Below are 41,957 nucleotides of genomic sequence, written 5' to 3'. Positions count from 1 at the left end.
CGGCGATCCAGTACAGCTTTGCCGGCATGATTGGCAAGGCGCTCGAAGTCGTCTTCGCGCCGATTGGTTTCAACTGGCAGATCTCGATTGCGCTGGTCCCCGGCATGGCCGCGCGCGAAGTGGCAGTAGGTGCGCTCGGCACGGTCTACTCCCTGTCAGCCGCTGGTGACAATGCCGCCGCGGCCCTGAGCCCGCTGATCGCGCAGAGCTGGTCCATCGCAACGGCGTATTCACTGCTGGCCTGGTATGTGTTTGCGCCGCAGTGCATCTCGACGCTGGCCGTCGTCAAGCGCGAAACCAATTCCTGGCGCTACCCGCTGCTGATGGCCGCCTACCTGTTCGGGCTGGCCTACGCCGCCTCGTTTGTCACCTACCGCGTCGCGCTGGCGCTGACGACATGACCGTCCAGCTTCTGCAATCCCTGCTGGTATATGCCGTGGTCGCGCTGTGCACGGCGTATTCCCTCTGGCGCCTGATGCCGGCCGGCATCAAGCGACACGCGGCCGCCGCGCTGATGTCCCGCTTCCCGCGCCTGCAGGCGTCCGCACGCCTGCAGGCGCTGGTGCAGCAGCCGTCCGGTTGCGGCTCGGGCTGCGGCAGTTGCAGCAGCAATGCCTTTAAGCCGGCGCCGGTCGCGCAGGAACACAAGATCCAGCTGTTCCGGCGTCACTGAAAAACCCGCAACGCCGGAGCTTTCGGCGCCCTCCCCGGGCCCCGGCAAGGTCAGGAGACCCACCCTTTCCTGTTCCCTTTTCGCCACGCCCGCGTGGCGGGGTAAAGAAAACAGGCATTTTCGCTTGCAAGTTATTACGAATCATTATCATTTGATATACACTCGCTGCGACACCTGACCAGCCAGCTCGCATCCGCCAGGAACTGCCGAGCCAAGCCAACGACTCAAACCATTCCACGCCGATCCGGCGGGACCCTGCCTGGAGGCCACTTGGCACGTTTTCCCCAACCCAAGACGCGCGCTGCGCGCAGCAAACCATCCCGTAGCCGCACCCTTGCGGCTTCCGCGCCTTCCGCAACTGGCTCCAGCGCATTGCCATCGTCCGAAAAGGCTGTACTGCCCCTGGGTGCGTTGATGCTCGCGGTTTCCATGGCCGGCTGGGCCCAGACCCCGCCAGGCGGCGCCACGGATGCGCCGGCGGCCGCATCGGCCAGCGACAACACCCTGGCCCCGGTGACCGTGATCGCCCCGCGCGACCGTGCCGCACAAACCTACCAGAGCGGCGTCACCAGCGTCGGCAAGGTGCCGGTGCCCGCCAAGGACATTCCGCAATCATTGACCGTGGTCAATGAAAAACTGATCCACGACCAAGGCAAGGACAGCTTCAAGGGCGCACTGGAAAATGTCGTCGGCATCACCTTCGAGGCCGGGGAAGGCGGGCGCGTCGGCGACAACATCCGCCTGCGCGGCTTCAGCGCGGCCGGCGACATCTACCAGGACGGCATGCGCGACATTGCGCAGTACAACCGCGATCTCTTCAACGTGGACCGCGTGGAAGTGCTGCGCGGCGCGGCGTCCATGCTGTTCGGCCGCGGCTCCACCGGCGGCGTGATCAACCAGGTCAGCAAGCAGGCGCGCATGATCACCGAGCACGAGGTCAATGCCACGGTCGGCACCGATGGTTACCAGCGCTACCAGGGCGACTTTAACTTCAAGCTTGAGGGAGACGCCGCCCTGCGCATCAACGCCATGGCCACCGACGGCGAGGGCCGCGGCGACAACGCCGGCGCATCCACCCATCGCCGCGGCCTGGCGCTGGACTACCGTCTCGGCATAGGCACGGCCAACGAGTTCGAGATCAGCTACTACCACCTGAACTACAACGACAAGCCCGACTGGGGCTTTGCCTGGCTCGAGAACCGTCCGGCTCCGGCGCCCACCAACCGCTACTGGTACGGCCTGGACAGTGACTTCCAGAAAGACAAGGCCGATGCGCTGACCCTGTCGCACACCCATCGCTGGAGTGACGGCAGCAGCCTGAAGACAACCGTGCGCGACGGCTACTATTCACGCTCCATGTGGGCCACGCAATCGAGCTTCGCGGCCGGCACCACGGTGGCCAATATCAACGACAGCACCGTGGTGAACCGGCGCACCAACGCCAAGGCCGGCGAAGAACACCACACTTTCCTGCAAAGTGACTACCTGACCACAACCTCATGGTTCGGCCGCAAGAACAGCATTTTGCTGGGCGCCGAATACGCGGTGGAGAACTCCAGCCGTTCCACCTATCCGTCGCTGGTCACAGCCAAACCGCCCACCACCGCAGGCAACCCGGACAGCACCGGCATCAGCGGCAACCTGACCGAGCGCGTGGCCACATCCTTCAAGGCGACCACGCTGGGCCTGTACATGCAGGACACGATTGAACTGACACCCCAGTGGAAGCTGGTGGGCGGGCTGCGTGTGGACCAGTTCCGGGGGGACTTCGACCGCTCGGGCAACACAGCCCCCAACAATACCCCGCTGTCGCGCTCGGACAGCCTGCTGAGCAAGCGCCTGGGCCTGATGTACCAGCCGACCGAGGAAGCCAGCTACTACGCGGCCTGGGGCACCTCGTTCAACACCTCAGGCGACCTCTACCAGTACGACCCGCGCTCCGCCAACACGCCGCCCGAAAGCAGCCGCAACATGGAAATCGGCGCTAAATGGGAACTCTATGACGGCGACCTGTCGCTGCGCACCGCGCTTGCCCGCACTGACAAGTACAACGAGCGCAACACCGACATCGACACCGCCAACAACTCCTACCTGCTCTCGGGCCAACGCCACACAGACGCGCTGGAGTTCGAGATCGCCGGCCGCATCACACCACAGTGGGACATTTTTGCGGGCATCGGCTTTTTGAAAGCCGTGATCGACAAGTCCGGCTCGAACGCTGCCGGCCAGGCCGAGGTCGGCCAGAACCCGGGGCTGAGTCCGAGCCGCCAGGCCACCTTGTTCACCACCTACCGCGTGGACAGCAAATGGCGCGTAGGCGGCGGCCTCACCGCCGTGAGCCAGAACAAACCAGCCAACAGCGTGACCACCGACAACCGGGCGCCCGGCTATGTCAAGGCCGACGCATTGGTGGAGTACCGCATCAACGCCGACAACACTGTCAAGCTCAACATCGACAACCTGTTTGACAAGGTCTACTACAACACCCTGTACCGCGGTTTTGCGGCGCCGGGTGACGCACGCGCAGTGCGAGTCACGCTGACAAGCAAATTCTGAGCGCCGCACCGTTCAAGGGCGCTTAAACTTCGGGCAGTCCGCCATCGGTGGACGGCCCGGTTCCCTTTGGATATCACTGCCATGCTCCTTCGCATTCCTCAAGCCCTCCAGCCAGATGAACTTGCACAGGTCCGACAGCTCATTCTTACCGCCGACTGGACCGATGGCCGCGTCACGGCCGGCAGCCAGAGCGCCGGCGTCAAGAACAACCGCCAGTTGCCCGAAGAGTTGCCCGCCGCGCAGCAGGCGCGGCAAATGGTGTCGGTGGCGCTCGCGCGCAACCCGATGTTTGTGACCGGAGCTTTGCCCAAATCGGTTTACCCCCCGCTGTTCAACCGTTATGGCGGCGAGAGCAACCACTTCGGCGACCACATCGACAACGCCGTGCGCACCCATGCCGCCAGCGCGCGGCATGTGCGCACCGATATCTCCTGCACGCTGTTTCTCAGCGACCCGGCCAGCTACGACGGTGGCGAACTGGTGGTGCAGGACACCTATGGCGCGCAGCGTATCAAGTTCGAGGCGGGCGACCTCGTGATGTACCCGGGCAGCTCGGTGCACCGTGTGGAGCCCGTGACCCGCGGGGAACGCCTGGCCTGCTTTTTCTGGATTGAAAGCATGGTCCGGCAGGATGCCCAGCGCCGCCTGCTGTACGACATGGACATGGCCATCACGGCCCTGCGCCGGAAGGAGCTACAGCAGGCAGCGAACAAGCCTGTGGGGGCCGCCGAAAGCCCGGAAGTGGTCAGTCTGACCGGCTGTTACCACAACCTGCTGAGGATGTGGGCCGAGGTCTGATCCCTCTTTCGTTTCACCTTTCTCCCTTCGCCGCGCATGGCCTTGCACGCGACGCCCCAGCCGTCTTCAAACGCTCCTTTATTGATAGCTGACGGAGTAATGCTGGCAAGGAGTAGCGCCATTTTTTATTGCGAATCCCCAAAGATGTCGCAGGACTTCGTGGATAAAAGAAGAGAATGATTGCAAATGCGACAGATTCGCATTTATACTCGGGTCATCGATTTAATCACCAGCAAGCCAATCCCATGATCGTCTGTGTCTGTCGCCGAATCTCCGACCGCGAAATCGCCCGCCACGCCCGTGCCGGCCTGGGTTTTGACGAGATCCAGTTCGAACTGGGTGTCGCCACCCAGTGCGGCCAGTGCGAAGGCTGCGCGCGCGACGTTGTTGCGCAGTGCAACGGCAGTTGCCCGACAGCCCATATCAAGCTCGCCACCAACCCTCTGGAAGGCAGCGCATGGAATCCTCCCTCACCCTTTTTGCAAGCTTCGCCGGCAGTCTGATCCTGGTGATCGGCCCGCTGTGGTGGATCTTTCGCCGCTAACACGGCTTTCGCCGTCCCCGCGCACGCTGCGTTCTCCCGCCTGTATCCACTAGACTTCCGATGAACGCTTCCGCCATTCCGGGCTCCGACGCCCTTTCATCCCCTGCAACTCCCGTGCGATTGCCGATCAGCCGCAACCTTGTTATTGCCGTCAGCGTGGTTGTTTTCCACGTGGCCGTGCTGTGGGCGATGCAAAACGGCCTGCTGCGCCGCGCCGTGCAACACGTGGTGCCTGCTGAAATACTGACGCACATCATCGAGATCGAGCCGCCCAAGGTAGCGCCGCCGCCCCCTCCGCCCAAACCGGCTCCCAAAAAGCCCAAGCTTCCGCCGCCGCCCATGCCCGTGGCGATTCCCGACCCGGTGCCCACGCCGCGCGCGCCCACCGGCGTGATCGAGCCGCAGCCGCCTGCGCCTCCTGTTCTGGCTCCGGTGGCGCCAGCTCCCGCACCGCCGGCCCCGTCTGCGCCAGCGCGCCTGGTGGAAATCACGCAGGGCGAAACCGAATACATCCGCCCGCCCAAACCGGTCTACCCGGCGCTCAGCAAACGCAGCGGCGAGTCCGGCGTGGTCATCATTGCCGTCTACTACAGCACTGCCGGCCATGCCAAACGTGCCGAGGTCTTCAAGTCCAGCGGCTTCGAGCGTCTAGACCGTGCAGCACGCGAAGCCGTGCTGGCCTCGCAGGTCACCCCTTTCCGGCGGGCCGGTGTCAATGAAGACACCCAGTTCCTGCTCAAAGCCCCGATTAATTTTGTTCTGGAGTAACTCATGAATTCACAATTTGGCCTGATGAACGTCTGGACGCAGGGCGACTTCGTCACGCGTGCGGTGGCGTTGCTGCTGATCGGCATGTCGCTGGCGTCCTGGATGGTCATCATCATCAAGACGCTGGACGTGCTCAAGTACAAGAAGATTGCCCGCAACGCCGAAGATTTCTGGCACAGCGAAGACTTCGCCGCCGGCCTGACCAGGCTGGGCAACGACCCGTCCAACCCCTTCCGCCAGCTGGCCATTGAAGGCCGCGAAGCTACCGCCCACCACCGCAACACCAAGGCGCACCTGCACGACACGCTGGACGTGAGCGACTGGGTCACGCGCAGCCTGCGCAACACCATTGACGAGTTCACTTCGCGCCTGCAATCGGGCCTGGCCATCCTCGCCTCGGTCGGCTCAACAGCGCCCTTCATCGGCCTGTTCGGAACGGTCTGGGGGATTTACCACGCCCTGCTGGCCATAGGCACGGCAGGCCAGGCCACCATCGACAAGGTCGCCGGCCCCATCGGCGAGGCGCTGATCATGACGGCGCTGGGCCTGGCGGTTGCCATTCCGGCGGTGCTGGGCTACAACGCGCTGGTGCGCGGCAACAAGGGTGTGCTGCACAAGCTCAACCGTTTTGCCCATGACCTGCATGCCTACTTTGTGACGGGTGCGCGCGTCGGCACCAGTGGGCAGGCGAATGTCGTGCCCATGAAAAAAGCCTGAGCAGGCAAAAGGATCCATCATGGCCTTTGGAACACAAGACGACACCGACGAGGTGATGAACGAGATCAACATGACGCCGCTGGTCGACGTGATGCTGGTGCTGCTGATCATCTTCATCATCACCGTGCCGGTGATGAAACATTCGATCAACATCGATTTGCCGCGTGCCACCAACGAGGCGCAAAACGTCAAGCCGGAAACCGTGCGGCTGACCGTGGACGCAGACGGCGCCTATTACCTCAACGAAGCAAAAATAGAAGACCTCGATCTGGCACCCCGCTTCCAGGCGGCCGCCGCGCAGGAGCCGCAACCCGAGCTTCATATACGCGGCGACAAATCGGTGCGCTACGAACGTGTGGCCCAGGCCATGGCTGCGGCGCAGCAGGCCGGATTGCGCAAGATCGGCTTCATCACCGAGCCGGTCACGCCCTGAGCGCGGAATTGCCCCTTCTGCGAAAGCCCGGCCGCCAGCATGGCGCCAGGCTTTTTTTCTGCGCCTTTATCCAGCGTTTTCGGCCTCACCCCCACAAAGATTTACGGAAAATCGCCGTGCTTGTGTTGACTTTTAATTGAGAATCATTATCATTACGATAACGACACTTCACCAGGTAAACAACATGTCCTTCGCCCTGCCTGCCTCCTCCACCCTGAGCCAGCCTTCCAGCCACAATGGCCAGCCAGAGGCAGCAGCACCCGCCAGCCGCAGCGACTCGAGCTGTGTGGTTGACAGCACCGAGCTGCTGCGCGGCCAGAAGGCCGTGGACATCGTGCACAACGGCTCCACCTACCGCCTGCAGGCGACGCGCTTGGGCAAACTCATACTGACCAAATAAGCCCAACCAGTTTCATCGTGGGACGATCCGGGGCCCTCACGGGTCTCACAGGTCGTTTTTGCCAGCCAGCCGGCCGCTTTCGGGCAGTTGTATTAGCCAGGCTTTTTTTCTTCCCCAACCGCGCGACAAAATGAAAAAGCCGACCTGAGTGTCGGCTTTTTCATTCAAAACAGCTTGCAGCCCTTATATAGTGGACACAGGTGGCTATAAATTCAATAGCAATTCAATTTCCCACAAAGAGCCACAAAGAGCCACAAAGAGCTTACAGCCCAATGGCCGCGATGCCGGCGCGCGCAATCTGCGCATCTTCGCTGGACTTCACGCCGCTGACACCGACAGCACCCAGGCATTGGCCATCTTTCAGGATGGGCACGCCGCCTTCGAGCAGGCCCTTGAGGTCAGGCGCGCTCAGGAAAGAGAAACGCCCGCCATTGACCATGTCTTCATAGACCTTGCTTTCGCGACGACCCATGGCGGCGGTGTTGGCCTTGGCCGGCGCAATATGGGTGGAAAGCGGTGCTGCGCCATCGAGGCGCTGCAGATGCAGCAAATGGCCGCCATCGTCAACGATGGCAATGGTGACAGCCCAGTTGTTGGCCTTTGCCTCTGCGGCGGCGGCGGCGGCGATGGTCTGCACATCGGAAAATTCCAGCACGGCTTTTGATTTCATGTTTTCCAGGTTTTGTAGGAGCAAAGCCGCAAGCATACGCAACTTTGCGGCGGCGCCGGAGTCCTATTACCACTGCGGCGACATGAAGAACCCTGACAAAAAGTAGGCAGTGAACAGGGTCAAGTGCTTGAAAAGCGCAGCATGCCCCTAAAATGACAGTGCCCGCATATGCGGGCCCCTAATGGAGAAGACTCTCATGAATGACAATGTACAAACGCTGGACCATGGCTACGCTGGCGCGCTTGAGCAGCGCAACCGGGTTTTGCGCAATACCTACTGGCTGCTGGCGCTGAGCATGCTGCCCACGGTACTGGGCGCGTGGGTAGGTGTCGCCACCGGCATCACGGCCTCGTTGACAGGCGGGCTGGGCCTGATCGTCTTCCTGGGCGGCGCCTTCGGCTTCATGTTCGCCATCGAGAAAACCAAAAATTCCGCCGCTGGTGTGCCGGTGCTGCTGGCCTTCACGTTCTTCATGGGCCTGATGCTTTCGCGCATGATCGGCATGATTCTCGGCTTCAGGAACGGCAGCGAGCTGATCATGACCGCCATGGGCGGCACGGCCGGCGTGTTCTTCGTGATGGCCACGCTGGCCAGCGTGATCAAGCGCGACATCTCCGGCATGGGCAAATGGCTGTTTGTCGGTGCCCTGGTCGTGATGGTGGGTGCCATCGTCAATGTTTTTGTTGGCTCCACCGCTGGCATGATGGCGATCTCGGTGGCCGTCATCGGCATTTTCAGCGCCTACATGTTGTATGACCTCAAGCAGATCCTGGACGGCGGCGAGACCAACTACATCAGCGCCACCGTGCGCCTTTACCTGGACCTGTTCAACGTGTTCCAGGCGCTGCTGGCCCTGCTGGGCATCATGGGCGGCGAGCGCGACTGAGCAAAGCGCTTCACCCAGCAAAAAGGGCCTTCGGGCCCTTTTTTCACGCCTGCGCAGAACAGCCTCGGCCCGAAAACGCTACGTATTCAGTAGCAAACTATCTTTACAGCACGTGGGCTGATGCCGAATTTTTCATGCAATCCGGGGCGGAGGCGATTTGCGCTGCATCAAGCAACTCCGTGTTAACCCTTAAAAAGGTACTTTATAAATACATCTTCTGATTACACTTTACGCAGACCCCAGGGCATACAGATCCGGGGGTCTTCAAAGAAGAAAGAAGGTTGTATGCGTACCCGTCATTCAAGAAATTTTTCTCTGCTGGCACTGGCTGCCGCCATGGCCATGACTACTGTGGATGCCGCGACGGCACCACCGGCGGCGACAGCCCAGGCCGGCGCATCGCAAGCCGCGGCAGCCGAACAGACCAAAGGCGCCGTCAAGAAGTACACGCTCGAAACCGGCATCGTCAACGGCAAGATGGTGTTCATCGACGACCGCGGCCAGGCCAACCCGTTACTGCGCGCCAATGTGGGTGACACCGTGGAGATACGCCTCAAAAGCGGCGAAGGAGCCCAGCACGACATCGCTATTCCCGAGCTGAAGGTTCAGTCGCAGAAATTCGACGCCGCCAGTGGCCCAACCACCGTGCGTTTCACCGTCACGCAGGCCGGCAAGTTCACTTACTACTGCACCATCGCAGGCCACCGCCAGATCGGCATGGAAGGCGTGTTTGAGGTCGCCGGAACCAGCATCGCCAGCGCGCCCAAAGCCGCCGTGAAAACCACGGGCGTTCCCGGCGCGGAGCTGTACACCGCACCCGCAGCACGCCCTGCCGATGCAGCCGCGGTGAGCGTGGCCATGGACCCGGCCGCCGTGCCCGCCCCGATTGGTGCCCGCGCGCCCCAGCACCTGAAGTACCGCATCGAAACGGTCGAACTGACCGGCAAGCTTGACGACGGTACCAGCTTCACCTACTGGACCTTCGACCGCAAGGTGCCCGGCCCCATGCTGCGCGCCCGCATCGGCGACACCATCGAGCTGACCCTTGCCAATGCGCGCGACAGCAAGATGATCCACTCCATCGACCTGCATGCGGTGACCGGCGGTCACGGTGGCGGTGAACACACCCAGGTCGGCCCCGGCCAGGAAAAAACCATCACCTTCAAGGCCCTGAACGCCGGGCTGTACGTGTACCACTGCGCCACGCCGCTGGTGCCGCAGCACATCTCGGCCGGCATGTACGGCATGATCCTCGTCGAGCCCGAAGGCGGGCTGCCGAAAGTGGACCGTGAGTACTACGTGATGCAGGGTGACATGTACACCACCCGGCCGCACGGCGCCAAGACACACCAGGAGTTCGACCTGGACAAGTTGGCGGCCGAGCTGCCCGACTACTACGTCTTCAACGGCGCGGTGGGCTCGCTGACCAAGGAGCACAAGCTCACGGCCAATGTGGGCGACACCGTGCGCATTTTCTTCGGTGTGGGCGGCCCTAACAAGATCTCGTCTTTCCACGTGATCGGCGAAATCTTCGACAAGGTCTACAGCGAAGGCTCGATCAGTTCGCCCAAACGCGATGTGCAGACCACGCTGGTCGCCCCCGGCGGCGCCACCATCGTCGAGTTAAAGGTGGACTACCCGGGCAGTTACCTGCTGGTGGACCACGCGCTGTCTCGCGCAGGCAAAGGGCTGGTCGGCATGCTGGAGGTCAGCGGCCCCGCCGATGCGGGCATCTACAAGGCACACACGCCAGGCAAGGCCGCCGCCACGCACTGAGTTGCTGCCGATTCACGGCCGATTGGCCGGGGCTGTCCGCTGTCATAGCGGGCAGCCTTTTTTACGCCCTCATTGGCCGGTGCCGACCGGGACCCGCTCAAACACGGCCATCGACTCCACATGCGCGGTGTGCGGAAACATGTTGACCACACCGGCCGCCGTGCAACGGTAACCTGCGTCGTTGACCAGCACACCGGCATCACGCGCCAGCGTCGCCGGGTTGCAGCTCACGTACACAATGCGCACAGGCGGTGTCCAGTCGCCGATCTGCAGGTTCTGCTGCCCACCCGCATCGTCGCAAGGCACGCCGGTGACGAGCTGCTGGTGCAGCGCAGCCAGCGCCTTGAACAGCTCGTACGCGCCTTCGCGCGGCGGATCGACCAGCCATTTGTCGGAAGCGCCGTCTTTCACCAGCATGCCGGGCGTCATCTCGAACAGGTTGCGCGCTACAAATTTGGTAGCTGCCAGCGCCCGCCCCTTCTGGACTGAGGCCTTGTTTGATTCATAATTCTCGCGCGAGCGGGCGACCAGAACCTCGCTGCCTTCGATGCCCAGCACCTCGCGCGCCTGGGTGGCCAGCGGCAGGGTGAAATTGCCAAGCCCGCAAAACCAGTCGATCACACGCTCGTGCGACTGGACATTCAATAAACGCTGGGCACGCGACACCAGCACCTGGTTGATGTGCGGGTTGACCTGGGTGAAATCGGTAGGCTTGAAAGGCATCAGCACGCCAAACTCGGGCAGGCTGTAGCTGAGCGCTTCACCGCCCTCATCAAGCCGCTTGACCGTCTCCAGCCCGCCGGACTGCAGCCACCACTGCACACCCGGGTGGGCCAGCGCAAAAGCCCGCAGCTTTTCAAGGTCTCCCGCAGACAGCGCCTCCATGTGGCGCAGCACCATGGCCGTTACCGTGTCGCCGCAGGCCAGCTCGATCTGCGGCAGGGTTTCTTTCGCATCCATGCCGGCGATCAGCGCGCGCAGGGGCAGCAGCAAGTCGCTCACGTGCCGCGGCAGCACATGGCATTCGCGCATGTCGGCAACATAGCCGCTCTTGCGCTCGTGAAAGCCCACCAGCACTTCGCCCTTCTTGCGCACATAACGCACCGACAGCCGGGCCCGGTAGCGGTAGCCCCAGGCCGGCCCCTCGATGGGCCGGAGGATATTGTCGGCCTTGAGCTTGCCGATGTGCCGCAGGTTGTCTTCCAGCACACGCTGCTTCACCGCTACCTGCGCCCCCACGTGCAGGTGCTGCATCTTGCAGCCGCCGCAGGCGCCGGTGTGCAGGCCGAAATGCGGGCATTGCGGACGCACGCGCTGCGACGACTCGCGCAGTACCGCCATCAGCGTGGCTTTTTCAAAACTGGGTTTCTTGCGGTAGACGCTGGCACTGACCTGCTCAAACGGCAGCGCACCTTCGATGAACACCACCTTGCCGTCGTCGCGGTGCGCGATGCCCTGGGCCTCGATGTCAAGCGACTCGACCATGAGCAGGTCGGGCGGGTATTCTGCCTGTGCGGCCGGCGGCACTGCTGGCGCCCTGTTGTGCTGTTTTCTTCTGGACATCCCGCATTGTCTCAGGCTGCGTTACGATTTTTGGCATGTTCAACCCATAGGAAAAACAAACCATGGAACTGCGCATCTGCATTGACGTGAACGACATGGAGCGCGCCATCGCGTTCTACACCGGGGGGCTGGGTCTGCAATGCGGCCGGCGCTTCCAGAGCGGCTTTGTCGAACTCCTGGGGGCCGGCAGCCCGATCGACCTGCTGCTGCAAACCGAAGGCAGCAGCCCGGTTGCCGGCAGCGCGGCCACGCGCAGCTTCCAGCGCCACTGGACACCGTTGCATCTGGACTTTGTGGTGGACGACATCGACGCGGCTGTGGCACGGCTGCTGCAACTCGGCGCCGTGCTGGAGCAGCCGGTGACAGAGCGCGTCTGGGGCCGCATCGCCGGGCTGGCCGACCCGTTTGGCCATGGCATTGACCTGCTGCAGTTCAAGGGCCGCGGTTATGACGAGATCCCCACTGGTCAGGACCAGCTACCAACTTGATAGCTGCTTGCGCCCGACCCATAAGGGCTGAAGGCCAATTTGATGCATTAACCGGCTGCCATCAGGCTATGAAAAAAGCCCTGCATGCAAGGCTTTTGATGCGAAGCGTGGCGCCTGCTTATTTGGTGGGCAGGAATTTCGCCGGGTCCACCGGCTTGCCCTGGCGGCGGATTTCAAAATGCAACTTCACACGGTCAGCGTCGCTGGCCCCCATCTCGGCAATTTTCTGGCCCTTGCGTACCGACTGGTCCTCCTTGACCAGCAGCGTCTGGTTGTGCGCATAGGCGGTCAGGAAGGTGTTGTTGTGTTTGAGGATGATCAGGTTGCCGTAACCGCGCAGGCCCGCTCCGGCGTACACCACGCGGCCGTCGGCAGACGCCATCACCGGGTCGCCGGCCTTGCCGGCGATGTCCACACCCTTGTTCTTCGCTTCGTCAAAGCCGGCAAGCACAGAACCCTGTGCAGGCCAGATCCACGCGAGTTCCTCGTCAGCAGCAACCGCGGGAGGCGTGGCCGCCGCCGGCTTTGCAGCGCTGGCGGACTGGGTAGCTGCGCTGCTGGCCTGGGCAGGTGCACTGGCGGCCGGTGCAGGGCCGACCGGGGTCACCGAGCCGGACGTCACCGGCCGGGACACCGCCACCGAACTCTCAACCGGGGGCATCACGCGCAGCACCTGGCCGACTTCGATCAGGTTGGGGTTCTCCAGGTTGCTCCAGCGCCCGATGTCACGCCAGTTCTGGCCGGTGTCCAGCCCGATACGGATCAGCGTGTCGCCGGGTTTGACCGTGTAATAACCGGGCTTGCCTGCGTTCTCGAATCCGGGCAGCTGCTTGACGCCAGCGGCATCGACCGCAACCGCCGGAGGGCGCCCCATGCCGTTGCCGCGATCTTCCACCGGTGCGCGGCCACCACTTCGGGTGCCGCAGGCCGCCACAAGCAACACGGAAACGGCCAGCAGGCAGGACACGAGCAGACGACCAGTGCGCCCCTGGGGGTTGCGCTCCTGACAAGCCGTGGAAAAAGAAACTGCCGTGGCTGACCCTGCGTGTTCATTCATTGCTTGATTCACCTTTTACAACTACCGAGTATCTATTTGCGCGCCTTGACGTCGGCATACGCCATGAAACAACAGCTTGGGGTTCCTGCTTTGCTCAGCTGGTCCCAGATTTTAAAGGTACAAAGTGCACCGCCTCGAGAACGGTCTGTGTAACACCCTGTGGGGTTTTGTCGAGCACCACCAGCGCCTGCGCGCCACCGGCCATGTGCATGGGCGCCACGAGGCGGCCGCCCACGGCTAGCTGCTCCACCCAGGCCAGAGGAATCGCTTCGCCGCCGGCAGCCGCGATGATGGCGGCATACGGCGCGCCTTTGGCATAGCCGGCCATGCCGTCACCGAACAGCAGGTGCACATTGGCCAGGCGAAAAGCCCGCAGGTTCTCGCGCGCCTTGTCATGCAGGCCGCGTAGCCGTTCGATGCTGTAGACCTCGGTGGCCAGCTGGCCCAGCACAGCGGCCTGGTAGCCGCAGCCGGTACCGATCTCCAGCACACGCCCCAGCTTGCCCGCTGCGCCCTGGCGCAACAGCTCAAGCATGCGCGCCACCACATTGGGCTTGGAAATCGTCTGGCCCAGGCCAATGGGCAGGCTGGTGTCTTCATATGCCTGGTTGATCAGCGCCGTGTCGACAAAGCGGTGGCGCTCGACATGGCCCATGGCGGCCAGCACCTGGGCGTCCGAGATGCCCTGTGCCGCAAGCTTGTGCACCATGCGCGCGCGCACCGCCCTCGAGTCCAGCCCGACACCGCCGGGAATCACCGCCTTGGCCTGCTTCTTGGAGTCAATAATGCCTGTAGCCCTTTCCGGGTGGGCGCGACCAGCTACCTTTTTTGTGGCAGAAGGCGTGCCCGCATCGGGCTCCAGGCGAACCGGGAAACCGGGCCGTTTGGCAGCCGCAGGCGAAGCGGGCTTGGTGGAGGAACTGAAGGGCGGCTTCAACGGAAGCTTCATGCCGCCTGCACCGCGTGCTGCGCCGGTGCCTCGTGAACGCCCTGCGCCAATTTGGCTGCCGTCTGCGCCCAGTAGGGCAGGCGCTCATGGTCTGTGAGGTCCACCTGCAGCGGCGTGATCGAAATGAAGCCCTGCTTCGTGGCAAAAAAATCGGTGCCCTCGCCCTCCTCCTTGGCCGGGCCGGCACCACCTATCCAGTACATGGTTTCGCCGCGCGGACTGGTCTGCGTGATCACGCGCTCGGCCGCATGACGCCGGCCCAGCCGGCAAACCTTGAAGCCCTGGATCTGCTCGTCGGGCAGGTTGGGAATGTTCACATTGAGCAGCCAGGGTGCCACCGTGGGCTGTGCACCTTCGGCAATCTTCTCGAGTGAGGGCATGAGCTGGCGCACCAGGTCGCGCGCGCGCCGGCCGGCCACCTCGATATGGCCCCAGCCTTTTTCGGTCTGCGAAAAAGCAATCGAGGGAATACCGAAGAGATAACCTTCCATGGCCGCACCCACGGTGCCCGAGTAAATCGTGTCGTCGCCCATGTTGGCACCATTGTTGATGCCGGAAACCACCAGGTCCGGCCGGTAACCGAGCAAGCCGGTCAGCGCAATGTGCACGCAGTCGGCCGGGGTGCCGTTGATGTAGCGAAAACCGTTGGCCGCCGTCTGCACGTACATCGGCGAGTGCAAGGTCAGCGCGTTCGATTTGGCGCTGTTGTTCTGCTCGGGAGCGACTACTTCCACATCGGCAATATCCTTGAGCGCTTCGTAAAGGGCAATGATGCCGGAGGCCTGGTAGCCGTCGTCGTTGCAGATCAGGATTTTCATGAACGGATTTTAGGGCCTCAGGTCCCGGGGGTGACAAATGGCTCACTTTGGGGGCGCAGGCTACCTATGATTCATGATCCCCGCGTTTTTCACTTCGTGTCATGCTCTGCGCCCCGAGGGGCTATTCCTCAAGGGCGGCACGTCGGAAAAATAATCGAAGTTTTGTACCAACAACCATTATTGGAGATCCTTTATGCATGCCTGGCTTTGTGAAGACCCCACCGGCGTAGACGCCCTGCAATGGAAAGAACTGCCAACACCCCAGCCCAAGGCCGGCGAAGTGCTGATAGAGATCAAGGCCGCCAGCCTGAACTTCCCCGACCTGCTGATCGTGCAGAACAAATACCAGATGAAACCGCCGCTGCCTTTTGTGCCGGGTTCCGAATACGCGGGTGTCGTGCAGGCGGTCGGTGAAGGCGTGAAACATCTGAAGGTAGGCCAGAACGTGGCCTGCCTCTCGGGTACCGGCGGCTTTGCAACCCACACCGTCGCACCCGCCGCCCTGTGCATGCCCCTGCCCGACGGTTTTCCGTATGTGGACGCGGCAGCCTTCATCATGATTTACGCCACCTCGCACCATGCGCTGGTGGACCGGGCCCAGCTCAAGGCGGGTGAAACCGTGCTGGTGCTGGGCGCTGCCGGTGGGGTTGGCACCTCGGCCATCCAGATCGCCAAGGCCATGGGCGCCAAGGTGATTGCCGCGGCCTCCACCGACGAGAAATGCGCACTGTGCAAATCCATTGGTGCCGACGCCACCATCAACTACAGCACCGAAAACCTGCGCGAAGCCATCAAGACGCTGACCGACGGCAAGGGCCCCGACGTGATTTACGACCCCGTGGGCGGCGACTTTGCCGAGCCGGCCTTCCGGTCCATCGCCTGGCGCGGGCGCTACCTGGTGGTGGGCTTTGCTTCCGGCCCCATTCCTTCGTTGCCGCTGAACCTGACCCTGCTCAAGGGCGCGTCCATCATTGGCGTGTTCTGGGGCGGCTTCGCGAAAAACGAGCCCGAAGCCAGCGCCGCCGCGATGGCCGAACTGTCGCAGTGGTATGCACAAGGCAAGATCAAACCGGTCATCGACCGCACCATGCCCATGGCGGAACTGAAGGCTGCCTATGCCCACATGGGCTCGCGCGGCGTCAAAGGCAAGCTCGTCATGGTCAACCCGATGCCCTGACAAAGCCAAAGCACCTGCCCTGCGTGTGTACTTTTGCACAACAATTTGTTGTAACACATTCAGTTACAAGCGCACTTTCGCGGTACATTGGGAGTGTCCTTCACTCGTTGGGGAAACAAATGGACTTACCGACCATGCTGGTGGTGGAAGACAATCCGGACCACCTTGAACTGACCTTGATCACACTGGAGCAAAACGGGGAGACCCACCACATCGTGGTTGCCCGTGACGGCCTGGAAGCACTGGACTACCTGTTCTGCCAGGGCGTTCACAGTGACCGTAACCCGGACGAACAGCCTGAACTGGTCCTGCTGGACCTCGGGCTCCCCAAAATAAGCGGCCTGGAAGTTTTGCGCCGCATGCGCGAAGACCCCCGCACATTTTTTGTCCCGGTGGTCATGCTGACCTCCGCCAGCGAGCAATCCGATGCCATCCTGGCCTTGAAAGGCGGGCTCAACAGCTATGTCAGCAAGCCACTCGATTTTCGCGCCTTCCAGGCCAGGCTGGAGGATGTCAGGGAATACTGGCGTACCTCCAACCTCGCACCGCTGAATTCCTGAAGCGCACGCGTTTTGCAGTCCACCAAAAGAAAAAGCCCCTGCAACAGGGGCTTTTTCTTTGGAACACTGGGGTGGCTGATGGGGCTCGAACCCACGACAACAGGAATCACAATCCTGGACTCTACCAACTGAGCTACAGCCACCGTAGCCTCGAATTATAACGGGAACTACGCGCTTTCCATGCCGCGCGAGGCGCTTTAAGCGCCGGCTTTCTGCTGCGCGGGACGCGCGACCTTGATGTCTGCCTTGAAACGCTCTTTCAGGATGTTGTAGTAAGCCAGGCTTTCAGCCGACGTCCACCATTGGGTGTATTGCGCCTGGTCCTGCTGGGCAGCGGCGGCCGCCTGCTCCGGACGCGGCAATACCTTGCGCACGTTGACGACGGCGTACCCCTGAGCCCCCAGGTCCACGCCCACCATCGCGGGCACGGCACTCGCGTCGGCGCTGAGCACGGCGCTAACCACAGGTGCCGGCAGTTGCTGCGTCTGGTCCCGCGAAACCACGACAGCCGCGGGCAGCGCGGCCGATGCAGGACTGGCCTTCCAGGCGGCCAGTTTCTCAGCGCCCTCTTTGCGCGCCATTTCGGCGCCGCGCTGTTGCTGCAGGCTGGCACGTACCCGGTCTTTGACTTCCGCGAGCGGCAGGGTTCGGGCTGGCGTGTACTGGACGATGCGGCCGGACACCAGTTGGCTGGGACCCGCTTCTATGGCTTCCGTGTTGCGCTTTTTCTCCACAGAGTCGGGCGAAAACAATGCGTTGAGGAATTTCGGGTTGGCCAGCACGCCAGTGGCGCCCGCAGCTGGCGTGCGTGTCAGCCCTGCCGCAGTTTTGACGTCGAGTTTCAGGCGCTCGGCGATAGGCCGCAAGCTGTCGGACTGTTCGTAGACCGCGTTGCTGAAGGTCTCGGCGGTTTCGGCAAATTTCTTTTGCGCCATCTGCTGCTTCAACTCAGCTTCCAGTGCGGGCTTCATCTCTTCGTAGCTTTTCTGCTTGGGCACCTTGATGTCTGTCAGTTTGATGATGTGAAAGCCGAACTCAGTTTCCACCACATCGCTGATATCGCCCTTCTTCATGGCAAACACGGCATCGGCAAAAGGCTTGACCATGGCATTGCGGGCGAAGAAATCCAGATCTCCACCGGCAGCAGCGGAGCCGGTGTCCTGGGAATTCTTGCGGGCCACTTCGGCAAACGAGTCGGGCGCTTTCCTGACGCCTGCCAGCAACTGCTGGGCTTTTTCTTTGGCTTTCTCGCGCTCGGCCGCCGGCGCCGAGCCCGGCGCCTCGATCAGGATGTGGCTGGCGCGGCGCTCTTCATTGCCCGAAAGTTGCCGCGCATTCTGTTCGAAATAGGTCTTCAGGTCCTGCTCATTGACTGTGATGCTTTTTTTCACCGAGTCCAGATCAAGCACGACGTATTCAACACTGGCCTCTTCCGGTGCCTGGAACAGCGACTGGTTGTCTTTGTAGAACTGCTCCAGCTCGGCATCGCCTGGGTTGACCCTGGCGGCATAGTCGGCGGTATTGAAGCGCGCCACCTGGGCTTCGCGTTTTTCGAAAAAGGCATTGAGGGACACATCCGCGATGGCCTTCGAAGCCAGGCCGGTTCCCGCCACGCCCAGCATGACCTGCCGCGTGGCCAGGTCGGCACGCAGGCCCGCTTCATACTGCTCTGGTGCCATGCCTGTCTGCGCAATGAAGCCTGCGCGGTCAAACTTGCCGTCCGGCAGCCTGAATGCAGCGATGGCCTTGTCTTCGGCATACAGCCTCTGCAGCTTCTGGTCTGCAACCACGAGCCCGCCTTTGGCGGCCGCTGCTGCCAGCACCCGGTCGCGCACCAAGCGCTCGAGTGTGCCGTAGCGTGCTTCGGGCGAATCCAGCAACTTGATGTCGAGCGTCGGCATGGAAGCCCTGAGGCGATTCACCTCGTTCTGGTGCGCTGCATCCCATTCCGGCTGGGTAATATCCTTGCCATCAACCACAGCAACAACTCCGCCGTTTCCTCCCGAGCGGCCATTGCTGTTCATGCCGACCAGAATAAAGGACGGAACAATCAGCAAAAACAGCAACGCCATCGTGACCTTGGTGTGCTTGCGAATGAAATCAAACATCTCGAATTTCCTGTGCGGCTGTCAATCGGCCATTTAAAACTTGCGCTAAGCCATCAATGAAAAAGGCGAACATCTGTTCGCCTTTTTTGTTTCAGTCGGTGGTGGGTGCTGACGGGCTCGAACCGCCGACCTACGCCGTGTAAGGGCGCTGCTCTACCAACTGAGCTAAGCACCCCACCTCAACTTTTACTTCATGTGTTTCAGTTCAGTGCGTCCTTGAGCGCTTTGCCGGGACGGAACTTGGGCACCTTGGCTGCCTTGATTTTAATCGCATCGCCGGTACGTGGGTTCCGGCCTGTGCGGGCAGCACGTTTGCCGACTGCAAAAGTGCCAAAACCCACCAGAGACACGGAGCCTCCTTTTTTAAGGGTTGATTTGACAGCAGCAATGGTTGACTCCAGCGCGCGCGTTGCGGCAGCTTTGGAAATGTCAGCGTTCTTGGCAATGTGCTCGATCAGTTCAGTCTTGTTCACAAGGAGCCCCTCGTTGGTAAAAAGTTAATCTGGTTGTCTCTTGGTATCTCCCCTGGGCATCTGTCAAAAAGATGGCAGCGGGAGGCGGCATGTGCAGATCGTCTGCTGATTCCAATTAGAGCCATGGACTCTCATCGTGTCAATACAACATCAGATTTTTACAACGTGCGGTGGCGGATTCTAGTCCTTTTTTTCACGCTTTCCCGCCATATTCATAAGCACACCCTGCATTTCAGCCGGCCTCGTCACCTCCTGAACAAACCATTCAACCCAGTGCCGCAGCAATGGCTTTGCCTACATCGGACGTGCCTGCAGTGCCGCCCAGGTCAGGCGTACGGGGCGCACCACTTTTGGGAGCCAGTACTTTTTCGATGGCCGCGAGAACCGCATCATGCGCATTCTTGTGCCCCAGAAATTCCAGCATCATCGCGCCACACCAGATCTGCCCGATCGGGTTGGCGATGCCGCGCCCCGCGATATCGGGCGCCGAGCCATGCACGGGCTCAAACAGCGAAGGGAACTTGCGATCGGGGTTGAGGTTGGCACTGGGCGCAATGCCAATGGTGCCGGTGCAAGCCGGCCCGAGATCACTGAGAATGTCGCCGAACAGGTTGCTGGCGACCACCACGTCGAAGAAATCCGGACGTTGCACAAAGTGCGCGGTCAGGATGTCGATGTGGAATTTGTCGAGCTTGAGGTCAGGATAACTTTTGGCCATCTCGGCCACGCGTTCGTCCCAGTAGGGCATGGTGATCGCAATACCGTTGGACTTGGTTGCACTGGTCAGGTGTTTTTTCGGGCGTGATTGCGCGAGTTCAAAAGCGAACTTCAGGACGCGGTCCACGCCAATGCGTGAAAAGACGCTCTCCTGCATCACGATCTCGCGCTCGGTGCCGGCGTACATGCGTCCGCCTATGCTGGAGTATTCGCCTTCGGTGTTTTCGCGAACGATGTACATGTCGATCTCACCGGGCAGGCGCGCGCTGCCGTCGCGCCGCACTACCGGCGCAATGATGCCGGGCATCAGGCGCGCCGGCCGCAGGTTGATGTATTGGTCGAACTCGCGGCGGAACAGCAGCAACGAGCCCCAGAGCGACACATGGTCGGCGATTTTTTCAGGCCAGCCCACGGCGCCGAAATAAATCGCGTCGTGCCCGCCGATCTGGTCCTTCCAGTTGTCCGGCATCATCTGGCCGTGTTTTTCGTAGTAGTCCCAGCTCGAAAAATCGAAATGGTCAAACTGCAGGTCAATGCCGAACTTCGACGCGGCCGCTTCCATCACGCGAATGCCCTCGGGCATGGTTTCCTTGCCGATGCCGTCGCCGGCGATGACCGCGATTCTTTTTTTGCCGGGGTTCTTGCTCATGTCTGTTTTCCTTGGGTTAGGGTTTGAAAAAATCAAGGGCTTGCGCCAGCAGCAGAGACGGCGCTTCCTCCGCCATGTAGTGTCCGCAGGGCAGGCGCAGGCCCGACACGTCTTTCGCTCGCGCGCGCCAGAGGCCGAGCACATCGAAACACTGGCCGACGGCACCATGTTCGCCCCAGAGCACACGCAGAGGCTGGACCAGCCGCTGTGCTTCGGCCACGTCGGTGCGGTCGTGCAGCAGATCCACCGTGGCCGAGGCGCGGTAGTCTTCACAGATGCTTGTTGCGGTTCCGGGAATCTGCGCGCAACGCTCATATTCAGCCAACGCAGCTGACGCGAAAGCGCCAAGACCCGCATGGCGCTTGCCCATCACACTGCGCAGGTAACGCACCGGGTCGGACTCAATCAGAGCCTCGGGCAGCGGCGGCGGCTGGATCAAAAAGAACCAGTGCCAATAAGCACGGGCAAAGGCCTCTGAGGTGTTTTCGTACATGGCCAGCGTGGGGGCGATGTCGAGCAACATCAGCCGCTGGACAGCGGCCGGGTGATCAGCCGCCAGCCGGTGCGCCACCCGTGCACCGCGGTCGTGTGCCAATACCTGGAAAGTATCGAAGCCATGGTGCTGCATCACGGCCAGCGCATCCAGGCCCATCTCGCGCTTCGAATAAGCCAGGTGCTCGGGGTCTGCAGGCGGGCGACTGGAATCACCGTAGCCGCGCAAGTCCATCATGACCACCGTGAAGTGCCTGGCCAGTTCAGGCGCTACCGCATGCCACATCACATGGGTTTGCGGATGGCCGTGCAGCAGCAACAGGGGCGCGCCCTGCCCGCCTTTGCGGCCATGCAGCCGGACTTCCCCACGGGCGGCTTCGAAGGTCTCGAAAGCTTCAAACATGCCACGATTGTGATTGCCAATCATTGGCAGATCAAGAAATAATCTGTGAATCAATTATTCTCAATATGGAAATTATGGAACGTGCAGATCTGGCCCTGGTGGTCGCGATTCAACAGCATGGCAGCCTGGTGGCAACCGCAGAAGCGCTTCACATGGCTCCTTCCGCCGTGACCAAACGTCTGGCCCTGCTGGAGGCCGAACTCGGGCTGCTGCTGTTTCAGCGCACGACGCGGCGAGTGGCCGCCACACTGGAAGGCGAGTTGCTGTGCGAGCGTGCACGCACCATGCTGGCCCAGTTTGAGGCACTGGAGCAATCGCTGCAGGAACGGAAATCGGAAGCCTCGGGGTTGATTCGCCTGGCGGCCACTTTCGGCTTCGGCCGCATCTGGCTGGGGCCGGTGCTGGCGGAGTTTCAGGCCAGGCATCCCGCCATCCAGATCCAGCTGCAGCTTTATGAGCAGTTGCCGGATCTGGCTGCGGAAGGGTTTGACGGCGCCGTGTGGCTCTGGTCGCCCCGGCCGCAGCGCGCCGCCGAATGGACAGCGCGCAAGCTGGCCAACAATCAGCGGGTGGTGGTGGCTGCACCCGCCTATTTGCGCAAACACGGCAAGCCGGCAACGCTGGCGGAGCTGGCGCAACACAATTGCCTGATCACACGCGAAAACGAGCGCCAGTTTGACACCTGGCATCTGCAGACGGTGCGCGGCACGCGCAGGAAGCCTTCAGGCGCTGCAAGCGCTCTTTCCGACCAGCGTGTTCGCGTGCGGGGGTCGCTGTCCTCCAACTCGGGCGAGCTGGTGCGCGACTGGTGCCTGCAGGGGCGCGGTGTGATGCTCAGAAGTCTGTGGGACGTACAGGCCCAACTCGATTCAGGCAAGTTGGTGCGATTGCTGCCTCAGTACGCCATGCTCGATGCCGACATCCAGTGGCTGGCGCCCTACCGGCCGCAAACGCCAAAGCGTGTGCGCCTGCTGATTGATTGCCTGGCGGAAAAATTCAGGCAAGAGCCCTGGCGCGTCCCAGCTTGAGAGCAAACACCGTGATTCAGGCGGCCCTGCTTCCGTGACGCACCACCAGCCAGACCCCCAGGGCCGTCAGCGCCGTGCCCAGCACCGTGACCATCGTGATGGATTCACCAAACAGCAGCCACGCCATCAATGCGGTGGTGGGCGGCACCAGGTAAAGCAGGCTGGTGACAGCGGTTGCGGCGCCGCGCTGGATCAGCATGTACAGCAGCGAGCTGCCACCTAGCGTGAGCACGAGCACTGACCAGGCCAGCGCTCCCATGAATTCTGCCGTCGGCACCACAGCCTCGGTTTCCATCCAGGCAAACGGCAAGCTCACCAGCAAGGCTGCACCCAGCTGGATGGCGTTGGCGCTGCGCACATCCGCCGCCTGCACAAACCGCTTCTGGTACAGGGTGCCTATGGTGATGCTGAGCAGGGCAAACACCGCAAAGGCCAGGGTATGGGGCGTGGCCTCGTTACCCGCGCCAAACTTGCGCGACACCACCAGCAGCAATCCAGCCAGCCCGAGGACCAGTCCCAGCCACTGGCGCGCGCTGACACGGTTGCCGCTCTGGCTGGCATCGCCCATGCGCGAAACCCAGGCTGCCGTCAGCACGGGCTGCAGGCCAACGATCAGGGCCGTCAGGCCCGAACCCATGCCGCCCTTGATGGCCGACCAGACACCGCCGAGGTAGCCCGCATGAATCAGGATGCCGGTAATCCCCAGATGCAGCCATTGCGCCCCGTTGCGCGGCCAGGCCACGCGCGCGATGGCGATCCATATCAGGAAACAGGCGAGCGACAACGCGTAGCGGATGGCCAGAAAGCTCAAGGGCGGTGCATAGGGCAAGCCGTATTTGGCGACGATGAAGCCGGTGCTCCAGATCAGCACAAACACGGCGGGCATGGCCCTGATCAGGGCGTTGTTCGCGCCGGACGAACTCATTTGGCGCGCGCGCGGATTTCGGGAATGGCTTTTTTCAGGTAATAGGCCATGGACCAGACCGTCAGGATGGCAGACAGCCAGATCAGCCAGGTGCCCCAGACCTTGGTGTTGATGATGCCGAACAAGATGCCGTCGAACAGCAGGAAGGGAATCGCCACCATTTGCACGGTGGTCTTGATCTTGCCCAGCATGTGCACCGCCACGCTTTTGGTCGCGCCTATCAATGCCATCCATTCACGCAATGCGGAAATGGCGATCTCGCGCCCGATGATGATGAGCGCTACGAACACGTCAGCGCGTTGCAGGTGCACCAACACCAGCAGAGCGGCGCAGACCAAGAACTTGTCGGCCACCGGATCCAGAAAAGCGCCGAAGGACGAGGTCTGGTTCAGCCTGCGCGCCAGGAAGCCGTCCAGCCAGTCGGTGGCTGCAAAAACGACGAACATGATGGTCGCAATCAGGTTCTGGCTGACCGGCGATATGTCGAGATAGAAAATGCCCACAATCAGAGGAATCGCAACAATGCGGGTCCAGGTCATCAAGGTGGGTATGGTCAAAAACATCGGCTGATTTTGACATGCCCCAAGCTGGGGCGCATGGGCGGCAGGAAGACGGCCCTCAAATACCCCGCTTTCAGCAGGCTTCGTTGCGCAAATACGTCTTGCGACAGCACCCGGCCATCAGTGCAGCGCGCGGTAGATTTCTTCAGCCAGCTCACGTGAAATACCATCCACCGTGGCGATGTCTTCCGCGCTGGCCGAGCTCACCCCGCGTATGCCGCCAAAACGCTGCAGCAGGTTGGCGCGGCGTTTCGGACCGATGCCGGCGATGTCCTCGAGGCGGCTGGCACCCACACGCACCTTGGCGCGCCTGGCACGCATGCCGGTGATCGCAAAACGGTGGGCCTCATCGCGGATCTGGGCAATCAGCATCAGCGCGGCCGAGTCGCGGCCCAGGTAAACCTTGTCCCGGCCATCAGCAAATACCAGCTCTTCAAGCCCGACCTTGCGGCCCTCGCCTTTCTCGACGCCGGCAATCAGGCCGAGGTCCAGGCCCAGTTCCTCGAACACCTCGCGCGCCATGGACACCTGGCCCTTGCCGCCGTCAATCAGCACCAGGTCGGGCAGGCGGGCCGTGTTGTTGCGTGCCGCTTCGGCGAGCTTGCTGTAGCGGCGCATCAGCACCTGGCGCATGGCCGCGTAGTCGTCGCCCGGGGTGATGCCCTCGATGTTGTAGCGCCGGTATTCGGCGCTCTGCATCTTGTGACCATGGAACACGACGCACGAGGCCTGGGTGGACTCGCCAGCCGTGTGTGAGATGTCAAAACATTCGATGCGCAACGCCTCGAGCTTGTCCAGCGGCAGGTCCAGCGCCTCGGCCAGCGCGCGCGTGCGTGCCTGCTGCGAGCCCTGTTCGGCCAGCAGGCGGGCGAGCTGCAGGTCGGCATTTTTCTGCGCCATTTCGAGCCAGATGCGGCGCTGTTCGCGCGGCTGATGAATCGCCGTGACCTTGGTGCCCGTCTGCATGACCAGCGCGGCCATCAGGTCCTTGTCAACCGGCTCGCTGCAGACCAGCACCGGCGGCACCTGCACACCAACATAGTGCTGGGCAATAAAGGCTTCCAGCACCAGGGCTTCCAGGCTTTTGGCCTTGCCGGGCGGCGTGCCCTCCTCGCCTTCCGTGCTGTCTTCATCCAGCGCGGCCAGGTCAACAGCGTGCTCGACATGGGTGGGGAAATACGGCCTGTCGCCAAGGTGCCGGCCGCCGCGCACCATGGCCAGGTTCACGCAGGCCTTGCCGCCTAGCATCTTCACCGCCAGGATGTCCACGTCTTTGTCGCCACCGGTTTCCATGGACTGCTGGTGCAGCACTTTGGACAGCGCCGAGATCTGGTTGCGCAGCTCGGCCGCCTGCTCGAACTCCAGCTTTTCCGCGTGGCTGCGCATCTGCTTTTCCAGCTCGGTCAGGATGTCTTCGGCCTGCCCCTGCAGGAAGCGCTCGGCGTTAGCCACGTCAATCGCGTATTGCTCCGGCGTCACATGGCCGACGCAAGGCGCTGAACAGCGCTTGATCTGGTACAGCAGGCAGGGCCGCGCGCGGTTATTGAACACCGTGTCTTCACAGGTGCGCAGCTTGAACACCTTCTGCAGCAGCAGGATGGTTTCCTTCACCGCCCAGGCGCTGGGGTAAGGCCCGAAATAGCGGTGCTTTTTCTCCACCGAGCCGCGGTAATAGGCCACGCGCGGAAAACTGTGCGAGGCCAGCTTGAGGTAGGGGTAACTCTTGTCGTCCCGAAACAGGATGTTGTACTTCGGGTTGAGCGTCTTGATCAGATTGTTTTCGAGCAGCAGCGCCTCTGCCTCGGAGCGGACCACCGTGGTTTCCATGCGCACAATTTTTGTCACCATGTGGCCGATGCGCGTGCCGCCATGGGTTTTCTGGAAATAGGTGGAGACCCGCTTCTTCAGGTCGCGCGCCTTGCCGACGTAAAGCACCGCGCCTTCGGCATCGAAGTAGCGGTAAACGCCCGGCATGGCCGGCAGCGCCGCGACTTCGCTGAGCAGTTGGGGATCAAATTCGTGGGTCATGCTTGTGCCTGGATATCCGTATTGTGGACAATCCCGGCATGGATCATCGCCCGCAATGGGACATTTTTTGCAAGGTCATCGACAACCACGGCGACATCGGCGTCTGCTGGCGCCTCAGCGCCGAACTGGCCGCGCGCGGCCAGCACGTGCGGCTCTGGGTGGACGATGGCTCGGCCCTGCAGTGGATGGCGCCCGAAGGCTGCGACGGCGTCACCGTGCTGCCCTGGCTGGAACCACTGGGCATGAACCTCCTGCGCCTGGAAACCGCACCCTGCGATGTGCTGGTGGAGGCTTTCGGTTGCGAGATAGCTCCTGAATTCATAGCTGCCTGCGCAGACAGGGAAAGGGCTACAGACCAAAAACCTGTATGGATCAACCTCGAATACCTGTCCGCCGAACCGTATGTGGAGCGTTGCCACGCCATGCCTTCGCCAGTGCTGCATGGCCCCGCTGCTGGGTGGACCAAGTGGTTTTTCTACCCTGGCTTCACCGCCGCCACCGGCGGGTTGCTGCGCGAGCCCACGCTGCCGGCGCGCCAAGCCGCTTTTGATCGCCGCGCCTGGCTGGCCGGGCGCGGCATTGCGTGGAAGGGCGAGACGCTGGTGTCGCTGTTCTGTTACGAGCCCCCAGCCCTGGCACAGCTGCTGGAGCATCTGGCGCAGGCGGGCACGCCCGGCGCGCCGGTGCGCCTGCTCGTGACCGCCGGCCGCGCCGCAGCCGCCGTTCAGACCGCGATTCATGGTCAAAAGTGGCTCCAGCCCAATCAGGACGGGCGCGAGCAGCTATCAATTTCATACCTCCCCTGGCTCAGCCAGCGCGATTTCGACCACCTGCTCTGGGCCTGCGACCTCAACTTTGTACGCGGCGAGGATTCGGTGGTGCGCGCCCTCTGGGCCGGTCAGGCTTTCGTCTGGCAGATTTATCCCCAGGCCGACCAGGCCCACCTGCCCAAGCTGGAAGCCTTTCTGGACATGCTGGACGCGCCGCCTTCGCTGCGGCGTTTTCATGAAGTGTGGAACGGCCTGCCGGGGAAATTGCCGACAGCGGACCTGCCGCTGTGGTCAGGCTGCACCCTTGCAGCCCGCCAGCGCCTGCAAAGCCAGACCGACCTGGCAACGCAGCTGCTGGACTTTGTCGCGCGCAAGCGCGCGCCTCCGGCCTGAGCGGCTGCCTGCAAACATCAACATCGCCGCAGCATGACCCAAGCGCTGGATTTCAGGCAGCTGGCAAAAAACGCTAAAATACAGGGCTTTGCACGGCCCGGTTGGGGCCATGCCGCACTCCCGCCGCGGACCCGCATCCTCCCAGACGCATTGGCGGCCAACTCACTACTAGAAACTGTTATGAAAATCGCTCAAGAAATACGCGCTGGCAATGTCATCATGCACGGCAAGGACCCGATGGTTGTGCTCAAGACCGAATACAGCCGCGGCGGCCGCAACTCCGCCACCGTGCGCATGAAGCTCAAAAGCCTGATCGCCAACTTCAACACCGAACAGGTGTTCAAGGCCGACGACAAGATCGACCAGGTCATCCTGGACAAGAAGGACTGCACCTACTCTTACTTCGCCGACCCGATGTACATTTGCATGGACGCCGACTACAACCAGTACGAAGTCGAAGCCGAGAACATGGGCGACTCGCTGAATTACCTGCAAGACGGCATGGAGCTCGAAGTCGTGTTTTACGACGGCAAGGCCATCTCTGTCGAACTGCCGACCAGCGTCAACCGCGAAATCACCTGGACCGAACCGGCCGTCAAGGGCGACACGTCCGGCAAGGTGCTCAAACCGGCCAAACTTGCCACCGGCTTTGAAATCGGCGTGCCGATTTTCGTGGCGCAAGGCGATGTTGTTGAAATCGACACGCGTACCGGCGAATACCGCAAACGCGTCTGATCCAGCCCCAGCGGCGTTTCGTTCAAAGGCTCCTGATGGAGCCTTTTTATATCCCACAACTACCAGGTACGGCTTATGGAACAAACTGACGATCACACTGGCAGGCGGCTTGCTGACGCCTGGGCTGAACTGCAGTCGCACGCCGACAAAGGCAATCCGCTGGACGCCAATGCGTACCGGTTGGCTTTTGCCGACCCTGAATTTTTACTGCGCCGCGAGACCCGCGGCATCCGCTTCCAGCTGGAAATGCTCAAGCCGGACATGGAGCAGCAGGCCCAAGGCATCGAAAACACCATCGTGGTTTTTGGCAGCGCCCGCTTTCCGGCACCGGAACAAGCCGAAGAAAGCCTGAAACTGGCCCAGCAGGCCGGAGATGCCCAGGCTTTGGCACTGGCCGCGCGGCAGGTGCGCAACGCCGGCTTCTATGACCAGGCACGGCTGTTCTCCCGACTGGTTGGCACCTACAGCAAATCCCGGCCGGCCGAAGAGCAGCTGTTTATCTGCACCGGAGGCGGCCCGGGCATCATGGAAGCGGCAAACCGTGGTGCGCAGGAGATAGGCGTGCCCACCGTGGGCCTCAATATCGCCCTGCCCCACGAACAAAGCTCCAACCCCTATGTCACTCCGTCGCTGAACTTCAAGTTTCACTACTTTGCGCTGCGGAAGATGCATTTCATGATGCGGGCCAAAGCGCTGGTCGCTTTTCCGGGCGGCTTCGGCACCCTCGACGAATTGTTCGAGGTGATGACACTGGTACAGACAGGCAAGGCCAAACCGGTCCCCATCATCCTGTTCGGCTCGGACTACTGGAAACGCCTGGTCAACTTTGACGTGATGATCGAAGAAGGCGCGATTTCACCCGAAGACCTCAAGCTGTTCCAGTATGTCGACGACCCGCAGGTCGCCTGGGACGCGATCAAGACTTTCTACCAGCTCTGAATAGAGCCCCGGCTTGGTGCTTAGCGAGACGGTTCGGCCCGGTCCCTGAGCAGCCACGCGGCGCGCGCGCCGGCCCCAACCACCGCGCCGGTAATCCAGAACACGCCGGCAATGCCGATGACCGCGCCCATGGTGCCGAACAGCATGGGCATCAGCACGCTCGACGCATTGATCGCCATCAGGCGCAGGCCCAGCGCTTCGCCATGGCGTTCCTCTGGCGTGATCTGGTGCAGCATGCTCATGATCATGGGCTGCACCGTGCCTAGCGCAAAGCCAAGAAGCACGGAACAGACCCCCATGCCGAGCGCAGTCCGCATGAATGGGTAGACGGCAAACAGCATGGCTGTCATGAGCATCGCGCCCACCAGCACGCGCCACTCACGCAGGTGCGCCGCCAGCAGCGGCATCACCATGCGGATCGCCGCGGCGGCCACGGCGAAGGCGCCCAGGATGGAGCCGATCACCGAAGCGCTGATGCCTCTTTCAAAACCCAGCACCGGCACCACAAAGGTATGCACATCCCAGCAGGAGGATAAAAACCAGTTGACCAGCATCAGCCGGCGAAAGCCTGGCTCGCGCAGCAGGTCCCAGGCACTGCGCGGCACCGCGCTCTGCGCGATGACCACGGGCGGAAGCTCTTGGGTTTTTCGCACCAGAAACCAGCTGGCCAGCGGCAGCACCGCCATCAGGAAAAACGCAGCGCGGTAGCCGGAAATGCTGTTGGGCACGGCGCCCGCGTGGTCGATCAGAAGGCCGGCCGTGAACGGTCCGACAAAATTCGAAATCGCCGGCCCGATCGACAACCAGCTGAAGACTCGCCGCAACTGCAAGGCCCCCGCTGCAGCCCGCCCGACGTGACGCTGCAGGGAGATCACGGCGGCGCCCGTGGCCCCGCCTGTCAGAAGCGCGGCCAGGCACAACACCGGGAACACCGGAAAAGCCACCGCCACCCCGGCGCCCAGCACGGCGGCCATGATGCTGTAACCCATGGGCCGGCGGAGCCCGTGCCGGTCGGCAAAACGTCCTGCCGGCAAGGCCAGAAACACCTGGGTCAGGGCAAACAGGGCCAGCAAAACACCCACCGCAGCCGGGCTGTAGCCTTCACGCAGCGCCAGCAGGGGCGCCGCCATGCGTGTGCCGGCCATGCAGGCGTGCAGGCAGATCTGCGCAAGAATCAGGCGAGCGAGTTCAGGCGTCATGCGTCGCAGATAACCGAGCGGGTGTCAGCCCTCATCCAAGTCCTTGTCCATGGGGATCAGCCGCGTCGAATCGATCTCGGGCAAGGCCTCGACGTTGCGCAGGGCCTTGCCCATGACGCGGCTGCGTTGTTCGGCACTGTTCAGGGTATTGAGCACGGTCTCGGTCTGCGACTTGACCTTCGCCAGGATGTCGCCGAACTTGCCAAATTCGGTTTTGACGGCGCCCAGCACCTGCCAGACTTCACTGGAACGTTTTTCCAGCGCCAGTGTCCTGAAACCCATTTGCAGCGAGTTCAGCATCGCCAGCAAAGTCGTGGGGCCGGCCAGCGTCACACGGTGGTCGCGCTGCAGCACCTCCATCAGGCCGGGCCGGCGCAACACTTCCGCATACAGGCCTTCCGTGGGAAGGAACAGGATGGCAAAGTCGGTTGTGTAGGGAGGTTCGATGTATTTTTCCGAAATCGATCTGGCCTCGAGCCGGATGCGCATCTCCAGCGCTTTGCCTGCCACCTCCGCTCCCAGCACATCGGCGCGCTGCTGCGCGTCGAGCAGGCGTTCGTAATCTTCATTCGGGAACTTCGCGTCGATCGGCAGCCAGACGGGCTCACCATTGTCGGAGCGGCCCGGCAGCCGGATCGCGAAGTCCACCGGGTTTTTGCCGCCACGGCGCGTGATGACTTGGGCCGCGTACTGATCAACGGTGAACACCTGCTCCAGCAGCGCCGAGAGCTGCGCCTCGCCAAAAATGCCGCGCGCCTTGACATTGGTCAGCAGGTGCTTGAGGTCCCCCACGCCTTGCGCCAGCGTCTGCATTTCGCCAAGGCCTTTGTGCACCTGCTCGAGCCGGTCGGCAACCTGCTTGAAGCTTTCGCCCAGGCGCGCCTCCAGCGTGGTCTGCAGTTTTTCATCCACGGTCTGGCGCATTTCGTCGAGCTTGGCCGAGTTGGTCTGCTGCAATTGCGCGAGTTGTTTTTCCAGTGTTTCACGCACCTCCCCCATGCGCCGCGCATTCGATTCGCTGATGGACTGGAGCTGCGTGGTCAGGGTGTCCGAGAGGGTTTTCTGCAGCAGCGTCAGTTGCTGCGCAAACGCGTCGATCTGCGCATTCTGTGTGCGAATGGCCTCGGCGCTTTGCTGCACCAGGGTTTGCTGAAACGTGGCAAAGGTCGTTGCCAGTTCCTGGCGGCTGGCACGCGAGCTGTCGCCGATCTCGCGGCGCAGCTCGCGCTCAAGCTTGTCGTTGCCGGCGGCCAGTCCGGCGAGCAGTTCGTTGCGCCCGCTGTCACCCGGCTTGCGCAGCAGCAGCCAGAGCAGCAGGAGCAGATTGACCAGCAACAGGGCCAGCGCCAACCAGGCTTGCGGGGAGTTCATCGTTGCTATTTATTTCGTAGCTAGGACCGCAGGGTTCAAGGGGGTCAGGGGCTTTTTATCCCTGAAAAACCCGATCAGGTTATCGGCCGCCAAGCGGGCCATGGCCAGCCGTGTGGGCACCGTGGCGCTGGCGATGTGCGGTGTCAGGACAACGTTGGGCACCGTCAGCAGGTCCGGATGGACTTTGGGCTCGCCTTCGAACACATCGAGGCCCGCGGCCGCAATGCGCCTGTCGCGCAGCGCAGCGGCCAAGGCCGCATCGTCCACAATGCCGCCGCGCGCGATATTGACCAGGGTCGCCGTGGGCTTCATCATGGCCAGCTCTGCAGCACCCATCGTATGGTGCGAAGCTGGCGAATAAGGCAGCACCAGCACCAGATGGTCGGCGGTCTGCAGCAGCTCCTCCTTGCTGACATACCTCGCCTTGCACTCCGCTTCCAGCGTGGCATCGAGCCGCGAGCGGTTGTGGTAAATCACCTTCATGCCAAAACCGTGCGCCCCGCGCCTGGCGATGCCCTGCCCAATGCGGCCCATGCCGAGAATGCCCAGGGTGCTGCCGTGAATGTCGGCGCCGGCAAACATGTCAAAGCTCCACTGGGTCCACTTGCCGGCGCGCAGAAAATGCTCGCTCTCGGTGATACGTCGGGCCGTGGCCATGAGCAGCGCGAAGCCGAAATCGGCGGTAGTTTCTGTCAACACATCGGGCGCGTTGGTGGCCAGCACGCCGGCGGCCGTCATGGCGTCAAGGTCAAAGTTGTTGTAACCCACGGGCATGTTGGCGCAGATTTTCAGTGCCGGGCAGGCGGCCAGCACCTCAGCGTCGATGCGATCGCCGCCCGTGGTGAACGCACCGTCCATGCCCTTGAGCTTTTCGATCAGCCGGGCTTTTGACCAGGTCTCGTCTGCCTGGTTGGAATACACCTCGAAGTGCTGCTCCAGGTAAGCGATGATTTCGGGGAAAATCGCGCGAGCGACAAGGATCTTGGGTTTGCTCATGGTTTTCTCCAGAGTTTGAAATGGTTTACCGGAACCAGATGAATGTCATCAGGACAAACAGCGGAATCAGCACCGCACCCGACCAGGCCATGTAGCCAAAGAAGCTGGGCATGCTGACGCCGCGGTCTTCGGCAATGGCCTTGACCATCAGGTTGGGCGCATTGCCGATATAGGTATTGGCGCCCATGAACACCGCACCTGCCGAAACGGCTGCCAGCGTTGGCGCCAGCGTTGTCATCAGGACGGCAGGATCACCGCCGGCGGTGTTGAAGAACACCAGGTAGGTCGGCGCATTGTCGAGAAAGGAGCTCAGCGCGCCTGTTGCCCAGAAGTACATGGCAGGGTCAGGCTGTCCGTCGGGCCGGGTCACGGCCGACACCACGGCACCGAAGGGGCCGCTGGTGCCAGCCTTGAGCATGGCAATGACCGGAATGATGGTCAGGAAAATGCCTGCGAACAGCTTGGCCACCTCGGCCATGGGACCCCAGGAAAACTGGTTGTCCTCGTGCACTTTGTCCGCCGTGATTTTCAGCGACAGGAAGGTGATGGCAACCAGTCCTGCATCACGCACCAGCCCGGGCAGTCCGACTTCGGTGCCGAAGACATCAAACGCCACGGATGACTTCCATATGCCGCTAAGCAGCACCAGGCCGGCGACGCCGGCCAGCAGCACGAAATTGATGGCGCCGTCAAAACCGAGACGCCCGGTGTCCGGGGTCGGATCCACCGGCTGCACCCCCTCCTTGCGGTAGTACCAGCTGTCCACCACATAAAAAATTGCCAGGAGGCTGCCAACCAGGAACAGGGTCTCCGGAAAAATATGCTTGACCGTCCAGAAAAAATCCACGCCTTTGAGGAAACCCAGGAACAGGGGCGGGTCGCCAAGCGGGGTCAGGGACCCGCCCGCATTGGAGACGATGAAGATGAAAAACACGACGATGTGAGCGGCATGTTTGCGGTTGTCGTTGGCGCGGATCATCGGACGGATCATCAGCATGGATGCACCGGTGGTGCCCATGAAGCTGGCCAGCACGGCACCGATCAGCAGCAGACCGGCATTCAGCCCTGGGCTGCCATGCAGGTTGCCGCGAATGAAGATGCCGCCGGCCACCGTAAACAGGGCGGTCAACAGGATGATGAAGGGAATGTATTCGGCCGCCAACGCATGAACCAGGCTGGTGCCGGCCACGGCCGGGCCGAACACCACGGCAAACGGCAGGAAAAACGCCAGCGTCCAGGCCGCGGACACTTTGCCGAAATGATGGTGCCAGAAGGAAGGAAGCAGCAGAGGCATCACCGCAATCGACAGCAACAATCCCGCAAATGGAATGCCCCAGAGCGGGGAAAGGCGGCTGCCATCAAAGTCCGCCGCCATGGCCCAGCCGGGCAGGAAAAAAAGCATGGCAGCGAGCGCGGTCCAGCGCAATATTTTCATGAGGTCTCCTGTTTTTATTTGAGGCCGGACGCTAGGCATCCGGCCGCCTATTTTCCACCTCACGCGATGTCAAAAACCTGTCGCAGATAGGCCAGGTATTTTTCATCGTCGCACATGTTCTTGGATGGCGTGTCGGAGAGTTTGGCCACAGGCTGGCCATTGCAGCGCACCATCTTGATGACGATCTGCAAGGGCTCGTAACCCAGGTCGTTCGTCAGATTGGTACCAATGCCGAAAGCCAGCTGGCAACGGCCGCGGAACTGCTGGTACAGCTCAATGGTGCGCGGCACCGTCAGTGCGTCGCTGAAGATCAGTGTCTTGGTCTGCGGGTCCACCCGGTTCTTGCGGTAGTGTTCGATCAGGCGCTCGCCCCAGGCAAAAGGGTCACCGCTGTCATGGCGTGCGCCGTCGAACAGCTTGCAGAAATAAAGGTCGAAATCGCGCAGGAAAGCGCTCATGCCATAAACGTCGCTGAGTGCAATGCCCAGGTCGCCGCGATATTCCTTGGCCCAGGACTCGAAGCCGAACACCTGGCTGTCGCGCAGGCGCGGCCCCAGGGCCTGGCACGCCTGCAGGTATTCATGGGCCATGGTGCCCAAGGGGGTCAGGCCTAGTTTCATGGCAAACAGCACGTTGCTGGTGCCGGCAAACTGGCCGGCACTGCCGACGCCCAGCCGGGCGATCAGCGTGCGCAGCACCTCTTCGTGCCAGGCCTGGCCGAAGCGGCGGCGCGTGCCGTAGTCGGCAATCTTCAGTGCCCCCAGGCCATCGGCCTGCAACAGCCTGATCTTGGTGTCCAGGCGCTTGCGCCCCTCCATCACGTCGGCCAGTTTCTGCGTGTTGCGGAAATAAACCTCGTTGATGATGGCCAGCACCGGGATTTCGAAAAGAATGGTGTGCAGCCACGGCCCTTCAATCACGACTTCGATCTCGCCGGAAGGCAGGGCCTTCACGCTGACGTATTTTTCGTTCAGGCGGAACAATCCCAAAAAGTCGACGAAGTCGCTTTTGATAAAGCGCATGCCGCGCAGATAGGCCAGTTCGGCGTCCTGGAAGTGCAGGCTGCACAGCGCGCGAATTTCCTCGCGGATTTCGCGGATGTAAGGCGCCAGGTCGCTCACGCCGGTCGCTCCGGCATTGCGGCACTTGAAGCGGTATTCGACCTGGGCGCCCGGGAACTGATGCAACACCACCTGCATCATGGTGAACTTATACAGGTCGGTATCAAGCAGGCTGGTGATGATCATGGGCAATTCCGTAAATTCATTTTTCGGGCGAATTGCTTCGTTGCGCTGTGCCTGGAATCCTCATGCACCCAAGTGCATTCCGGTGTGCTGCGCGCCGCGCCTCGCACTTCATCCCAAAAAGCGGAATTTCTGGAAGTGCCCGGGCCGCGTCGAATCACAGAACACTCAACCCAGAAAATCGACTTCGAACAGCAGGGTTGCGTTCGGCGGAATCACGCCACCCGCGCCGCGGGCACCGTAACCAAGTGCGGCCGGAATGACGAGACGGCGCGTGCCGCCCACTGACATGCCCTGCACGCCCTCGTCCCAGCCCTTGATCACCTGCCCGGCGCCCAGCGAAAACTGGAACGGGTCGCCGCGGTCCTTGCTGGAATCAAACTTGGCACCTTGCACGCCATCGTTATACAGCCAGCCGGTGTAGTGAACCTTGACGTTCTGGCCAGCCTTGGCAATGGCGCCGGTGCCGAGCACGGTGTCTTCATACTGGAGGCCGGAAGGGGTAGTGGTCAATGCCATGATCGCTCTTTCAAAATATGGGGAAGATGCGCGGTTGCGCGAACCCCTGACTTTACCCGCAACCGGCCCATCCCTCCGTTGGCAAAGAGCGCACCAGTCCTTGTCTTGGCAAGCCGGGGCCGCGGGTCCGGCTTCGCCGGCCCGCAGGCGCAGCGACCCCTTCTCTCGTGCAAGGGGCAGGGAACTGCCGCAGGCTCGCAGTGAGCGACCGTGGGGGCTATTCAGTCCAGCCAGGTCGTGAAGGCCTGCGCACTGACGCGCGGCGTGCGGAAGGTGTTGACCAGTGCGGCCTCGTCGGCATAACCCAGCGCCATGCCACAGACCAGCATTTCGTCGTCGCCGGCACCGATGTGCGGCAGGATGATTTTGGCAAAACCGTTCCAGGCCGCCTGCGGACAGGTGTGCAAACCGTGGCCGCGTGCGGCCACCATGATGTTTTGCATGAACATGCCGTAGTCCACCAGGCTGCCGCGTCCCATGACGCGGTCCAGCGTGAACATCAGGCCGACGGGCGCGTCGAAAAACTGGTAGTTGCGCTGGTGCTGGGCGTGCATCTTGTCCTTGTCACCCTTGCCGATACCGAGCAGGCCATACAAGCCCCAGCCGTTTTCGCGGCGCCGGTCGATGTAGGGCGAGACCCATTTCTCCGGGTAGTAGTCGTACTCTTCCTTGTATTGCGCGGCCAGCTCGGGGTTGGCGCGGATGGCGTCATGCGCGGCGCAGATCTTGCCGGCCAGGCTATCACGGCTGGCGCCCTGCAACACATACACCTTCCACGGCTGCGTGTTGGTGCCCGAGGGCGCCCGGCTGGCGATGTCCAGCAGGTGCTCCAGCGTTTCGCGGGGAACCGCCCGGGGCAGAAAAGCGCGCGTGGACATGCGGCTGTGAATGGCTGCATCCACAGCATTCAGGACTTCGGTCACTTGAGGGTCTCCAGGAGAGTCAACAGCCGGGTAGGCAAAGGCACAGGCCGACGGGTTTGCCGGTCCACATAGACATGAATGAAGTGGCCTTTGGCGGCAGTCCTCTGCGCCGCAGACTCATCGTCGCGACCGGAAAAAAGGCCGACTTCATAACGCACGCTGGATGAACCCACATGCGCCACCCGGATACCGGCCAGCACCGGATCGGGAAATGACAGCGGCGAAAAATAGTTGCACTGCGTTTCGATCACCAGGCCGATCACGTTGCCCGCATGGATGTCAATGGCGCCCGACTCGATCAGGTAGCCGTTGACAGCCGTATCGAACCAGCTGTAATACACGACGTTGTTGACGTGGCCGTACACATCGTTGTCGGACCAGCGCGTGCCGATGGGACGAAAAATTCGGTAGGCGCTACGAGGCTCGGCTTGAGGGCGTGTCGGTGAGGTCATGAGGTCTTATTTTGCCAGCGCGCAGAGGGTCGGATTCACGGTGGCTTGCCGGCCTGATGGGGCTGGGTGCCCGTCCCAGCAGTTCGGGCAACCGGTTGGGCACGGGCACATTGTCCCGTTGCAGCAAAATCCAGTGACCGAAAGAAAACGGCGAGAAATGCAGCGCATCGCAAAGATGCGCACCCAGGCGAGCCATCCAGTTGGGCAAGGGAAGCTGGAGCGCCCTGGAGCCCGTGTAGCCGGTACGCAGCTCGCGCAAGTACTCGGCATAACCGTAGTGACGAACACCGCCCAGCTCGACATCCCGGTGCCCGGCCAGTGAAGGCAGGGCAACCAGCGCAGCGTAGGCCTTTCCGAGGTCGTCGGCAGTCATCGCGGCAATGCCGCCGCGCGCACCGCGGGGAATGAAGTGAACCGGGGAGCGCGACAAGCCGCGCAACCAGCGGGCACCGAATCCTCCCTCGCCATCCAGCAGGGACGGACGCACCAGGCTGTAGTCGCAGGCAGAGGCCCGAATGGCGCGTTCACCACGCAGCTTGCTGGACAAAAAACGACTCCCGGCGCCCTCGTGCAAGCCAAGGGCGGACGTGTGGATCAGCCGTATGCCGGCTTGTGCGCAGGCCACCGCCAGGGCAGCCGGCGCGCGGTGATGCACGTGGTCGTAAGACTCATGCGGCCTCTGGCGCAGGATTCCCACGCAATTGACAACCACGTCGACGTCTTTCAATAGGTCGGCCCATGTGGCCGGCTGCAACAACTGCTCGAAGCGCACAAGGCGCAAGGCGGCAAATGGATAGGCGCTTTCATGGCGCGCGGGGTGGCGGCTGCCTATCGCGACCTGTGCCCCCGCTGCATGCAGCGCAGCCACGGCATGGCGGCCAATGAAACCGGTGCCGCCTAGCACGAGCACACGGCCGGCGGGCATTTTGTCCAGGGCGTCGGGGACAGGCGGCATGTTTTCTTGTCCTGTTGAGTTTTATTCTTGTTCCTGGCCGTGGCGGCCCTGGGGCAATGTAGCAGCTATCCCGTCATGCCCGCCCGTCAGGATTCCAGCGTTTCCAGTACTCGAGTGCCACACGGTAGGTATTGATCTGGACCTGCACGGTTTCGTCGATGTTGATGCCGTAGCCGCCGGCCATCGCGAAGGCCAGCGGAACACGGCGCTGCCAAGCCCAGTCAAACACGCGCCGGTCCCTGGCTTCCAGGCCATCGTAGCTGAGCTTGAGCCGGCCCAGCCGGTCGCCCTCGAAGGGATCCGCGCCCGCGAGGTAAATCACCAAGCCTGGCTCGAAGCGCCGGTCCAGCTCGTCGAGCGCATGCTCCAGCGCCTGCAGGTAAGGCGCATCGGTGCAGCCATCGGGCAGGTTCACGTCGAGGTCGCTCGCCTCCTTGCGAAACGGGAAATTCTTTTGCCCATGCAGCGACAGGGTGAAGACGCTGGGGTCGGCACTGAAAATACTCGCTGTTCCGTTGCCCTGGTGCACATCCAGGTCGATGATCGCCACCTGCAGCAGCGTGCGCTGGCTGCGTGCCCACTCCATCTGCATCTGGCGGGCCGCGACGGCCGCATCGTTGAACACACAAAAGCCGCTGCCCTTGCCTCTGGACGCGTGATGCGTACCCCCCGCCATGTTGGCTGCCATGCCTTCGGGGGCATCCCGCAGGCCCAGCGCGGCGCGCGCCGCCGCCACGGTGGCGCCAGCCGAACGGCGCGAACGCTCGACCATTTCCAAGCTCCAGGGAAACCCGATCTCGCGCATGGCGGCCGCATCCAGTGTGCCCCCGGCCACGGCCTGGATGTAGCCCGGGTCATGCGCCAGAGCCAGTTCACCGTCGCTGGCCCGAGGCGCCACAGCCATGCGTACCTGCGGCAACTCGCGCGCCACGCGGTCACGCAGGCGCTGGTACTTCGCCATCGGAAAACGGTGCCCCGGCGGCAGAGGAAGAACAAAGTGGTCGGCGTAGAAAGCCTGCAAGACAGTTAAAAAAAGAGGAGAAATTCCGGACCGCCAAGGGTAACTCCTAGGAGAAATGGTGCCAGGCCTCCTTGAATTGATTATACAAAATAACTACAATTTGTAAGCAAAGGCATGCAAAACAACTACTTCGATAGCGCATCCCGAGAGAGCCTCCCGTCCAACCATTGCATTGAGGAGCGAAAAATGTCCTGGCATCTACCCAGTCTGGCCCAGCGCCTTGAAAGCCTCCGGGCTCAACGGCACCGAGAACCTGGCAGGGAGCCATGGGCGAACAGATACGCGAAGCCATGCTCGCGGCGCTCGATGAAAGCGGTGACGACAGATTTCTGAGGCTGAAGGCCCGTGTCCGGCACGCCGAAGACGTGCCGCGCCTGTGGGACCTGCGAAGCGAACTCATGAAAGCCCTGGCGAGCGACGAGGGCGAAGGCCGCGCAGGCGAAAAGCTGCGTCTGATCACAGGCATGGTTCGCGACATGTTGCCGGAAGGCCTGGCATCAGGCCTCGCGCATCGCACCGGTTCGGGTACCAGCTGGCAGACGACGCAGCTTCAGGAAAATTTCACGCAAGCGCAATAGATAGCACGGGATAGCACGGTCATTTTTAGGAGACAAACATGTTTCGTTCAACACTCATGGCATTGATGGTGTTTGCAGGCGGTCATGCACTTGCCGGCGACAAGGGCGTGACGCCCACCGAAATACCACTGGGCGCGTCGGCCGTGCTTAGCGGTCCACTGGGGCCGCAGACCAAGGATTACGGCGTTGGTTCGCGTCTGTACTTCGACGCGGTGAACGCGGCCGGCGGCGTGCATGGCCGCAAGATCAGCTACACCACGCTGGACGACGGCTTCGATGTCAAGCGCGCCGTGGAGAACACCCGCAAGCTGATCGAGGACGACGGCGTGTTCATGATCTACAACAACACCGGCACCGCGCAGACCGGCGCGATCCTGCCCTTGCTGGGGGAAACCCAGACCATTGCCTTTGGGCCGGTAACGGGTGCTTCCGCATTCAGGGACAAGTTCAATCCCTACCTTTTTCACGTGCGGGCCAGCTATGCCAACGAAGCGCGGCGCATTATTTCGCAGCTCAAGCAAACGGGCATTTCCCGGATAGCCGTGTTCTACCAGGACGACGGCCTCGGCAAGACCTTGCTCGCCGAACTGCGCCTGGCCGCGACCCTCGAAAAAATGAGCTTCGTCGTTGAAACAAAGATCGATCCGGCCAAACCGGACTTCGCAGCGGCAGCTGCGGCTACCGAAAAGGCGCAGCCGCAAGCGGTGATCCTGGGCACGGCGGGAACCACCTTCACCAGTTATATCAAGGCGGTTCGACAGACTTCCGCCAAGCCGGGTTTCTACGGTTTTTCAGTCGCGAGCGTGGATGTCATCAACCGCGAACTGAAAGAAAAAGCGCGAGGAATCGTACTGACCCAAATCATGCCCTCCCTGCGCAACGCCACTATCCCGGTCGTGGCGGAGTATCTGAAACTGCTGCGCGAGAAGACACCGGGCGCGCGCCCCTCCGCGTCGCAGTTCGAGGGGTTTGTGCATGCCAAACTGCTGGTTGAGGGACTGCGTCGGGCCGGCCGCTCACTGAGCACCGAGTCCTTCATCAAGGCCATGGAGGGTGCGGGCGAAATCAGCTTCGGCCGGTTTGTGGCGAAGTATTCGCCTCAATCGCACAACGGCTCGTCCTATGTAGAGATGGCCATCATCGACAACGAAGGCCAGTTGCGCTATTGAAGCCAGGCCCCAGGTTTCCCCCCAGATGAGGCGGATGGGGGCTAGAGCTTGCCCCCTAGAATGCTGCACTGCAACAAAAACCACTTGCATTCCCATCTCCAGTGCTTATACTTAAGTTATGTTGCAGTGCAGCAATCGACAAAGAGCCAATAGCAGATTGTCCAGCAGCGCAACTAGTTAAGTTTTAACCCACCTATATTGGAGATTTAAATATGTTGACCGCTGAACAAGTCATGGCTTCCCACAAAGCAAACGTCGAAACCCTGTTTGGTCTGACCAGCAAGGCTTTTGAAGGCGTTGAAAAACTGGTGGAACTCAATGTCCAGGCCTCCAAAGCCGCCCTGGCTGAAACTGCCAACCACACTCAATCGATGCTGGGCGCCAAAGACGCACAGGAACTGCTGGCTCTGCAAGCCGGCCTGATGCAGCCCCTGGCTGAAAAGACAGCGGCCTACAGCCGTCACCTGTACGACATCGCCACCGGTACCGGCGCTGAAGTCGGCAAAGCCTTCGAAGGCCAGGCTGCCGAAGCCCAAGCCAAGTTCATGGGCCTGATCGACAGTGCTTCCAAAAACGCTCCTGCAGGCTCCGAAACTGCTGTGGCCGTCATGAAAAGCGCCGTCGCCGCTGCGAACAACGCTTTTGAGTCGGTCCAGAAAGCCGTCAAGCAAGCCAGCGAAATGGCTGAAGCCAACATCACCGCCGTGACTAACACCGCTGTGAACGCTTCGAAAACCGCTTCCAAAAAGCGTTAAAAACAGGGCTTGAATTTGCCGGCTTGAACGCCAGCTGATTCAGGCCAGAGCTAGGTCTCACGGAAGCCGCAAGGTTTCCTCTGGAGTGCCGGCTCTACCCAATCAGGGGTGCGGCTCCGATAATTCAACCATCGGAGCGGTGCTCCAGCCAGTTGTCTCCTCGGGTCCTTCCAGAAATCCAGTTTCACGGACCCCTTAAAGCCTGATTGCAAAATCAGGCTTTTTTTTGGCTGGCGGATTCAAGTACGAAGTGCATCGTTCAGAAATAGGGTGGGCCAAGAGCAAAT

43 protein-coding genes and 2 tRNA genes are annotated in these 41,957 nt (G+C 61.8%); 21 read left to right on the top strand and 24 right to left on the bottom strand.

Annotation, left to right across the window (positions count from 1 at the left end; genetic code table 11):
- The 9 genes from ABI660_RS11790 to ABI660_RS11750 form a co-directional block, all read left to right on the top strand.
- On the top strand, positions 1 to 401 hold a 401-nt coding region (locus ABI660_RS11790), incomplete at its 5' end, for a nucleoside recognition domain-containing protein (protein ID WP_348068158.1).
- Positions 398 to 673 carry a DUF6587 family protein gene (locus tag ABI660_RS11785; protein WP_348068156.1) on the top strand — a complete coding sequence of 92 codons (276 nt, stop codon included), beginning with the start codon at positions 398 to 400 and terminating at the stop codon, positions 671 to 673. The genes ABI660_RS11790 and ABI660_RS11785, both read left to right, overlap by 4 nt.
- Before the next feature lie 270 nt (positions 674 to 943).
- On the top strand, positions 944 to 3,229 hold the full coding sequence (locus tag ABI660_RS11780; RefSeq protein WP_348068154.1) for a TonB-dependent siderophore receptor: 2,286 nt from the start codon (positions 944 to 946) through the stop codon (positions 3,227 to 3,229).
- 81 nt (positions 3,230 to 3,310) lie between these two features.
- A complete protein-coding gene (locus tag ABI660_RS11775) occupies positions 3,311 to 4,027 on the top strand; it encodes a Fe2+-dependent dioxygenase (RefSeq protein ID WP_348068152.1) in 717 nt (238 codons plus the stop codon).
- Between the two features lie 245 nt (positions 4,028 to 4,272).
- On the top strand, positions 4,273 to 4,530 hold the full coding sequence (locus ABI660_RS11770; protein ID WP_348068150.1) for a (2Fe-2S)-binding protein: 258 nt from the start codon (positions 4,273 to 4,275) through the stop codon (positions 4,528 to 4,530).
- A gap of 101 nt (positions 4,531 to 4,631) precedes the next feature.
- Positions 4,632 to 5,339, top strand: a complete 708-nt coding sequence (locus tag ABI660_RS11765; RefSeq protein ID WP_348068148.1) for an energy transducer TonB — start codon at positions 4,632 to 4,634, stop codon at positions 5,337 to 5,339.
- 3 nt (positions 5,340 to 5,342) lie between these two features.
- Complete coding sequence (locus ABI660_RS11760; protein WP_348068146.1) at positions 5,343 to 6,056, top strand: MotA/TolQ/ExbB proton channel family protein; 714 nt, start codon at positions 5,343 to 5,345, stop codon at positions 6,054 to 6,056.
- 19 nt (positions 6,057 to 6,075) lie between these two features.
- Positions 6,076 to 6,489 (top strand): biopolymer transporter ExbD, encoded by a 414-nt coding sequence (locus ABI660_RS11755; protein ID WP_348068144.1) that lies wholly within the window; start codon positions 6,076 to 6,078, stop codon positions 6,487 to 6,489.
- Positions 6,490 to 6,673: 184 nt separating this feature from the next.
- The gene (locus tag ABI660_RS11750) at positions 6,674 to 6,889 is read left to right on the top strand and encodes a hemin uptake protein HemP (RefSeq protein ID WP_348068142.1); all 216 of its coding nucleotides are present in this window, start codon (positions 6,674 to 6,676) and stop codon (positions 6,887 to 6,889) included.
- 262 nt (positions 6,890 to 7,151) lie between these two features.
- Here ABI660_RS11750 and ABI660_RS11745 read toward each other — a convergent pair whose 3' ends face one another.
- Positions 7,152 to 7,559 carry a heme-binding protein gene (locus ABI660_RS11745; RefSeq protein WP_348068140.1) on the bottom strand — a complete coding sequence of 136 codons (408 nt, stop codon included), beginning with the start codon at positions 7,557 to 7,559 and terminating at the stop codon, positions 7,152 to 7,154.
- 196 nt (positions 7,560 to 7,755) lie between these two features.
- On the opposite strand from ABI660_RS11745, the gene ABI660_RS11740 reads away from it, so the two are divergent.
- A complete protein-coding gene (locus tag ABI660_RS11740) occupies positions 7,756 to 8,445 on the top strand; it encodes a Bax inhibitor-1/YccA family protein (protein ID WP_348068138.1) in 690 nt (229 codons plus the stop codon).
- A gap of 285 nt (positions 8,446 to 8,730) precedes the next feature.
- Positions 8,731 to 10,221 (top strand): copper-containing nitrite reductase, encoded by a 1,491-nt coding sequence (gene nirK / locus ABI660_RS11735; RefSeq protein ID WP_348068136.1) that lies wholly within the window; start codon positions 8,731 to 8,733, stop codon positions 10,219 to 10,221.
- Between the two features lie 69 nt (positions 10,222 to 10,290).
- Here nirK and rlmD read toward each other — a convergent pair whose 3' ends face one another.
- Positions 10,291 to 11,784, bottom strand: a complete 1,494-nt coding sequence (rlmD, locus tag ABI660_RS11730) for a 23S rRNA (uracil(1939)-C(5))-methyltransferase RlmD (protein ID WP_348068134.1) — start codon at positions 11,782 to 11,784, stop codon at positions 10,291 to 10,293.
- Positions 11,785 to 11,846: 62 nt separating this feature from the next.
- Here rlmD and ABI660_RS11725 point away from each other — a divergent pair, with 62 nt between their 5' ends.
- Complete coding sequence (locus tag ABI660_RS11725) at positions 11,847 to 12,272, top strand: VOC family protein (protein WP_348068132.1); 426 nt, start codon at positions 11,847 to 11,849, stop codon at positions 12,270 to 12,272.
- A 118-nt stretch (positions 12,273 to 12,390) separates the two neighbouring features.
- On the opposite strand, the gene ABI660_RS11720 is transcribed toward ABI660_RS11725, so the two are convergent.
- From ABI660_RS11720 to surE, 3 genes are all read right to left on the bottom strand, one after another.
- Positions 12,391 to 13,329 carry a peptidoglycan DD-metalloendopeptidase family protein gene (locus ABI660_RS11720; RefSeq protein WP_348068130.1) on the bottom strand — a complete coding sequence of 313 codons (939 nt, stop codon included), beginning with the start codon at positions 13,327 to 13,329 and terminating at the stop codon, positions 12,391 to 12,393.
- Positions 13,330 to 13,423: 94 nt separating this feature from the next.
- Positions 13,424 to 14,278 carry a protein-L-isoaspartate(D-aspartate) O-methyltransferase gene (locus ABI660_RS11715; RefSeq protein WP_348068128.1) on the bottom strand — a complete coding sequence of 285 codons (855 nt, stop codon included), beginning with the start codon at positions 14,276 to 14,278 and terminating at the stop codon, positions 13,424 to 13,426.
- Positions 14,275 to 15,096 carry a 5'/3'-nucleotidase SurE gene (gene surE, locus ABI660_RS11710; protein ID WP_348068126.1) on the bottom strand — a complete coding sequence of 274 codons (822 nt, stop codon included), beginning with the start codon at positions 15,094 to 15,096 and terminating at the stop codon, positions 14,275 to 14,277. The genes ABI660_RS11715 and surE overlap by 4 nt, the downstream gene beginning before the upstream one ends.
- Before the next feature lie 193 nt (positions 15,097 to 15,289).
- Here surE and ABI660_RS11705 point away from each other — a divergent pair, with 193 nt between their 5' ends.
- Both ABI660_RS11705 and ABI660_RS11700 read left to right on the top strand, forming a co-directional pair.
- Entirely contained in the window at positions 15,290 to 16,273 is a 984-nt protein-coding gene (locus tag ABI660_RS11705; RefSeq protein WP_348068124.1) for an NADPH:quinone oxidoreductase family protein, read from the top strand.
- Positions 16,274 to 16,392: 119 nt separating this feature from the next.
- The gene (locus ABI660_RS11700) at positions 16,393 to 16,833 is read left to right on the top strand and encodes a response regulator (protein WP_348068122.1); all 441 of its coding nucleotides are present in this window, start codon (positions 16,393 to 16,395) and stop codon (positions 16,831 to 16,833) included.
- Between the two features lie 67 nt (positions 16,834 to 16,900).
- Here the strand turns inward: ABI660_RS11700 and ABI660_RS11695 are convergent.
- The 6 genes from ABI660_RS11695 to ABI660_RS11670 form a co-directional block, all read right to left on the bottom strand.
- Positions 16,901 to 16,976: transfer RNA gene (locus ABI660_RS11695), tRNA-His, on the bottom strand.
- 54 nt (positions 16,977 to 17,030) lie between these two features.
- On the bottom strand, positions 17,031 to 18,941 hold the full coding sequence (locus tag ABI660_RS11690; protein WP_348068120.1) for a SurA N-terminal domain-containing protein: 1,911 nt from the start codon (positions 18,939 to 18,941) through the stop codon (positions 17,031 to 17,033).
- 99 nt (positions 18,942 to 19,040) lie between these two features.
- Positions 19,041 to 19,116, bottom strand: a tRNA-Val gene (locus ABI660_RS11685).
- A gap of 25 nt (positions 19,117 to 19,141) precedes the next feature.
- Positions 19,142 to 19,414, bottom strand: a complete 273-nt coding sequence (locus ABI660_RS11680; RefSeq protein ID WP_348068118.1) for an HU family DNA-binding protein — start codon at positions 19,412 to 19,414, stop codon at positions 19,142 to 19,144.
- A 265-nt stretch (positions 19,415 to 19,679) separates the two neighbouring features.
- The gene (locus ABI660_RS11675; protein WP_348068116.1) at positions 19,680 to 20,780 is read right to left on the bottom strand and encodes a tartrate dehydrogenase; all 1,101 of its coding nucleotides are present in this window, start codon (positions 20,778 to 20,780) and stop codon (positions 19,680 to 19,682) included.
- 16 nt (positions 20,781 to 20,796) lie between these two features.
- Positions 20,797 to 21,675 carry an alpha/beta hydrolase gene (locus ABI660_RS11670; RefSeq protein ID WP_348068114.1) on the bottom strand — a complete coding sequence of 293 codons (879 nt, stop codon included), beginning with the start codon at positions 21,673 to 21,675 and terminating at the stop codon, positions 20,797 to 20,799.
- Positions 21,676 to 21,749: 74 nt separating this feature from the next.
- On the opposite strand from ABI660_RS11670, the gene ABI660_RS11665 reads away from it, so the two are divergent.
- Entirely contained in the window at positions 21,750 to 22,703 is a 954-nt protein-coding gene (locus ABI660_RS11665; protein ID WP_348068112.1) for a LysR substrate-binding domain-containing protein, read from the top strand.
- Positions 22,704 to 22,719: 16 nt separating this feature from the next.
- On the opposite strand, the gene ABI660_RS11660 is transcribed toward ABI660_RS11665, so the two are convergent.
- The 3 genes from ABI660_RS11660 to uvrC all read right to left on the bottom strand — a co-directional run bounded on the left by ABI660_RS11660 (position 22,720) and on the right by uvrC (position 26,216).
- Complete coding sequence (locus ABI660_RS11660; RefSeq protein ID WP_348068110.1) at positions 22,720 to 23,628, bottom strand: DMT family transporter; 909 nt, start codon at positions 23,626 to 23,628, stop codon at positions 22,720 to 22,722.
- Positions 23,625 to 24,191, bottom strand: coding sequence for a CDP-diacylglycerol--glycerol-3-phosphate 3-phosphatidyltransferase (pgsA, locus tag ABI660_RS11655; RefSeq protein WP_348068108.1), 567 nt, complete (start codon positions 24,189 to 24,191; stop codon positions 23,625 to 23,627). The genes ABI660_RS11660 and pgsA overlap by 4 nt, the downstream gene beginning before the upstream one ends.
- A gap of 117 nt (positions 24,192 to 24,308) precedes the next feature.
- Positions 24,309 to 26,216, bottom strand: a complete 1,908-nt coding sequence (gene uvrC, locus ABI660_RS11650) for an excinuclease ABC subunit UvrC (protein WP_348068106.1) — start codon at positions 26,214 to 26,216, stop codon at positions 24,309 to 24,311.
- A gap of 38 nt (positions 26,217 to 26,254) precedes the next feature.
- On the opposite strand from uvrC, the gene earP reads away from it, so the two are divergent.
- From earP to ABI660_RS11635, 3 genes are all read left to right on the top strand, one after another.
- The gene (gene earP, locus ABI660_RS11645) at positions 26,255 to 27,379 is read left to right on the top strand and encodes an elongation factor P maturation arginine rhamnosyltransferase EarP (RefSeq protein ID WP_348068104.1); all 1,125 of its coding nucleotides are present in this window, start codon (positions 26,255 to 26,257) and stop codon (positions 27,377 to 27,379) included.
- A 180-nt stretch (positions 27,380 to 27,559) separates the two neighbouring features.
- Positions 27,560 to 28,114: an elongation factor P gene (gene efp, locus ABI660_RS11640; RefSeq protein ID WP_096667885.1), complete on the top strand. Its 555-nt coding sequence runs from the start codon at positions 27,560 to 27,562 to the stop codon at positions 28,112 to 28,114.
- A 75-nt stretch (positions 28,115 to 28,189) separates the two neighbouring features.
- The gene (locus ABI660_RS11635; RefSeq protein WP_348068101.1) at positions 28,190 to 29,053 is read left to right on the top strand and encodes a TIGR00730 family Rossman fold protein; all 864 of its coding nucleotides are present in this window, start codon (positions 28,190 to 28,192) and stop codon (positions 29,051 to 29,053) included.
- Between the two features lie 20 nt (positions 29,054 to 29,073).
- Here ABI660_RS11635 and ABI660_RS11630 read toward each other — a convergent pair whose 3' ends face one another.
- The 10 genes from ABI660_RS11630 to ABI660_RS11585 form a co-directional block, all read right to left on the bottom strand.
- Positions 29,074 to 30,252, bottom strand: coding sequence for an MFS transporter (locus tag ABI660_RS11630; protein WP_348068099.1), 1,179 nt, complete (start codon positions 30,250 to 30,252; stop codon positions 29,074 to 29,076).
- A 24-nt stretch (positions 30,253 to 30,276) separates the two neighbouring features.
- On the bottom strand, positions 30,277 to 31,623 hold the full coding sequence (gene rmuC, locus ABI660_RS11625) for a DNA recombination protein RmuC (protein WP_348068097.1): 1,347 nt from the start codon (positions 31,621 to 31,623) through the stop codon (positions 30,277 to 30,279).
- 9 nt (positions 31,624 to 31,632) lie between these two features.
- Positions 31,633 to 32,619 carry a D-glycerate dehydrogenase gene (locus ABI660_RS11620; RefSeq protein ID WP_348068095.1) on the bottom strand — a complete coding sequence of 329 codons (987 nt, stop codon included), beginning with the start codon at positions 32,617 to 32,619 and terminating at the stop codon, positions 31,633 to 31,635.
- A 25-nt stretch (positions 32,620 to 32,644) separates the two neighbouring features.
- Positions 32,645 to 34,054: a sodium:proton antiporter gene (locus ABI660_RS11615; RefSeq protein WP_348068093.1), complete on the bottom strand. Its 1,410-nt coding sequence runs from the start codon at positions 34,052 to 34,054 to the stop codon at positions 32,645 to 32,647.
- 59 nt (positions 34,055 to 34,113) lie between these two features.
- Positions 34,114 to 35,301 (bottom strand): nicotinate phosphoribosyltransferase, encoded by a 1,188-nt coding sequence (gene pncB / locus ABI660_RS11610; RefSeq protein ID WP_348068091.1) that lies wholly within the window; start codon positions 35,299 to 35,301, stop codon positions 34,114 to 34,116.
- 165 nt (positions 35,302 to 35,466) lie between these two features.
- Positions 35,467 to 35,817, bottom strand: a complete 351-nt coding sequence (locus ABI660_RS11605; RefSeq protein WP_348068089.1) for an FKBP-type peptidyl-prolyl cis-trans isomerase — start codon at positions 35,815 to 35,817, stop codon at positions 35,467 to 35,469.
- Between the two features lie 221 nt (positions 35,818 to 36,038).
- Positions 36,039 to 36,695 carry a nitroreductase gene (locus tag ABI660_RS11600; protein WP_348068160.1) on the bottom strand — a complete coding sequence of 219 codons (657 nt, stop codon included), beginning with the start codon at positions 36,693 to 36,695 and terminating at the stop codon, positions 36,039 to 36,041.
- Between the two features lie 41 nt (positions 36,696 to 36,736).
- A complete protein-coding gene (locus tag ABI660_RS11595; protein ID WP_348068087.1) occupies positions 36,737 to 37,192 on the bottom strand; it encodes a thioesterase family protein in 456 nt (151 codons plus the stop codon).
- Positions 37,155 to 38,147, bottom strand: coding sequence for an NAD(P)H-binding protein (locus ABI660_RS11590; RefSeq protein WP_348068085.1), 993 nt, complete (start codon positions 38,145 to 38,147; stop codon positions 37,155 to 37,157). Before ABI660_RS11590 ends, ABI660_RS11595 begins: the two co-directional genes overlap by 38 nt.
- Before the next feature lie 73 nt (positions 38,148 to 38,220).
- Positions 38,221 to 39,108, bottom strand: a complete 888-nt coding sequence (locus tag ABI660_RS11585; RefSeq protein WP_348068084.1) for a histone deacetylase — start codon at positions 39,106 to 39,108, stop codon at positions 38,221 to 38,223.
- A gap of 326 nt (positions 39,109 to 39,434) precedes the next feature.
- On the opposite strand from ABI660_RS11585, the gene ABI660_RS11580 reads away from it, so the two are divergent.
- The 3 genes from ABI660_RS11580 to ABI660_RS11570 all read left to right on the top strand — a co-directional run bounded on the left by ABI660_RS11580 (position 39,435) and on the right by ABI660_RS11570 (position 41,670).
- Positions 39,435 to 39,746 (top strand): hypothetical protein, encoded by a 312-nt coding sequence (locus ABI660_RS11580; RefSeq protein WP_348068083.1) that lies wholly within the window; start codon positions 39,435 to 39,437, stop codon positions 39,744 to 39,746.
- 38 nt (positions 39,747 to 39,784) lie between these two features.
- On the top strand, positions 39,785 to 40,915 hold the full coding sequence (locus ABI660_RS11575) for an ABC transporter substrate-binding protein (protein WP_348068081.1): 1,131 nt from the start codon (positions 39,785 to 39,787) through the stop codon (positions 40,913 to 40,915).
- A gap of 212 nt (positions 40,916 to 41,127) precedes the next feature.
- A complete protein-coding gene (locus ABI660_RS11570) occupies positions 41,128 to 41,670 on the top strand; it encodes a phasin family protein (protein ID WP_348068079.1) in 543 nt (180 codons plus the stop codon).
- Positions 41,671 to 41,957 lie beyond the last annotated feature (287 nt).

The organism is Polaromonas sp. (assembly GCF_039930745.1).
GTDB lineage: Bacteria > Pseudomonadota > Gammaproteobacteria > Burkholderiales > Burkholderiaceae_C > Polaromonas.
This window is presented reverse-complemented; position numbering and strand designations above follow the sequence as displayed.

Excerpts from the sequence above, each read along its gene's own strand:
- ABI660_RS11785 (WP_348068156.1), top strand. The coding sequence starts at position 398 with ATGACCGTCCAGCTTCTGCAATCCCTGCTGGTATATGCCGTGGTCGCG.
- ABI660_RS11775 (WP_348068152.1), top strand. The coding sequence starts at position 3,311 with ATGCTCCTTCGCATTCCTCAAGCCCTCCAGCCAGATGAACTTGCACAG.
- ABI660_RS11770 (WP_348068150.1), top strand. The coding sequence starts at position 4,273 with ATGATCGTCTGTGTCTGTCGCCGAATCTCCGACCGCGAAATCGCCCGC.
- ABI660_RS11765 (WP_348068148.1), top strand. The coding sequence starts at position 4,632 with ATGAACGCTTCCGCCATTCCGGGCTCCGACGCCCTTTCATCCCCTGCA.
- ABI660_RS11760 (WP_348068146.1), top strand. The coding sequence starts at position 5,343 with ATGAATTCACAATTTGGCCTGATGAACGTCTGGACGCAGGGCGACTTC.
- ABI660_RS11755 (WP_348068144.1), top strand. The coding sequence starts at position 6,076 with ATGGCCTTTGGAACACAAGACGACACCGACGAGGTGATGAACGAGATC.
- ABI660_RS11750 (WP_348068142.1), top strand. The coding sequence starts at position 6,674 with ATGTCCTTCGCCCTGCCTGCCTCCTCCACCCTGAGCCAGCCTTCCAGC.
- ABI660_RS11745 (WP_348068140.1), bottom strand. The coding sequence starts at position 7,559 with ATGAAATCAAAAGCCGTGCTGGAATTTTCCGATGTGCAGACCATCGCC.
- ABI660_RS11740 (WP_348068138.1), top strand. The coding sequence starts at position 7,756 with ATGAATGACAATGTACAAACGCTGGACCATGGCTACGCTGGCGCGCTT.
- nirK (WP_348068136.1), top strand. The coding sequence starts at position 8,731 with ATGCGTACCCGTCATTCAAGAAATTTTTCTCTGCTGGCACTGGCTGCC.
- rlmD (WP_348068134.1), bottom strand. The coding sequence starts at position 11,784 with ATGTCCAGAAGAAAACAGCACAACAGGGCGCCAGCAGTGCCGCCGGCC.
- ABI660_RS11725 (WP_348068132.1), top strand. The coding sequence starts at position 11,847 with ATGGAACTGCGCATCTGCATTGACGTGAACGACATGGAGCGCGCCATC.
- ABI660_RS11720 (WP_348068130.1), bottom strand. The coding sequence starts at position 13,329 with ATGAATGAACACGCAGGGTCAGCCACGGCAGTTTCTTTTTCCACGGCT.
- ABI660_RS11715 (WP_348068128.1), bottom strand. The coding sequence starts at position 14,278 with ATGAAGCTTCCGTTGAAGCCGCCCTTCAGTTCCTCCACCAAGCCCGCT.
- surE (WP_348068126.1), bottom strand. The coding sequence starts at position 15,096 with ATGAAAATCCTGATCTGCAACGACGACGGCTACCAGGCCTCCGGCATC.
- ABI660_RS11705 (WP_348068124.1), top strand. The coding sequence starts at position 15,290 with ATGCATGCCTGGCTTTGTGAAGACCCCACCGGCGTAGACGCCCTGCAA.
- ABI660_RS11700 (WP_348068122.1), top strand. The coding sequence starts at position 16,393 with ATGGACTTACCGACCATGCTGGTGGTGGAAGACAATCCGGACCACCTT.
- ABI660_RS11690 (WP_348068120.1), bottom strand. The coding sequence starts at position 18,941 with ATGTTTGATTTCATTCGCAAGCACACCAAGGTCACGATGGCGTTGCTG.
- ABI660_RS11675 (WP_348068116.1), bottom strand. The coding sequence starts at position 20,780 with ATGAGCAAGAACCCCGGCAAAAAAAGAATCGCGGTCATCGCCGGCGAC.
- ABI660_RS11670 (WP_348068114.1), bottom strand. The coding sequence starts at position 21,675 with ATGTTTGAAGCTTTCGAGACCTTCGAAGCCGCCCGTGGGGAAGTCCGG.
- ABI660_RS11665 (WP_348068112.1), top strand. The coding sequence starts at position 21,750 with ATGGAACGTGCAGATCTGGCCCTGGTGGTCGCGATTCAACAGCATGGC.
- ABI660_RS11660 (WP_348068110.1), bottom strand. The coding sequence starts at position 23,628 with ATGAGTTCGTCCGGCGCGAACAACGCCCTGATCAGGGCCATGCCCGCC.
- pgsA (WP_348068108.1), bottom strand. The coding sequence starts at position 24,191 with ATGTTTTTGACCATACCCACCTTGATGACCTGGACCCGCATTGTTGCG.
- uvrC (WP_348068106.1), bottom strand. The coding sequence starts at position 26,216 with ATGACCCACGAATTTGATCCCCAACTGCTCAGCGAAGTCGCGGCGCTG.
- earP (WP_348068104.1), top strand. The coding sequence starts at position 26,255 with ATGGATCATCGCCCGCAATGGGACATTTTTTGCAAGGTCATCGACAAC.
- efp (WP_096667885.1), top strand. The coding sequence starts at position 27,560 with ATGAAAATCGCTCAAGAAATACGCGCTGGCAATGTCATCATGCACGGC.
- ABI660_RS11635 (WP_348068101.1), top strand. The coding sequence starts at position 28,190 with ATGGAACAAACTGACGATCACACTGGCAGGCGGCTTGCTGACGCCTGG.
- ABI660_RS11630 (WP_348068099.1), bottom strand. The coding sequence starts at position 30,252 with ATGACGCCTGAACTCGCTCGCCTGATTCTTGCGCAGATCTGCCTGCAC.
- rmuC (WP_348068097.1), bottom strand. The coding sequence starts at position 31,623 with ATGAACTCCCCGCAAGCCTGGTTGGCGCTGGCCCTGTTGCTGGTCAAT.
- ABI660_RS11620 (WP_348068095.1), bottom strand. The coding sequence starts at position 32,619 with ATGAGCAAACCCAAGATCCTTGTCGCTCGCGCGATTTTCCCCGAAATC.
- ABI660_RS11615 (WP_348068093.1), bottom strand. The coding sequence starts at position 34,054 with ATGAAAATATTGCGCTGGACCGCGCTCGCTGCCATGCTTTTTTTCCTG.
- pncB (WP_348068091.1), bottom strand. The coding sequence starts at position 35,301 with ATGATCATCACCAGCCTGCTTGATACCGACCTGTATAAGTTCACCATG.
- ABI660_RS11605 (WP_348068089.1), bottom strand. The coding sequence starts at position 35,817 with ATGGCATTGACCACTACCCCTTCCGGCCTCCAGTATGAAGACACCGTG.
- ABI660_RS11600 (WP_348068160.1), bottom strand. The coding sequence starts at position 36,695 with ATGTCCACGCGCGCTTTTCTGCCCCGGGCGGTTCCCCGCGAAACGCTG.
- ABI660_RS11595 (WP_348068087.1), bottom strand. The coding sequence starts at position 37,192 with ATGACCTCACCGACACGCCCTCAAGCCGAGCCTCGTAGCGCCTACCGA.
- ABI660_RS11590 (WP_348068085.1), bottom strand. The coding sequence starts at position 38,147 with ATGCCGCCTGTCCCCGACGCCCTGGACAAAATGCCCGCCGGCCGTGTG.
- ABI660_RS11585 (WP_348068084.1), bottom strand. The coding sequence starts at position 39,108 with ATGGCGAAGTACCAGCGCCTGCGTGACCGCGTGGCGCGCGAGTTGCCG.
- ABI660_RS11580 (WP_348068083.1), top strand. The coding sequence starts at position 39,435 with ATGGGCGAACAGATACGCGAAGCCATGCTCGCGGCGCTCGATGAAAGC.
- ABI660_RS11575 (WP_348068081.1), top strand. The coding sequence starts at position 39,785 with ATGTTTCGTTCAACACTCATGGCATTGATGGTGTTTGCAGGCGGTCAT.
- ABI660_RS11570 (WP_348068079.1), top strand. The coding sequence starts at position 41,128 with ATGTTGACCGCTGAACAAGTCATGGCTTCCCACAAAGCAAACGTCGAA.